This is a genomic window from Bradyrhizobium sp. AZCC 2230, assembly GCF_036924495.1.
GTDB lineage: Bacteria > Pseudomonadota > Alphaproteobacteria > Rhizobiales > Xanthobacteraceae > Bradyrhizobium > Bradyrhizobium rifense.
Genome location: NZ_JAZHRS010000001.1, coordinates 5,235,483 through 5,292,228, shown reverse-complemented (window position 1 = coordinate 5,292,228; position 56,746 = coordinate 5,235,483). Strand labels below are relative to the sequence as shown.

The window sequence follows — 56,746 nt, the reverse complement described above, 5'->3', positions numbered from 1 at the left end:
TCGCCTCGATCCCAACCCGCTTGACCTTGTGGCGCTTCAGCCACTCCACCAACTCCTGGTGGCCTTCCGCCGTGTTCTTGACCTGCAGCTGCTCCGAGCTGCCATCGAGCGCCACGTCGAGCTTGTGTTTGCCGGTATCGATCCCGGCACAGATCGTGATACGCTTGGCCATCTTCCTCGACCCTCCCTTGTGAATGCGAACCTGAAGTTCGTTCAACCATGCGGGTCCCGATGAAGTGCCGACCGCGATCTTGCTACGAAACGCAGCCCTCAAGGCTTCGGTGGGCATCGATCCGATCGATCGGCGGCCCAGCTCGGGTGGCCACCCGGGCTGGGCCATTCCTCACGGAACGAGGTCATTATAATCCGGCGCGCTAATACAAGGGTGGGCAAAGGCGCGAAGCGCCGTGCCCACCACCTTTCCGCGATTGAGAAGTGGTGGGCACGCTTCCGCTTTGCCCACCCTACGACACCGAGAACGAGGCGGCCGCTTCCCGCTCAATGGCTCCAGGCCAAGGCCGTCACGATCGCGGATTGCAGGTTCAGCTCCGTGAACATGATCTTGCCGGCGACCACGACGAGGACGCTGGCGAGCGCCACGCGCAGCACCGCCTCCGGCACGCGTGTCGCGCTGTAGCTGCCGAGGATGATGCCGGGCAGCGACCCCAGCAGCAGCACGCCCATCAGGGCCCAGTCGACCGAACCGAGCATCCAGTGTCCGATGCCGGCCACCAGCGTCAGCGGCACCGCGTGCGCAATGTCGGAGCCGACGATGGTCGCCATCGGCAGGCGCGGGTAGAGCAGAAGTAGCACGGTCACGCCGACCGCACCGGCACCGACCGACGAAATCGAGACCAGCACGCCGAGCACTACCCCGGTGACGACGGTCGCAATCACCGTGGTGCGCTCGCTGACCTGCTCCATGTGGCGGCGATAGCGCTCCATGATCGACTTGCGGAAGATCAGCGATGTCGCGGTCAGGATCAGTGCAAAGCACAGAACCAGGTTGACGAGGTTGCGCTCGGCATCGCCCCTGAGATCGAGCTTCCACAGCATCAGCAGCGTCAGCGCGCTCGCGGGAATGCTGCCGCAGGCGAGCCGCAGCACCGCCGGCCAGTGCACGCTGCGCGACCAGCCATGCACCACGCTGCCGCCGGTCTTGGTGGCGGCGGCATAGAGCAGGTCGGTGCCGACGGCGGTGGTCGGGTGAATGCCGAACAGCAGGATCAGCAGCGGCGTCATCAACGAGCCGCCGCCCACACCGGTCAACCCGACAAGCAGGCCGACGCCGAATCCCGAGGCGACGTAAAGCGGATCAATCATGTCAGGGAGAATCTAGATTTATCTCGTCAGTTGGGCAATACGACGTAGAATAAATTTCCCCCAGGGCGCAACCACTTGGGTGGAATAAGAAAAATTCTGCTGCCCACCAGCGTCAGGTGGTTTTTCCATCCAAACTGCCATCCTTTGGCGAAATGGACGCGTTGCCGGCATGCCGGAGAGGTCAGCGTGGAGGCTGGGTTGTGACGGCTCATTCAGCCCTGTGAGCGGGCGTCGGGATGTGTGGCGAATATGGACGATATGGATGACGTCGCCACGGACGCGATAAAATATCCGGAATGGGTAGCGAACGACCGCTACGGCTCGGATTTGGGAGCGGTGCGTAACGCGCGGCGCCGAAAAAGGTGCGTTCCGGATGCGCTCCACGACGTCGACAAATCGACGTCCGACAGCTTCGGCGATCAGTGGACTGGCGTTAGTCGTATAGTGCGTCGCGATGCCCGCGAGATCAGCAAGCGCCTCTGGCGTCTAGACGACCTTCATTCGCGTTTAAATTTCGCGAAGGTTTCCGCGACCTCGGCGTCCGTCGCGACCTCGCCGCGATCTATGGAGGCCAGGGCCGCGTCGATGCTCCGCAGTTCCTCCTGCGTCGCCAGATATTCGCCGCCGAGCAGTTCGCTCTCGATTTCGCTAGCAATCGCAACCAGCTCGTTCTGGGCCTCCTCAGGCCAAGTCTGAGCACGTTCCAGAATGTTTCGCAGATCGCTTGCAGCCATGCACCCGAGTATATCAGGTGCGGAGCTACATTCCAATTGCCGTAAGCCGACGGCTAGCGTCCGAACGCCAGCACGTGCAGCCCCAGCCGCTGCCGCACGATCCAGAACAGCAGCACCGTTTCGAAGGTGAGCGAGATCGAGGTCGCGGCTGCGGCGCCGTGGCCGCCGAAGCGCGGCACCAGCGCGATGCAGAGCACGACGTTCATCACGAACGCCAACGCGTAAGCCAGCGCGCAGATCTTCTGCTGGCCCAGCATGTTGAGCAGGCGCTCCACCGGGCCGATCGCGGCGCGCACCACGAGGCCGATCGCGGCGACGAACATGATGTCGTAGCCGACCACGAATTGCGGCCCGAACAGCCAGAGCAGGGGCTTGCCGAGCGCGAGCAGCGCGGCGGTCGCCGCCAGCGACGGCCAGAATGTCCAGTTGATGGCGTGCGCGACATAGGCCGACAGCCGCGCCTTGTCGCCGAGCGCGTTGTATTCGGCGAAGCGATGCGCGGTCGTCGCCGACATCGCGTAGTGAATGAACGACACCAGTGCCAGCGTCTTCACCACCGCGAAATAGACGCCGACCTCGTCGGACGGGCGGAATTGCTGCAGCACCAGCACGTCCGTGTAGGACAAGAGCAGGTAAAAACTTTCGACCAGCAGGATCGGCAGCGAGACCGCGAGCCAGCCGCTGATGTCGTAGGTCTTGGGGCCGGGCGCGATGTTCTCGGCGAGCTTGCGGTTCAGCACCACCATCTGCCCGGTCATCGCGATCCACACCGCGCCTGCGCTCGCGACCATCGCAGCGATCGCGCCGAGATGATAGCCGAGCAGGAAGGCGCCGGCCGTGATACCGATGATCAGCGCCTGACGGATGATGAACTGCGGCATCAGGCCGAGCTGCATCCAGTCATGCGAGCGCGCGATGCCGTCCTGGGTGTTGGCGACGACAAACGCGGGCAGCGTCATGCAGCCGATATAGAGCGGCAGCTCCTCGGCCGGATCGATCCAGGGTGATAGCAGTTTGACGATTCCGGCAAGGCCGAGTGACACCAGCGTGGAGACTGCGAAGGTCAGCCAGCGGCTGCCGGAGAGAAAGCCGCGCAGCAGCGCATGGTCGCCGCCGGCGCGATATTCCGGAATGATTTTTTGCGCGGAAGCGGAGATGCCGAAATCCATCATGCTGCCGAGCAGCAGCACCCAGGTCCAGACATAGACATAGATGCCGTAGTCGGACGTCCCCATCCAGCGCGCGAGCAGCACCTGCGAGAAATAGGCGAGGCCCGCGCTGATGACGCGGATGATGAAGATGGTGCCTGCCAGCCGCCGCGTCAGCGACGCCTCGCTCGATCCGCCCGAAAGCTTCGCGCGCAGCCGCGCGATCAGCCCGGCCGGTCCGGTCGTTGCGGGTTCTGCATCCATCACGGCCACGTAGAGATCCCCAGGCGTCCCGCATGCTGCGGCAGGCTTGATGCGGTGATCCCCGGGATTAGCAACCATTCGTTAAGATTCGGTTGGGTGGGACATGGCTGTTGCCTCACCCCAGCTGTCGTCCCGGACAAGCGTAAGCGCAGATCCGGGACCCAACCACAGGGAGAAGTTGCTGCGCCAGCTGGTAACTCCGAATCTTTGCAAAATTATTGCTGCGGCGTATGGGTCCCGGATCTGCGCTCCGCTTCGCTGTGCTTGTCCGGGACGACAGCTGATCGTATAGCTCCAGCGGAGCAACTCACGCGCGCAGGCTCAGGCTCACTCCAAATTCGTATTGAACTCGTACGATTTCTCCGGCCCCACCAGCGTGAACTTCAGCGCGGCGCCGTCAGGCTTGACGCCGGGCGGCAAGCCGTCGAGCTCGAAGGAAAATCGCTTCACGCCGGGCGGGCTGTGCTCGACCGGATCAGGAATCGGCAACGACCACTCCGGCGTCGGCCCTTCCACGAACAGATTGACCTTGCTGTTCTCGGGCGCAACGACGTCGACCACCACATTCTTGGGCCCGTCGCGCCTGACGTCGCGGATGGTCAGCGGATTGGGATCGCCGATCGTGGCGGGCTTCGGCACGGTGTCGAGCGCCGTGCGCAGATTGGCATCCTCGGTCGAGGCGACGTTGTTGAAGCCGAGCTCGACATTGGCCTCGACGGGAATGCAGAGCTTTTCGCAGACGGCGTAATTGATCTCGGCGCGCAGCGTCACCGGCTTGTCGGCGGCCTTGGCGACGATGCGCAAGGGCAGCACGATCTGGTCGTGATAGCCGATCGAATGACCGCCCGCGCCGTCGTCGAATTTCAGCGGCGCCGGCCACATCACGGTCACCGCTTCGACATTGTCCGACTTGGAGAAGTCGAACCGCGGCGGCACGCCGGAATCGCCGGGCATGCGCCAATAGGTCTTCCAGCCGGGTTGCAGCTGGAAAGCGATACCGCCGAGCAGCACCGCGCCGCTGCGCGATCCCGCGAGCAACCGCACCGCGGAATGGCCGTCGCGCTGCCACAGTGAAGCATCGTCGGCATGGGCACCCATCGCCAGCGACGACGCAAGCAAGGTTGTCGCGACGCCAAGCGCCGCATGCAGGGGAACTCTTGTCAGCATGGTACGTCTTTACAGGGTCCGCCCTGGGCAAACCATTGAATTGCTTGTGATGGATGCACTTGATTCAAGTCTCTGCAAGCCTTGATTTGACAGCAGGGCGGCCCGACATCAGGATAGGAATTGAAACCGGAGTGCTTCATCCATGGCTCCCACAGGCAAGAGGACGGGCGAAGGCACCCGCAGCTCAGGTGCTGGGCTCCCCAATTCGGCCGGATATCTCGACGGCCGGCTCCTGATCGCGATGCCTGTCATGGGCGACTCCCGCTTCGAGCGCTCGGTGATTTATCTCTGTGCGCATTCGGCCGAGGGCGCGATGGGCATCATCGTCAATCATCCGGCCGGCAGTATCGATTTTCCCGAACTTTTGGAGCAGCTCGGCATCGTCAAGAAAGGCGAGCACATCAAGCTGCCGCAAAATGCCGAAAGCATGAAGGTGCTGGCCGGCGGCCCGGTCGACACCGGCCGCGGCTTCGTGCTGCATTCCAGCGACTTCTACATCGAGCACGCGACACTGCGGATCGACGACGGCGTCTGCCTCACCGCGACCGTCGACATCCTGCGTGCGATCGCCAACGGCTCCGGCCCCAAGCACGCCATCCTCGCGCTGGGTTACGCCGGCTGGGCCCCGGGCCAGCTCGAGACCGAGATCCAGAGCAATGGCTGGCTGCATTGCGACGCGGATGCGGATTTGATCTTCGGCGACGACGTCGACGAGAAATACGGCCGCGCCCTGCGCAAGATCGGCATCGATCCCGGCATGCTGTCGAACGAGGCGGGGCACGCGTAGCCGGTGCTGCGCCCTCCGCTGTCGTCCCGGACAAGCGGAGATTCTGGCAACGCGTAGCGTTGTCCAGAACGAAGCGCCGATCCGGGACCCATAACCACAGGGCGAAGTTTGAGGCAGGCTGGTCACCACCAGTCTTCGCCAAACCACTCCCTGTGGTTATGGGTCCCGGATCGGCGCTCCGCTTCGCTGCGCTTGTCCGGGACGACGGCGGAATTTGTGGCTACTCCAATGCGCCTACTCCGCCGCCTGCTGCTGCACCGTCGGCTCGGTTCCCGCCACCGTCGCCCTCCGCATGTCGCGGGGCTGGGACTGGTCGTAGCGGCGGACGCGGTGCATGGTCTGGCGGTTGTCCCACATCACGAGATCATGCGGCTTCCATTTGTGGACGTAGACGAATTCCGCGTTGGTCGCGTGCTCGTTGAGATCGCGCAGCAACAGCCGTCCCTCCGGCACGCTCATGCTGACGATCTTGCCGGCATGCGATGAGAGATACAGCGACTTGCGGCGATGCACCGGATGCGTCCGCACCAGCCGCTGCAGCACCGGCTTGAACATCGCCTTCTCGTCGTCGGTGTATTCGGTGAAGCCGAGTGATCCGCGCGAATACATCAGCGAGTGCTCGCAGACGAGGTCCTCGATCTCGGCCTTGGTCTCGTCGTCGAGCGCGTCATAGGCCGCGCGCATGTCGGCGAATTCGGTGTTGCCGCCCTTCGGGTTCACCACGCGCGCCGACAGCAACGAGAATTTTGCCGGGATCGGGCGGAACGAGCTGTCGGAATGCCAGAGGCAATTGCCGAGATTGAACAGATGCGTGCGGCTGTCCTTGGCGAGCGGCTTGCCGTCCTTGCCGAGATTGGAGACGTCGTTGAGGCCGGATTGCAGCCGGTAGTCCTGCGCCTTGGTCACCGTGCCGCCGCGTGCATCCTCGCGCTGACCGAAATTCAGTGCAAGGCCATCTGCTGTTCGTCGTTGATGTCCTGGTCGTGGAACACCAGCACCGCATATTTGTCCATGGCGGACTCGACTTCGCGCGCCTCGCTCTCGGTGAGAGGCTTTCGCAGGTCGAGGCCGGAAACCTCGCCGACAAAATGCTTCTGAAGCTGCCGGATGGCGATCGTCATGGTGTCTCTCCCGCGAACCGCGAGCGGTTGGCCCCGCTCTGCCGGTGAAAAAGCTACTCCCGCGCCGGTTGATGTCAACGCTCCGAGCGCATGGCTCTTACGCGTTGCGCGCCATCAACCCGCCGTCGACCGGGATCACCGCGCCGGTGAGGAAGGACGCCGCCGGCAGGCACAGGCTCAGCGTCATATGCGCGACCTCCTCGGGGTCGCCGTAGCGGCCGAGTGCGGTGCGGCGCTTGGCGTAGATGGTCTTGTGCTCCTCGGAGATGCGGTCGGTGATAGCGGTGCGGATCGGGCCCGGGCAGATGCAATTGACGGTGATGCCCTCGCGGCCAAGTTCGACCGCAAGCGAGCGGGTGAGGCTGGCGACGCCGCCCTTCGCGGCCGAATAGGGGCTGTGCGTTGCGGTGGCGCCGAGCGCCTCGGTCGACGCGATGTTGACGATACGCGGGGACTTCGACTTGCGCAGGTGCGGCAGCGCGGCGCGGATGATGCGCGGATGCGCCGTCAGCATCACGGCGATGCCCCTGGCCCAGGCGTCCTCGTAAGCCTCGTCGTCGATCGCGACGCGGACGGAGATGCCGGCATTGTTGACGACGACATCGAGCCCGCCGAAATGCGCCGCGACATCACCAACCACGCGCTTGATCTCGCCGCCGTCGGCGACGTCGAGCTTCCAGGCCTTCGCCGTACCGCCGTTCGCCGCGATCTCCTTCGCCACCGCCTGCGCGCCTTGCTCGTCATAATCGGTGACGGCGACGTTCGCGCCTTCAGACGCGAACACGCGCGCGGTGGCGCGCCCCATGCCGCTAGCCGCGCCGGTGATGAGAACGATCAGCCCCTTCACGGAGCGGCTGAGCTCTTTGAATTCGGACATGCTGTTTCCTCGCGGGCTCTTGTTTCTTGTTCTGAGATTGACAAGGCTGGCATCGATCCGCAGACAGGTCAAACAAGCAAAACAAGAGGGAGGCCGCGATGGCGAACGAGCTCGATTTCTCAGGCAAGCAGGTTCTTGTCGTCGGTGGTTCCAGCGGCATCGGCAACGGCATCGCGCAAGCTTTTCGCGCGAGGGGCGCAGCAGTTGCGGTGTGCGGCACGCGTGCTCGGCCTGCGGAATATTCTGCGGAGGAAGGCTCCGATCTCACTGGTCTTGCTTATGCGCAACTCGACGTCAGCAACCCCAGTGCGATCGAAGCGTTCAAGCCGTCCTTCGATAAGCTCGATATCCTGGTGCTCGCGCAAGGCGCGGTAATCTATCGCCGTGGAGAGTTCGAGATGGCGGGCTTCCGCAAGGTCGTCGAGGTCAATCTGATGAGCCTGATGGCGTGCGCGACGCGATTTCATTCCATGTTGCGGGATTCGAAGGGCGCGCTGATCATGGTGTCCTCGACCGCAGCCTATCATTCCACCATGGGCAATCCCGCCTACAACGCGTCGAAGACCGGCGCGGTCGGATTGACGCGGACGCTGGGCGAGGCCTGGGCGGAAGACAACATCCGCGTCAACGGCATCGCACCCGGTCTGGTCGACACCAAGATGACGAAAGTGACTACCGACAATCCCAAGCGGCTCGAAGGCGCGCTCGCGCGCATTCCGTTGCGGCGATTGGGTACGCCGGCCGACATGGCGGGCGCGGCGCTGTTCCTGGCCTCGCCGTTGTCGTCCTACATCATCGGCCAGACGCTGGTCGTTGACGGCGGCCTTATTCTGTAGCCCGGATGGAGCGAAGCGTAATCCGGGAATCTTCAATACGGTTGACGCTGTCCCGGATTGCGCTGCGCTCCATCCGGGCCACACACTTTCGTAGAGGCTTGGAACTGCGCTGCTCCTGATCGGTTACTCCGGCAGACCCCGGAGGAGGAGCATCATGGACAAGGACAGGATCGTCGGATCGGCCAAGGAATTCGCTGGACGCGCCGAAGGCGCCGTCGGCGATCTCGCAGGCGATGCGCAGACACAGGCGTCGGGCAAGGCGCGTGAAGCGGCCGGCACCGTGCAGAATCTCTACGGCCAGGCCAAGGACGCCGTGCGTGACGCCACGGACACCGCCGCGAGCTACGCCAAGGACGCCTACCAGAATCCCGGCGACACGCTTCGGGACGGCTCGCAGGCGATCTCGCAAAAGGTGCAGGACAATCCGCTTGGTGCGCTGCTTGTTGCCGGCGGCATCGGCTTCGCGCTCGCGCTTCTGATGTCCCGCCCCGCACGTCGCCCGCCGCCGCGCTGGCGCTATTACGGCTAATAGCCGCTCGTCATTCCGGGGCGCGCGAAGCGCGAACCCGGAATCCATCGAGCCACCGTCAATGTCGATGAATGGATTCCGGGCTCGCGCCAAGAGGCGCGCCCCGGAATGACAATTTAATTCAGCGCAACGCTTACCGAACTTCCGCCGAACGCCCGACATTGCCGGGCGGACGCGGAATCGCCGGGTTCAGATTCGGGTTGCGCGGCGAGGGCGCCAGTTGACGCGGCGCGGGCTGCGGCGCGCCGAAGCCGAAGAAATCGCGAATTGACGGCTGGGCCTGCGCCGGCTGCTGCGGCGGCGCTGCCGGCTTCTTCGGTGCGAGTTTTGGCGGCGCGATCGCGGCGGCAGCGCCCGGCGTGCCGGGAGCGGCAGTGCCACCGTCAGGTGTCGTCGCCGCCACCGGCGTATCACCCTTGGCCTGTTCGCGACCGACCTCGCGGCGCGGCCACGCATAATCGTCGGCTCGGCCTGCGGGCGCGGCGAGCGGCTCGCCCTTCACCAGCGTCTTTGCGGCCAGCGCATCGACGGATGCGGGACGCGTGCCTGGTCCACCCAGCAACTGATCGGTCGAGATCGAGGCCGCGACCAGCGGCACGATCGGGCCCGCGAGCGGCCGCGGCGCCGGCTTGCCTGGCTCGGCGCTGGTGTCGGGCGTCGCCGGCTCGCTCGGCAGTGCGATCGGGCCTGAGCGTCCCGCCAGCAGGCGCGTGATCTCGCGCTCGACATAATGGGCAAGCTTGCGCGCGCCCGGCTTGGTGAAGTAGACGCCGTCGCCACTGCGCAGCTGGCGGATCTGGCCTTCGAAATCCGGACCCTTCTGCAGGAAGCGGCCTGCCTCGTCGACAAAGCCGTCCCAGACGTCGACATAGGTGATGCCGGCCTTGGCCGCGCCCTCGCGATAGAGCGAATCCAGGAACAGCATGTCCGCGGTGCCCTTCGGCCCGCGGATCGCGGGCAGGCCGACCCAGAGCACCGGCACGCCCTTGGCCTTGAGGACGTTGGCGAGCTCTTCGATCTTCTTGCTGTAGAGCTCGACCCAGCGGTCGTCGCGGAATTCGTAGAGGCCGTTCGGATTGCGCGCGGTCTTTTCCGGCGCGGCGGCCGGCGTATCGGCGTTGTCGGCATCGTCCTGCGGCAGGTCGGTGTCGACCGGCTTGTCGTCGGGCTTGGCAGCGGTGTCAGGCTTGGCGTCGCCCGGCTTGGCGTCACCCGGCTTTCCCGTCGGCTTGGCGCGCGCGCCCTTGTCGTTCTTCTTGTCTTTGTCCGCCGGCTTGTCTGTTTTGTCCGGCGCAGGCTCGCGGATCGAGATGCGGTCGTTGAGGCCGAGCATGACGACGATGACGTCGGGCTTCTCGGTCTCCAATATGCCCTTCGCGGCCGCCGCCCAGTCCGAGGGCTCACCCTTAGGCTGGTATTTGATCAGGCCGGACGTGGTCTTGTGCTTGCGGATCACGCCCATGTCGGGCTGCTCGGTGTAGGCGTCTTCCAGGCCGTAGGCGAGCCAGTCGGCCATGGCGTCGCCGATCACCAGCACGTTCTTGTCGGGCGTCGTGTCGCGCTTGCCCGGCGAAGGCGCGCGCGAAAAATCCTGTCGCGGAGCCTGCTGCTGTTGCTGCTGGAATGGCGCAAAGAAATCGCCGCCGAACCAACCGCCGCCTCCACCGTTTCGCGGCGGCGGGGTCTGGCGCTGCGGCGGGCCGCCGAAGCCGGGGAAGTTGAAGAACTGCGCCGAAGCCGGTCCTGCGATCGAGACCATGATCGCAAGCGCCGTCCCCAGCGCGATCAGCGGGCCGGTTTCGGTCAGCACCTTGAAAAAGGATTTTGGCTTCGACATGCGATCTCGGGCGCGCGCAACGGGTCTGGGACAAGCTCAATATTATAACGGAATCGGGCGCCAAACGGGCAAATTCTCTCGCAAAATCTTGGGGCAAACCACCGCCGATCGGCCAAAATCCCCACTCAGGGTTACTTTCGGCGCGTTTTTACCGGCCGCGCAGCCGGTCCAGCGCGTCGGAGGATGCGAATCCGTCCGCGGGCACCCCGATCGAGGCCTGGAAGTTGCGCAGCGCGTCCCGGGTCTGGCCGCCGAACTGGCCGTCTGGGGTGCCCTTGTAGAAGCCGCGTTGGGCCAGCAGTTGCTGGAGTTCCAGCCGCTCGGTTCGGGACAATTCCCGCTCCTGCCGCGGCCAGGGCTGCACGAAGGGCTGGCCTCCGCGCAGGCGGTCGGCGAAATGGCCGATCGCCATCGCATAGGCCTCGGCCGGGTTGTATTTCATGATGACCCGGAAATTCTGCAGCATCAGGAAGCCGGGCCCCTGCGCGCCGGCGGGCGCCAGCAGATAGGCCTTTTCCGCCGGCTGCGGGAAGGGCTGGTTGGTTGCCCGCTTGAGCCCGAGTTTTTCCCATTGCGCGATCGTCATCGCCTTGGCGCGGTCGGCCAGCATGTAGTTGAAGCCCTGCGGCACCACGACCTCGAAACCCCAGGTCTGGCCGCTCTGCCAGCCGTCCTTCTTCAGATTGTTGGCGGTGGAGGCGATCAGGTCGCTGGCGTTGTCGACGACGTCGCGCCGTCCGTCGCCGTCTCCGTCCACGGCGAAGCGCTTGAACGCGGTCGGCATGAACTGGGTCGGGCCGAACGCGCCGGCCCAGGAGCCGCGCATCTGCTCAGGGCGCAAATCGCCGCGGTTGAGGATCTCCAGCGCCGAGAGGAACTCGTCCTTGAAATAGGCCTGGCGGCGGCCGACGCAGGCAAGCGTCGCGGTCGATTGCAGCACGCTGCGGTCGCCCATCTGCGTCGAATAATTGGACTCGATGCCCCAGATCGCGGCGATGATGAAGCGGTCTACGCCAGTGGCCTTCTCGGTCGCGGCGAACTGCGCCTTGTACTTGGCGAGAACTTCCTTGCCCTTGGCGAGGCGGTTGTCGTTCACGAGGATGTCGAGATAGTCCCAGATCGACTTGGTGAACTCGGGCTGCGAATCCATCAGGTCCATGATGCGCAGATCGGGCGAAAGGCCAGCGGTGAAGCGCTGGAAATTTTCCTGCGTGATGTTGCGCCGTGCGGCATCAGGCCACATCCCGGCAACGCAATTGTCAAAATTGCCGGCCGCCTCGCGGATCGCGGCCGCCGTCATCAGCGGATGGCCGGAGGCGCCGTCCTCGCCGCTCCAAGGTTGAGCTCCCGTCTGAGCACCGCCCGGTCCGGGCGGGGCTTGCGAGGGCGCTGGGTTCGAGCCGGAGAAAATGCCGCCGAACAGGTTCGACAGGCCGTTTTGCCCTTGTTGTCCTTGGGCCTGCGCGGACACGGGGAACAGGAGCGCGGCCGCGAGCATTGTTGCGCCGGTCAAAGATAGAGCTACCGCTGTCACCAATTGCCTCATGTCCCATCCGTCCGGCCAAAAATCAGCCATCAGGAGGCCTCGTTACGGTTGCCAATATCTTAACAAAGGTGAAATTTTGGTGGTCACCTTTTTCTCGAATTCCAGGAGACCGAGCCCTACATCCGCCTTTGTTACCGGCTGCAAAACGGCTAGCAAGATGCCATTGCTCCTTTCACGTGCGCCCCAAGGTATTCGATCAATCACATGAAAATCCGCAAAGCTGTATTCCCCGTCGCCGGCCTCGGCACCCGCGTCTTGCCCGCCACCAAGGCGATGCCGAAGGAAATGCTCACCATCGTCGACAAGCCGCTGATCCAGTACGTCTATGACGAGGCGAGGGAAGCCGGCATCGAGCACTTCATCTTCGTCACCGGCCGCAACAAAAATGTCATCGAAGATCATTTCGACAAGATGTTCGAGCTAGACAGCACCTTGGCTGCACGCGGCAAGAAGGCCGAGCAGGAGATTTTGGCGCAGAACCAGCCGGAAGCCGGCGCTGTCAGCTTCACCCGCCAGCAGGCGCCGCTCGGCCTCGGCCACGCGGTCTGGTGCGCGCGCGACATCGTTGGCAACGAGCCGTTCGCGGTGGTGCTGCCCGACGAGCTGGTGCTCAACACGCCCGGCTGCCTGAAGCAGATGATCGAGACCGCGGGCAAACTCGGCGGAAAATCCAACGTCATCGCGGTCGAGGCGGTGCCCGATCATCTGACACATCAATACGGCATCTGCGGCGTCGGAAAGCGCACCGGCAAGATGTTCGAGGTCGACGGCATGGTCGAGAAGCCGGCCAAGGGCACCGCGCCCTCCAACCTCTCGATCACCGGCCGCTACATTCTCCAGCCAGAGATCTTCAAGATCCTGGAGACCCAGGAGCGCGGCGCCGGCGGCGAGATCCAGCTCACCGACGCCATGATCGGCCTCGCCAAATCGCAAAAATTCTATGGCGTCGAGTTCGAGGGCGAGCGCCACGATTGCGGCTCCAAGCCCGGCTTCCTCCGCGCCAACATCGCCTACGGCCTCAAGCGGCCGGAATTGCGTGATGGCCTGATCGCGGAGATGAAGAAGTATCTGGGGCAGTAGGCGCCGCACATTCCGCTGTCGTCCCTGCGAACGCAGGGACCCATACCGCGGAATCTATCGATCGCGTTCGGAAGAAATACTGAACGACAAGCCTTCGCCAAACCACTCCCTGTGGTTATGGATCCCGGATCGGCGCTCCGCTTCGCTGCGCTTGTCCGGGACGACACCTGTTGTGTTGTGTAGTGCGTCACGCGCTAACGGCAAGAGAGTACCTCACGCCACCAGCGACAACTTCGGCAAACTCGCCACCACCGACTGATTGCGGCCGCCGGCTTTGGCCGCATAGAGCGCCTTGTCGGCGGCGGCGACCAGGATGGCCCAGTCCATGCCGCTGGTCGGCGCGAGGCTGGCGATGCCGCAGGAGACGGTCGATCCCGCGCCGCCGTCGGACCAGCCCAGCACCTTGGCCCGGATGGTCTCGGCGATCTTGAAGGCGTCGGTGGCCGACGTGTTCGGCAGCAGCACGGCGAACTCCTCGCCGCCATAGCGCGCGGCGCAGTCGCCGGCGCGGTGCACCGAATCGGAGATGCAGATGGCGATGCCGACCAGCAACTGGTCGCCAGCCTGGTGACCAAACGTGTCGTTGTAGGCCTTGAAGTGATCGGCATCGATCATCAGCAGCGCGACCTGCGTCTTCTGGCGCATGGCGCGTCGCCATTCGATGTCGATGACATGGTCGAACTTGCGGCGGTTGCGCAGGCCCGTGAGCGCGTCCGTCGTCGCCATCTCCTCGAGCTTGCTTTCTGCATCCGCACGCCGGCCGATCTCGCGGGCGAGCACGATGGCCGAGCCCAGCACGAACAGTGCGAGCACCAGAACCACGGCGCCGATGCGGACAGCTTCCTTCTGCCACAGCGCGAACACCGTGCTCAGCGGCTTGCCCGCCACCACGAACAGCGGGCCGGTTTCGCCGCTGCGCACATAGAGCCGCGCGGTCGGATCGACCGGTCCCTGTCCCGTAAACGAGCCGCCGGCGCGGAGATTGTCGGCCTTCCAGGCCTGGCGGTCATTCAAATTCTTGCCGATGATGTCGAGATCGAACGGCCGCCGCATCATGATGGTGCGGTCGCGCTTGAGCACGGTGATGGTGTCCTCGGGGTCGAGGCTCAGCCGCTCGAACAGTTCGTGGAAATAGGTGAAGCGGATCGAGCCGGCGACGACCCCCATGAAGCCGCCGTCGGTATCGCTGAGACGCCGGCTCAGCACAATGGAGTAGGCGCCCCGAAACAGCATCGGGCGGCTGATGAAGAGGCCGGCATTGGGGTTGTCGCGGTGGACCGTGAAGTACTCCTCACTGCCGCGATTATCCGGAACCGGATCGAGCGTGGAAGCATCGATGGCCAGATTGCCGTCCGCATCGAACACCTGGATGGCGCCGAAATGCTTTGCGGTCGTGGAGTGGTCGAACAGGATGAGCTGGCGAATCGGCTTGGACACCGCGTTGATCTCGGGCAGCAGCATGTTGCTGGCAACCGCCTTCAGGGACAGGTCGTAGATATCGATGTTGCGGCTGATGTCGGCGTCGATCGACGTGGCCAGGTTTTCCAGCGTCTGGCGGGCGAGCGCCTCCTCGCCGCGGCGCATGTCCAGCATGACGTTGACGCAAATGGCGGAAAAGCCGATCACCGTCACGACGGACGAGATGATCAGCAGCTTCGCCGAAATACGCCAGGGCCGGCGGGCCGTGGCTTCGCGCCATCCAGACAGCATCCTTTGCTCCCGACCCTAGTGGATGCGCCTGAAATCTTGCGTAGTGTTTAAGCCGCGACGACGCTGCTGCAATCAGTTAAGGATTGGTTTCCGCAGGCCTCGCTTTTCGGCAAATCGGGCTGCGGTCAAAGGGATAGAGAACGGCGGTGAACGACTACGACGCGCTACGCGATTACCTGATGCGGCAGAAGCAGACGGAGTTCATGCTGAGCTTCGAGCAGATCGAGGAGATCATCGGCGCGGCCCTGCCGCGGGCGGCCAACCGTGCCTCATGGTGGGACACCTCGCGCAGCCCGGATATCCAGATGCCGCAGCGCGAAGCCTGCCTCGCCGCGGGCTTCAAGGCCACGCGGATGCCGGATGGCCAGACGGTGCGGTTCACGAAGCAGAAGAAGGACGGCCGGCGCCCAACGGCAAACAGCGACTAGCTCGCCGCTTCCAGCCGCACTTCCGTTAGCAGCCGCATCGCGGCATCCGCGTCCATCGGCTCGCCGAAGGCAAAGCCCTGCGCGTATTCGCAGCCGAGCTGATACAACTCGACCGCGTCGGAATCAGTCTCGGCGCCTTCCGCCACCACGTCCATGCCGAGATCGTGCGCGAGCGCGATGATCGACTTCAGGATCACCGGTCGCGTGCCGCGGTTGGTGGTGCGGACGAAGGACTGGTCGATCTTGATGGTGTCGAACGGGAAACGCTGGAGATAGGCCAGCGACGAATGGCCGGTGCCGAAATCGTCGAGCGATAGTCCAGTGCCGAGCTCGCGGATCCGCGTCAGCATCTGTGCCGCGTGCTCGGGATTCTCCATCACCAGCGATTCCGTCAATTCCAGCTTCAGCGTGCCGCGCGCCACCGAGGAGCGCGACAGCACGGTGCGGATGTCGTGGATCAGGTCATGGCGCAGCAACTGCCGCGAGGAGACGTTGACCGATGCGAAGATCGGCTCGCGCGAGCGCATCGCGCGCTGCCAGATCGAGAGCTGCTTTGCGGTCTGGTCGAGCACGAACATGCCGAGATCGACGATCAGGCCGGTCTCTTCTGCGATGGTGATGAATTCCGACGGCGCCATGCGGCCGAGTTTCGGATGGTCCCAGCGCACCAGCGCCTCGAAGCCCGCGACCGAGCGATCCTCCAGCCGCACGATCGGCTGATAGAGGATCGTGAGCTCCTGGCGCTCGATGGCGCGGCGCAGCTCGCTCTCCAGCGTCAGGCGATCGGTCTTCCGCGCACGCATCGCCGGCTTGTAGACGTCGATGCGGTCGCCGCCGATGCGCTTGGAATGATACATCGCAAGCTCGGCGTCCTTGATGATCTCGTCCGTCAGTTGAACTTGCGGATCAGAAAGGGCGAGCCCGATCGAGGCGGTCAGGAAGATTTCGCGGTCGTTGAAGGCGATCGGCGCGCGGATGGTCTTGCGGATGGTTTCGGCAAAGGCGGTGATGCGGGCCGGGTCCTGCTCCGACAGCAGGATCAGGCCGAACTGGTCGCCGGCGAGCCGCGCCAGCGTGTCCTGCGGCTTCAGGATGCGGGTGAGGCGGCGGGCCAGCGTCAGAAGGATGGAATCGCCGACCGCGATGCCGACGGAATCGTTGACCTGCTTGAAGCGGTCGAGGTCGATCACCATCAGCGTCGGCCGCAGCGTCGGCATGGTCTTGGCGAAATGCGCGACCGCGCCTAACCGGTCCATGAACAGCTTGCGGTTGGGCAGGCCGGTGAGGTTGTCGTGCACGGAATCGTGCAGCAGGCGCTCCTCGGCGTTGCGGAGCTCAGTGACGTCGGTGAGCGTGCCGACCACGCGCGAGACTTCGCCGTCGGAGCCGACCACCGGGCGCGCCTTCAGCGCGAACCACATGAAGTGGCCGTCAGGCGTGCGCAGGCGGAAATCCTGCACCAGCCGGCCGCGGCGCTGGTCGAGCACGCTGTCGAGCGCGGCACGGAAACGGTCCTGGTCGAGCGGATGCAGCACCTCCAGCCACGAGGCGGCCGGGCCCTCCAGCGTGCCGCGCTTGAGGCCGAGAAGGGCTTCGGTCTCCGGGCTGGTGAACACCTTGTCGGCGGACACGTCCCAGTCCCAGATCAGGTCGCCGGAACCGGCCAGCGCCAGCGCGCGCCGCTCGATATCGGAGACGACGCCGGTGGTGGCGCCGCCGCCGGCAAACGCATGCTGCATGACGGTGAAGCCGATCAGCATCACGATCAGCACGAGGCCGCCGAGCAGCGCCGGGCCGACGATGTCGTTGGTGACGGAACCGGCGACCGTCATGCCGGCCGCGACCACCCAGACCACCAGGAGGAACCAGGTCGGAATCAGCAGCACCGCGCGGTCGAAGCCGTGGGTCGAGAGATAAACGATCAGCGCGAAGCCGGCGAAGGCGATCAGCACCAGCGAGATGCGCGCGATGCCGGAGGCGACGGCCGGGTCGAACAGAGCGAGCGCGACCAGCGAGCCGAGGAAGGCGAGCCAGCCCACCGTGATATGGGAGTAGCGCACGTGCCATCGACTGAGGTTGAGATAGGCAAACAAAAATACCAGCAGCGTCGCCGCCAATATCGCTTCACCCGCCGCGCGCCAGATGCGCTCGGCGTTGTTCGACATGTCGAGCACCTTGCCCCAGAAGCCGAAATCGACGCCGATATAAACGAGCACCGCCCAGGCCAGCGCCGCGGCGGCCGGGAACATGATGCTGCCCTTCACCACGAACAGAATGGTCAGCACCAGCGCAAGCAGGCCGGAGATGCCGATCACGATGCCCTGGTACAGCGTGAACGAGTTGACCTTGTCCTTGTAGGCTTCCGGCTCCCACAGATAGAGCTGCGGCAGCTTGTCGGTGCGCAGTTCCGCGACGAAGGTGACGACGGCGCCGGGGTCGAGCGTGATGCGGAACACGTCGGCGGTCGGGCTTTCCTGCCGCTCCGGCCGGTCGCCGGTCGAGGGCGTGATGGTCGCGATGCGCGACAGCCCGAGGTCGGGCCACAACAGGCCTGAGGACACGATACGGTAATGCGGCGCGACGATGAGGCGATCGAGCTGGTCGTCGGTGTTGTTGGCGAGCGCGAACACCACCCAGTTCTGGCCGCCCTCGCGGGCGCGCACCTCGATGCGGCGGACGATGCCGTCGGTGCCGGGTGCGGTCGAGACCTGGATGCGGTCGGCGTCGCTGCGCTGATGCTCGAGCACGCCGGTGAGGTCGATGGCGGGCGCGTCACCGCGGACGCTGACAGCGTCAAGCGCGCGTGCAGGCGACGCGGCGACAAGAATCATGAGGCCCAGCGCGATGGGCGCGAGGCACCTGATCAGACGCAAGGTCAGTTCTCCGCGTTCGACGCAAACTCTGAGTGCGAGGCTAAGTGCAAGGCTAGGTGCAAGGCTGGCACGTAAAGACGATTTCAGACCGGACGGAATTGGTTCGGCATTTCGCGATAGATGGCACGAAAGCGAGGAAAATCAAAGGGTTTCCGGCGGGTCCGGTGGGCCAGCGGCCTAGACCTCCAACACAATTTTGCCAATATGTGCCGAGGTCTCCATGCGCCGGTGCGCGTCGGATGCCTTTTCCAGCGGGAAAGAGCTGTCCATCAGCGGTTTGACGCGGCCTTCGCGCAAAAGCGGCATCACTTTCGCTTCAATCGCAGCCACCATGGCCGCCTTGTCCGCATTACTACGGGGGCGCAAGGTCGAGCCGGTATGGGTCAACCGTTTCACCATCACCTTGGCGATGTTGACGCTGATCTTGGGGCCGTTGAGGGTCGCGATCTGCACGATGCGGCCGTCGACGGCGGCGGCGTCATAGTTGCGGTCGACATAGTCGCCGGCGACCATGTCGAGGATCAGGTTGACGCCGGCCTTGTCGGTCTCTTCCTTGACCACGGCGACGAAGTCTTCGGTCTTGTAATTGATGGCGCGGTCGGCGCCGAGCTTGAGGCAGGCATCGATCTTGTCCTGCGAGCCGACGGTGACGAACACCTTTGCACCGAACGCTTTCGCAAGCTGGATCGCCATGGTGCCGATGCCGGAGGAGCCGCCATGGATCAGCAGCGTCTCGCCGGCCTTCAACCCGCCGCGCTCGAACACGTTGTGCCAGACCGTCATCAAAGTTTCCGGCAGCGCGCCGGCTTCCGTGATCGACAGCGCCGGGGGCACGCTCATCGCCTGGGCGTCCTGCGCGATGCAGTATTGCGCATAGCCGCCGCCGGCGACGAGCGACATCACCTGGTCGCCGATCTTGTGCCGCTTGGCGTTGCTGCCGACGGCGACCACTTCGCCGGCGATCTCCAGTCCCGGCAGGTCGCTGGCGCCGGGCGGCGGCGGATAGGCGCCGGAGCGCTGCGCCACGTCGGGCCGGTTGACGCCGGCGGCCTGCACCTTGACCAGGATCTCGTCCGGACCGGGCTGCGGCAGGGCCCGCTGTTCCGCCAACAGCACCTCCGGTCCGCCGGGCTTGGAGATGGCGACCACGGTCATTTGCGCGGGCAGCTTGTCCATGATGTGTCCTTGAGCAAAGGTGCGAGGGGGAACGAGGCCTTTGATTAGCCAGCGCGGTCCGGGCTGGCAACCGCCTCAGCCGTGTGATCCGCGAACGCAGGAGGAACCACGATGCCGACTGAAGACGACGACCGCCCGCGCAAGAAGGTCACCCACGAGATCGGACAGGATCTCTCACTGTTGTCGGTCGAGGAACTGACCGAGCGCGTCGCCCTGCTCAAGACCGAGATCGCAAGACTGGAAGAAGCCGCCACCAAGAAGCGCGCCTCGCGCGATGCGGCGAACAGCGTCTTCAAGTCGTAGGGGTTGTCGTCCCGGCGAAGGCCGGGACCCATACCGCGTGATCTGTCTATGGGCTTGGACAGCAATACCGAACGACGAGTCTTCGCCAAACTCCTCCCTGTGGTTATGGGCCCCGGCCTTCGCCGGGGCGACGGTGAGAGATCGGTCCTCATCCCCACTCGGCCAGTGACCGACATGGCTAACGAACCCTCAAAAAAATCGTTCGTTTACTCCTGATTAAGCTTTCGAGTTTATGACTGGAACTGTCCTCGTTTGGACACCGAGTGGCTCCTGTCCACTCTGTTTGACGCCTCCCTGTTATCAACTTTCAAAGCCGCCGGTTTTCCGGCGGCTCTTTTTTCGTCTCGTCCCGGTTGAATTCCGAGGAATGAGCCGCGGAAACCATATCCGCGCTTGCCGCTGGACTCCGCGGTTCGCTCGCGCAATGATTTGTTCATCATAAGCCGGCGCCAAAGCCGGACGGGTAAACAGTTGCGTAAGGGGCGTTAACCATGGAACGTTTGCAAGCCGACGGCGCTCTCGTTCAACTCAGCGAGCGGTTCACCAATTCTGCGGCGTTCGGCGCCCTGTTCCGCGAAGGCATGGATCTGGTCGAAGAGACCGCCGCCTATCTCGACGGCGCCGGCCGCAACGAGGCCAAGGCGCTCGATCGCGCCGTCAGCCTCACCTATGCGACCGAGAGCATGCGCCTCACCACGCGCCTGATGCAGCTCGCCTCGTGGCTGCTGCTGCACCGTGCGGTGAAGGAAGGCGAGATGACGCTGGTCCAGGCCAATCGCGAGAAGACCAAGGTCAAGCTCAGCGCAGCCGATCCCGGCCCCGCCGACACCATCGAGAAGCTGCCGTCGATGCTCCAGGAGCTGATCCATCGCTCGATGAGCCTGCAGACCCGCGTCCGCCGCCTCGACACCACAATTCACAACCCGCCGGTCGATCACCCCTCGATCGGCAATCCGCTGGTGCCGCACCTCAACGCGCTGAAGGCCGCGTTCGAGCGGTAGGGTACAGGTGCCGTAGGGTGGGCAAAGGCGCGCAGCGCCGTGCCCACCATCTCTCTCAATCGCGGAAAATGCGTGGGCACGCTTCGCTTTGCCCACCCTACGGCTCCTCGGTCCTGGTCGAGATCCCCCAAAACAAAAAACGCCCCCGGTCTCCCGGGGGCGTTTTTCGTCCAAAACCTTGCGGCCTGGATCAATCCTTTTTGAGGAAGCCCGAAAACTTCTTCTGGAAGCGCGAGACGCGGCCGCCGCGATCCATCAGCTGGGCGTTGCCGCCGGTCCAGGCCGGGTGCGACTTCGGGTCGATGTCGAGGTTCAGCGTGTCGCCTTCCTTGCCCCAGGTGGAGCGGGTCAGGTACTCGGTTCCGTCGGTCATCACGACCTTAATCGTATGATAATTCGGGTGAATCTCGGCTTTCATGGCAATTCCTAGGGCGACCGGCGCCGCGCGCTTGAGTGATGTCGATGACGGATTTGGCGGCTCTATACCCCACGGAGCCCCCTAAAACAAGTCATTGTGGGACAAGGAGAACCGGGCACCGCCTTAAGGGACATCCCGGATTTGCCACGACCGGTCCCCCGGCCTATCTGGAGCAGACTTATCTCTTTTGGTCGGATTCCAATGAGCGCAGTAGAACGGCTTGAAACCGGGCCCGCAGAAGCCCCGTCGATCGAAGCCGAGCTGATCGAGCAGCCTGAAAAGGGCCGCGCCAGGCTGCGGCCGCTGATGGCGCTTGCGCCTTACGTGGCCCGCTATCGCGGCCGGGCGGCGCTTGCCTTCGTCTCGCTGACGGTCGCGGCGCTGACCACGCTGCTGGTGCCGGTCGCGGTGCGCCGGATGATCGATTTCGGCCTGACGCCGGAAGGCATCGCGATGATCAACAGCTACTTCTCGGTGATGATCGCGGTGGTCGCCGTGCTCGCACTGGCAAGCGCGTCGCGTTACTACCTCGTGATGACGATCGGCGAGCGCATCGTTGCCGATCTCAGGCGCGACGTGTTTGCGCATCTGCTGTCGCTATCGCCGGCCTTCTTCGATTCCGCGCGCAGCGGCGAACTGGTGTCACGGCTCACCGCCGACACGACGCAAATCAAATCCGCGGTCGGCGCCTCCGTCTCGATCGCGCTGCGCAATCTGATGATGTTCTTCGGCGCGGCGACGATGATGGTGATCACCAGCCCGCGTCTGTCCGGCTTCGTGCTGCTTGCGATCCCCTTGATCGTGCTGCCCCTGGTCGCCTTCGGGCGCTGGGTGCGGCGGCTGTCGCGCAATGCGCAGGACACGCTGGCCGACGCGTCCGCCTATGCCGGCGAGCTGATTGGCGCGATCCGCACCGTGCAGGCCTATACCAGCGAAGGGCTGGCCGCGAAGCGTTTCGGCGGCGAGGTCGAGCAGGCCTATGAGGCGGCGCGCACGTCCACGCAAGCTCGCGCGGTTCTCACCGCCATCGTCATCTTCATCGTGTTCGCAAGCGTGGTCGGGATCCTCTGGATCGGCTCGCATGACGTGCTGACCGGCGCGATCACGCCGGGCCGGCTCGGCCAGTTCGTGCTCTATGCGGCCTTCGCGGCCGCGGGTCTCGGCCAGCTCAGCGAGGTCTGGGGCGAGGTTTCGGCTGCCTCAGGCGCTGCCGAACGCCTGTTCGAGATCCTGCACGTGCAGCCCGACGTCAGGGCGCCCGCGTCGCCGCGCGCGCTGCCGGTGCCCGGGCGTGGGGAAGTCGGCTTCGACCACGTCAGCTTCTCTTATCCGGCGCGGCCCGATGTCAACGTGCTCGACGCCGTGTCGTTCACGGTGCGGCCCGGCGAGAAGGTTGCGATCGTCGGCCCGTCCGGCGCCGGCAAGAGCACGATCTTTCATCTGCTGCTGCGCTTCTACGATCCACGTAACGGCGCGATCTCGCTCGACGGCGTGCCGGTGAAGTCTTCCGACCCGCGCGATTTCCGGTCCCGCATTGCGCTGGTGCCGCAGGAATCGAACGTGTTCGCGGCGAGCGCGCGCGAAAACATCCGCTTCGGCCGGCCCGATGCGACCGATGCCGAGGTCGAGCGCGCCGCCGAGCTCGCGCATGCCACCGAGTTCATCCGCCGTCTGCCCGAAGGTTTCGAGACCCCGCTCGGCGAGCGCGGCGTGACGCTCTCCGGCGGCCAGCGCCAGCGCATCGCGATCGCGCGCGCCATCCTGCGCGACGCACCGCTGCTGTTGCTCGATGAAGCGACCTCCGCGCTCGACGCCGAAAGCGAGACGCTGGTGCAGACCGCTCTCGAAGAGCTGATGAGCCACCGCACCACGCTGGTGATCGCGCATCGTCTCGCCACCGTGCTCTCCTGCGACCGCATCCTGGTGATGGACCAGGGCAAGATCGTCGAGCAGGGCACGCATGCCGAGCTCGTTGCGGTGAACGGGCTCTATGCGCGGCTCGCGAGGTTGCAGTTCGAGGGGGCGTGAGGCGGGGCCTCACCTCCGATACCGACGCGCCATCTCGACGATACGCTGTCCCGCCGCCACCGCCTCGGTGTGATCTTGAGAAAAATTCAGCCGGATACTGTTCGGGTAGGGACCGAACTCAGTACCGGGCGTCACGGTGACGCCGGCCTGATGGCGCAGCAACCGTACGAAATCCGCTAGCTCGACCGCGAGCGGTAGCAGCGTCGGGAACAGATAACTCCCGGCCTGCGGCTCGCGGGTAGCCAGTCCTCCGTCGCGAAGAACACCAAGAAGATCGTTGCGGATCGCTTGATGTTTCAAGATCCGCTCTTCCAGCCAGCCCGCCGGCTCTCGAAACCATGTGCGAAGAACCGCCTGATTGTAGCCTGCGGCGCGCAGCGAGACGATGGCCTGCAGCTTCTCCATCCGCTCGATGACCGCCGGCGCACCGAATGCGATACCCAGCCTGTAGCCGCTCAGCGACTCCGTCTTCGATGGGCCCATAATGGTGATGATGCGCTCCGCCGGCAGTCCGGCGGCGCGGATATGCGCATAAGCCTCGTTCGGATAAAGAAGTCGGGCGTAGAGTTGATCGGCGATGATTGTCACGTCAAACGCGGCGGCGAGCCGGGCGATCTCCACGATTTCTCGCTCGGAATAGACAGCGCCGGTCGGATTGTTCGGATTCGAGAACAGAAATACGCGCGCGCCAGCTTCGAACGCGGCCTGAAGCTGTGCGAGGTTGAGACCGGCTTCGTCGGAGCCGCAGAGATAATCCATCGTCACCGGTACCGGACGCCCGCCGAAGAATTCGACGAGCTTTCGGTTGGCGAAATAGTCCGGCTGGACAATCGCCACTTGATCGCCGGGGCTGACCAGCGACGCGACCGCCAGGAACAGGGCGCCTTGCGTGCCCGGCGTGACGATCGTGCCGTCGTCGGCGGAGACGGGCGCGCCTGTGAACGTGGCGAGTGCTTCGGACAGCCCGGCGCGGATGTCGGCCGTTCCGCGGTACTCTGTGTAGGCCTGCCGTCCTCCGGCCGCGAGCGCCTCCAAAAAATGATCGGAAGCACCGGGCGTCGGCAGGAAGGCATCGACGTCACCGTGCGAGAAATCGACCGGGCGTCCGGACAATTTCCCGCCACGCATCAGGTTGCCGACATCTCCCGCGGCCTGACGTACTTCCTGGCCCGGCGCGTGAGCGGTGGCCAGCGCGACGAATCTGTCGATGATCATTGCGGCAATGAGACCGGTCGCGACGCGACTTGCGCCGATTTGTGCAAATCGACCAGCTCGGCAAGCGAGTTGACGGTCAACGACGGATCGGCAGTGGCCGCCAGGGTCGCTCCGGTGCCTTTCTTTCCATGGCGGCGGTTCACCCAGACGGTCGTCAGGCCAAGCCGGTTGCCGGGTGTGATATCGTGGTGCTTGCTTTGGGCGACGTGGAGTATCTCTTTCTTTTCGATCCGGTGCCGCGCAGCTTGTTCGAATGCCGCATCGAAATGCGGTTGGCCGGGCTTGTAAGAGCTCACGTCTTCCGCCGTGACCGTGAACAGGAATGGCACTTCCAGCATCCTGAGCGTGCCTGCGAGCGAAGAATTGTCGACATTCGAGAGGATGCCGAGCGCGAAGTACTGGCTGAGATATCGCAGGCTCTCGACAGTGTCCGCGAATGGACGCCAGAACGGCGCGGATCGCGCGAACTCGCCCGCGCGGGCAGGGTTTTCATCCCAGCCAAACTGCTCTTCGATGTCCCGCCACGAGCGTCGGAGCACTTCAGGGTAAAGCAGGGTTGGACGCGTCTGCTGATGCTTGGCCTGCATGAGAGCAAACGTGCTGACGACGAGTTCCGGAGGGACCTGAGAATTCATCTCCAGGAGCCATGGCTGCACCAGCTTCGATATGGAGGTGTCCCAGTCGATCAGCGTGCCGTAGCAATCGAACGTCAGCAGTTTGAATTTTGAGAATTCGAGCATTTACTTCTCTTCCTTGGAAAGTTCTTCCCGATGCAGGTGCGCCTGCACGCGCTTGGTCGACGCGTCTGTCTGATCGACAATCAAGCGGCAGGCGTCTTCGATGTCGCCATCACGAATCTTCGAGACGATGAGGAGATGGCTGTCGACCCAACCGGAGCTGAGGCCGGAATTGGCCCACTCCGGAAGCAGGTAACGGTTGATCCCCTGGTACAGGCCGCCAATTTGCGCGAGCAGACGCGGCCGCTCGGCACGCTTGTACAGGCTGCGATGAAACTCCCAGTGCAGGTTGGCGCGATCGAGCGAATCCGACGCCTGGGCAGCCCTGGCCAGAACGGCCTCGGAATATTGCAGGTCGGCCGTGGTGAGACGTGGGGCCGAGTGACGCAGCGCATGCGGTTCGAGCAGACTGCGCAACTCGGCGATCTCAAGAAAGTCTTGCTCCGAGATCTGAGAGACGGTCACACCGCGGTTGGGATGCAGCACCGCCAGTCCGTCGGCGATCAGCCGCTGAAGCGCTTCGCGCACGGGCGCAACGCTGACGCCAAAGCGCGCCGCGACATCATTTTGCTTGAGCTGCGCACCTCCTGAGATCGTTCCCAGGAGAATCGCGCGACGCAACTGCTCGGCGATGGCGTCCGCGGTGGACAGCTTGACCGCCGAGAGGCCTGCAAGGGCGTCGGATAGCGTCATTGTTGACATTCCTGTCTTATCGCGTGATCTTAGATTATCGATAATCGAAGATCGATATAAAATCAAGAGGCCGTTATTGGCGCGGCCAATCGCGTAAGGAGTTGAAACATGGCGGAAATTTCGGAGACGACGATAATTGCGACGGGCGCGCAAGCGGGCTCACTCTCCCGGACAGCGTTGGCAGCCACCGTCGGCACGACGATCGAATGGTACGATTTTCAGGTCTACGGCCTGGCCGCGGCACTGGTCTTCAATTCGCAGTTTTTCCCGAACTTCGACCCACTGGCCGGCACGCTGCTGTCGTTCGCGACCTTCGCAGTGGGGTTTCTCGCGCGTCCGATCGGCGCCGTCATCTTCGGGCATATGGGCGATCGCATCGGTCGCAAGTCGACGCTCATCGCGACGTTCCTGCTGACGGGGGTCGCGACCCTCCTTGTCGGATGCCTTCCGAACTACAACGCGATTGGCATATTCGCGCCGATCCTCCTTGTGCTCCTCCGCCTCGTGCAGGGCATTGGCCTCGGCGGCGAATGGGGCGGCGCTGTGCTGGTCATGACCGAAAGCGAGGCGCAGACGCGGCGCGGGCTCCTCGGCAGCCTCCCGCAATTGGGCTCTCCCGCGGGATTGGTGATCGCGACGTTGGTCTTTGCCGCGACCACGGCAATCATGGGCACCGATCAATTTGCCTCGTGGGGCTGGCGATTGCCCTTCCTTCTGAGTGTTGTGCTGGTGGTGGTCGGCGCGCTCGCCAGATTTTCGATGCCCGAAAGCCGGGCCTTTTCGAAGGCCAAGCGTACCAACGCAATTGCTGCATTTCCGCTTTTGGAAACGTTGCGGACGCAGTGGCGCGAGGTGCTGCTCGCGGGCGGGCTGTTCCTTGTGACTAGCGGCGGCTTCTACGTCTATGTGACATTCATGGTCGCCTACGGCTCGACCAATCTCGGCCTGCCCAGGGGGGTGATGCTCAACGGTGTGCTGACATTCGCAATCGCCGAACTGCTGGTCATTGTCCCGGTGTGCGCGTTTTCCGATCGGATCGGGCGCCGGCCCGTCTTCATGGCGGCTGCGATCTTCACGATGCTGTTCGCATTTCCCTTGTTTTGGCTGGTGAACACGAAGGTCACCTCTTTGATCTTCCTCGGCATGGCGATCGGCGGAATATTTAACGGTGTCCTGTTCGGAATCATGGGATCGTTCGGCCCCGAACTCTTCAAGACCAGCGTCCGCTACACCGGAGCTTCCCTCGGCTATCAATTGTCAGCCGCACTCGGCGGCGGATTGACCCCTCTGATCGCGACGGCGTTGGTCAAATGGGCAGATGGAAACTATTGGCCGGCTCCTGCCTGGCTCGCAGGCCTCGCATTGGTGAGCCTTATCGCGGCGATTGCCGCACCCGAAACGCGGTCTCGCTCAATGTCCGACGAGGTCGGTTGAATATCGAAGAGAAAGAGAGTGCGCCCGGGCGCACTCTCAACTTGCGTGTCTTTCAGTGCCGGTCGTGACCGCGCCAGCCGATATCAGTCGCACTTCGGCGAGAGCGCCGGCACGTTCGGCCACGGCCAGTTCTTCCAGCTCCCAGCCGCATCGACGCAAGCGGACGTTGATGCCGGCGCTGCCAATTTGGGCGGCGGCGCGAGGCGCTGGTCGACATAGATCGTCGACACATAGCCGGCGACGATGACGCCCAGAAAAACCGAAGACCCCTTGGCCAGATCGCTCAGCCGCATCGATCCTCTCCATTTGCCCTGCCGGTTGCGACACTAGCAAACCACGCCGGGCTTCTCCGTGACCGAAGTCACGGCCGCCACGCCATCTTCAGCACCGGCCGTCCCGAGGTCGGGTTCACGTCCTCGCCGGCATGGGCAAAACCATTGTGCTCGTAGAAGCGGATGGCGCGGCTGTTGTCCTTGTTGACGAGCAACGTGACGCCCGATGGCGACAGGCGCTTGGCTTCATCGACCAGCAGCCTTGCCGCGTCCGAGCCCCAATGCTCGGGATCGACCACGAGCTGGTCGAGATAGCCGTCGCCGTCGATGGTGACGAATCCGGTCAGCGCGCCGTCCTGTTCGGCAACCACGATCGCAGCCTTCGGTACCAGCTTGGTGCGCCAGCGCTCGCGCCACCAGTCCACCCGCGCGGCAAAATCGATCTGCGGATAGGCCTGCTGCCAGGTCCGATGCCAGAGGTCGATCGTCGCCGCTTCGTCAGCGTCCACGTAGGGGCGGAGGTGAAGCGCGCTCACTACCGCTCCGTCAGCTTCAGCTCGATGCGGCGGTTGCGCTTGTAGGCGTCTTCGGTGTTGGCGGTGTCGAGCGGCTGGAATTCGCCGAAGCCGGCGGCAACCAGGCGCTGGGCCGGCACGCCGAGCGAGATCAGATATTGCACGACCGAGATCGAACGGGCGGCCGACAGGTCCCAGTTGGATTTGAAGTTCGGACCGTTGACCGGCCGCACGTCAGTGTGGCCATCGACGCGCAGCACCCAGGGGATCTCGTTCGGGATCTTCTTGTCGAGCTCGATCAGCGCTGTTGCCAACGTATCGAGCTCGGCGCGGCCTTCCGGCAGTAACGTCGCCTGGCCGGTGTCGAAGAACACTTCGGACTGGAACACGAAGCGATCGCCGACGATTCGGATGTCCGGCCGGTTGCCGAGAATGGTGCGGAGGCGGCCGAAGAATTCGGAGCGGTAGCGCGACAATTCCTGCACACGCTGCGCCAAGGCAACATTCAGACGAGAACCCAGATCGGCAATACGATTTTGCGATTCCTTGTCGCGCTTCTCGCTGGCGTCGAGCGCCTCTTCGAGGGCCGCCAATTGCCGGCGCAGCGCGCTGATCTGCTGGTTTAGCACCTCGATCTGCGCCAACGCCCGCGCCGAGACCGCCTTCTCGGAGTCGAGCGCCTTGCCGAGCTCGGACGTCTTGCCTTGCGCGTCGTTGCCGGCGGCGGCGAGCCCGTCATAGAGGCCCTTGATGCGGTCGCGTTCGCTTTCGGCGGACGCGAGGCCAGCCTTCAATTGCGAGACCTGGTCGTCGAGCGTCAGCTTGCCGAGCTTCTCCAGCGAGAGCAGTTCGTTGAGCTGCGCGATCTTGGCGTTGAGCTGTTCCAGCGCCTTGTCCTTGCCGGTCACCTCCTGCGACAGGAAGAACTGCACGACCAGGAACACCGACAGCAGGAACACGATCGACAGCACCAGCGTCGACAGCGCGTCGACGAATCCGGGCCAGTAGTTGAAGCCGGTTTCGCTGCGGCGGGTACGGGCAAGAGCCATTCAGGTGCCTTTGCGTTGTCGTTGTCTGCCCTAGTCCTGCGGGAGGTGGCAGACTGCTTCAATGTTGTGGCCGTCCGGATCGAGCACGAATGCTCCGTAGTAGTTTGCATGGTAATGCGGACGCAATCCGGGCGGTCCGTTGTCCTTGCCGCCTGCGGCGATCGCTTCATCATAGAAGCGCTGCACGGTTGCCCGATCGGACGCCGCAAAGGCGATGTGTGCGCCGGTCTGGGTCGGCTCACGCAAGCCGATCCAGAAGAAGGCCTTCGGACGGATGCCATAGCCGGCGAAGCGCTCGCCTTCGGCGTACAGACGCGCGATCCCCAGGGGCCGCAAGGCCTGATCGTAGAATGCCTTCGATCTCTCGATATCGGTGATGCCGATGGTGACGTGGTCCAGCATGGCCGCTCTCGATCAGCTAACTCTTTTCCGGCTGGCGCGCGATGCGCTCCAGCAGGCGGCGGATCTCGCGGTTCTGCTCGCCCTGGCCGTCGGCCCATTCGCGGATCATCTGCTGCTCGGTCCGCATATGCGAGACCAGCGCCTGGATCGCTTCGGCAAGGCTCGCCATCGCCGCGGTGGTGCCGCGGCTGGCGCTGCCTTCCTCGAGCACCGAGCGCAAGCGCTCGACGGCAGCCTGAAGCTCGCCGCTGGCAACCCCGCCGTCAGCGGGGGCGGCAACAGTGACGTCGCCGCTGCCGTATTCGCGCACAGTGGTGGCGAGCCAGTCCTCGAGGTCGGTGTAGAAACGGTTTTGGGCCTGGCTCGATTGCAGGTCGAGGAAGCCGAGGATCAGCGAGCCGGCGAGGCCGAACAGGGAGCTCGAGAACGAGATGCCCATGCCGCCGAGCGGGGCGGCGAGGCCCTCCTTCAGCGTGTCGAACAGCGCGCCGGAATCACCGCCGACCTTGAGCCCGTCGATCACCTTGCCGACCGAGCCGACCGTCTCGATCAGGCCCCAGAAGGTGCCGAGCAGGCCGAGGAAGACCAGCAGCCCGGTCATGTAACGCGAGATGTCGCGGGCTTCGTCGAGGCGGGTCGCGATCGAATCGAGCAGATGCCGCATCGTGGTCTGCGTGATCGACATCCGCCCGCTGCGCTCGCCGCCCAGGATCATCGCCATCGGTGCCAGCAGTTTTGGGTGTCGGGCCGGCGCCAGGCCGGGATCGGCGATGCGGAAATTGTTGACCCAGGAGACCTCGGGATAGAGCCGGATCACCTGGCGGAAGGCCAGGATGATGCCGATGAACATCACGCCGCCGATCAGGGCATTGAGGCCGGGATTGGCGAAGAAGGCCTGGATGATCTGCTTGTAGAGCACCACGCCCACCAGTGTGCACAGCACCAGGAAAACCAGCATCCGCACCAGGAAGACGCTGGGGGAGGATAGTTTTGTGTATTCGATGTCGAGGGAGGAGCGGGGCGAGGCGCCTGACGGCATGGCCGGTATCATCCGTTACGAAGCTTGCTTGCATCTGCACTATGGCACAGCGCCAGTCCAAAAAAAGCGCCGGTTGTGCCGATTTCGGGGCCGGTTCGGGAACCCAAAGCTGAAACCGCGCTTTGATTGAGACGTATTTTGCAAAACTTCGGCATTCCACAGACTTAGCTCGGATTTTTTGCATGGCGACGTATCTGGTGGGACTGGCGGCCATCGCGCTCTCGCTCGCGGTCCTGATGACGATCGCCTGGGTTGTGCAGCAGCGCACCGGCAATTCCGGCTGGGTCGATACGATCTGGACCTTTGCTGTCGGGCTGGTCGGCGCCGGCAGCGCCCTGTGGCCGTTCGCGGGCGAGGGGCCCAATGAGCGGCAATGGCTGGTCGCCGGCCTCGTCGCGGTCTGGTCGCTCCGGCTGGGTACCCATATCGCGATCCGCACCGCTGGGATCACCGATGATCCCCGCTACGCCGCCTTTGCCGCGGAGTGGGGGCTCAACGCGCCGCGGCGGATGTTCATCTTCCTGCAGAACCAGGCGCTGGGTTCGGTGCCGCTGGTGTTTTCGATTTTTGTCGCCGCGCACGTCCCTGTATCAGCCTTGCGGATCCAGGACGTCCTGGGTGCCGCGATCCTGCTGATCGGGATCGCGGGCGAGGCATTGGCGGACGCGCAGTTGCGCCGCTTCCGGCACGACCCCGCCAACCACGGCAAGGTCTGCGATGCCGGGCTGTGGCGCTGGTCGCGCCATCCCAATTATTTCTTCGAATGGTTCGGCTGGCTCGCCTATCCCGTGATCGGCCTCGCGAGCGGATATCCCTGGGGTTGGGCCAGCCTGCTCGCGCCCATCTTCATGTACTGGATCCTGGTGCACGTCACCGGCATTCCGCCTTTGGAAGCGCAGATGCTGCGATCGCGCGGCGAGCGCTACCGCGCCTATCAGTCCCGCACCAGCATGTTCTTTCCCCTGCCACCCAGAGAGGGAATGGCCGCATGAGCGTCGTGTCCACGATCATCGGGACCGCCGAACGCGTGCCGCTGCCGGATCTCGTGGTCCGCGCCGCGATCCAGCGCCTGTGCTCGCGTACCGCAACGCGCCTCGCCGCGCACACCGGCGCCGACGATGCCGCGTTCGCCGGACGGATGATGATCAGGCCGATCGCCGAGCACACGGATGCTGCCAACACCCAGCATTACGAAGTGCCGCAAAGCTTCTTCGCGCAGGTGCTGGGCCCGAACCGCAAATACTCGTCCTGCTTCTACAGTAACGATGCGACGACGCTGCGGGAGGCCGAGGAGGAAGCGCTGCGCCAGACCGTCGAGCATGCCGGCCTCGCCGACGGGCAGACCATCCTCGAGCTCGGCTGCGGTTGGGGCTCGTTGTCGCTGTGGATGGCGCGGCAGTTTCCGCATACGAAGATCACCGCGGTGTCGAACTCGCAGTCGCAGCGCGCCTATATCGAGGACGTCGCGCAGAGCCGCGGCCTGCTCAATCTGCGCGTCGTCACCGCCGACATGAACGTGTTCGCGCCGGAGGGCCAGTTCGACCGCATCGTCTCGGTCGAGATGTTCGAGCACATGATGAACTGGCGCAAGCTGATGACGCGCGTGCGTGCGTGGCTTGCGCCGGAGGGGCGCTTCTTCATGCACATCTTCACCCATCGCGCCGGCTCCTATGCGTTCGACCGCGCCAATCGCCAGGACTGGATCGCGCAGCACTTCTTCACCGGCGGCGTGATGCCGAGCCATCAGCTGATTCGCCAATATGCCGATATCTTCGCCATCGAGAAGGAATGGCGCTGGAGCGGCACGCACTATCAACGCACCGCAATCGACTGGCTCGCCAATTTCGACGCGCATCGCGACGCGATCGAAGCCTCCTTGCGCAACATCTATGGCGACGAGACCTATCTGTGGATGCGGCGCTGGCGCTGGTTCTTTCTCGCGACCGCCGGCCTGTTCGGTTACGCCGACGGATCGGAGTGGGGCGTGAGCCACTACCGGATGACGGCGGCGGGGTAGGGCGTGCGAATGAATTCCGCGCCGGTGTCCAAGCCTACCTAGGTATGGCCACTTCATACCTGCGCGCGATGGCCCGAACCAGGTCCTAGGTGTTACCGATACATCCAGAGTGAAAGCAACGGAACCGGCCTGCGAGCCGGCAGTTGCGGGACAAGGCCGGCGGCGTAGCGCCCACCGGTCTTTCTCCCGATCTCGCCGCGCTTTGCCGCTCAACTGATGCCTACTGACACATTGGTGCAGCGAGTACGCCATGAGAAACATCGCCGATCTCCTCATGCGGCTCTGGCTGGGAAGCCAGCCCGCGTCCAATACACAGGTTGCGGCTATGGCTGAAAACCGGGATCGATCCAGCATGGCTGATTTTGTCCGCATCCTGCAGGCCTACGATCAAGCCCAGTAGTTCGCTGGATGGGTAGAGCGAATCGAATCCCATCAAACTCCATCCCCGCAATGACATCGGGTTGACGAGCACGGGCAGAGGCTGCGCCGTTGCGATCTTCTGCCGCAGCGTGCGGCGGTGGAACCCGACTCACAATCCGGTGAGTCCTGAAAATCAGCCTGAACTCAGCGCGATAGCGCATGTGGCATTGAGCCGCCCGCAGCATGCGTTGCGCCGCAGCAAGTCCATTCTATTTTGATCGCATCAGCCGCGCAGAAATTGTCCAGAACGGGCGTTGCGCGAGACGCGTGATCAGTTTCAACAATTTTGGGGCACCCCACTTCATGTCAGGACTTCGAGCGCGATCGGCATGCGTTGCAATGATGCTCGCGGCCTTTGCGCCGCTGCTAGGCGCTTGCGACGAATCCAACTCCGCCGTCTCCGCTGCCCAACCCTCCGAACCCGATGTCAGCATCGTCACCGTCAAGTCGCAACCGCGCGCCGTGGTGCGCGAGCTGCCGGGCCGGATCTCGCCGACACGGGTCGCCGAGGTGCGTCCTCGCGTGTCCGGCATCGTGGTCGAGCGGCTGTTCCGCCAGGGCAGCGAGGTGAAGGCGGGCGATGCGCTGTATCGCATCGATCCGCGCCCGTTCGAGGTCGAGGTGATGGCCAACGACGCGGCGGTCGACAAGGCCGAGGCGGCGCTGATGCAGGCGCAGCAGCAGGCACGTCGCATCGCGACACTGACCAGTCAGCGCGCCGCGCCCGAAGCCGAGAACGAAAAAACCATTGCCGCCGAGCGACAGGCGCAAGCTGAAGTTGAGGGCCGCAAGGCCGACCTCGCGCGCGCCAAGCTCAATCTCGATTATGCGACCGTGCGCGCGCCGATCGACGGCGTGGTCGGCGCGGCGCTGGTCAGCGAAGGCGCGCTCGTCGTGCAGAACGAGACCAATCTTGCGACAGTGCAGCTGCTCGATCCGATCTATGCCGACTTTACCCAGTCGGTGACCGAGCTCAATCAGCTGCGCCGTGCTTTCGAAAGCGGCGACCTCGATCGCATCGAGTCCGATGCCGTCAAGGTGCGCCTCGTGCTCGACGACAACACGATCTATGGTCTCGACGGCAAGCTGCTGTTCTCCGAGGCCAAGGTCGATGCGCATACCGGCCAGGTGACGCTGCGCGGCGAGTTCCGCAATCCCAAGCGTGAGCTGCTGCCGGGCATGTATGTCCGCGTCCGCCTCGACCAGGGCCTCGATTCCGACGCCATCGCCGTTCCGCAGCAGGCAGTCCAGCGCAATGGCGGCGGTGGCAGTGAGGTGTTCGTCGTCAAGGACGACAACCGCATCGCGGTGCAGCCGGTGCGCACCGGCTCGGTGCAGGACGGAATCTGGTTCGTCACCGAAGGCCTGAAGGCCGGCGACAAGGTCGTGGTCGAGGGCTTTCAGAAATTTGCAGCTGGCGACAAGGTCAAGCCGCAATCCTGGTCCGAGGCCGAGGCGAGCGCGGACAACCGCCACGCCCTCAAGGCCGCGCGGTAACGCATCATGGCGAGCTTCTTCATCGACAGGCCGATTTTTGCCTGGGTCGTCGCGCTGTTCATCTGTCTGATCGGCGCGATCTCGGTCCCGCTGTTGCCGATCGCGCAATATCCGATCATCGCGCCGCCCTCGATCTCGATCTCGACGAGTTACCCGGGCGCGTCGCCGGAAAACCTCTACAACAGCGTTACCCGGTTGATCGAGGAGGAGCTCAACGGCGCCTCCGGCATCCTCAATTTCGAATCGACCAGCGACTCGCTCGGCCAGGTCGAGATCATCGCCAACTTCCAGCCGGGTACCGACACCAGCGCGGCATCGGTCGAGGTGCAGAACCGCATCAAGCGCGTCGAGGCCCGCCTGCCGCGCGCGGTGATCCAGCAAGGCATTTTGATCGAGGAAGCCTCCAGCGCGGTGCTCCAGATCATCACGCTGAACTCGACCGACGGCAGCCTCGATGAGGTTGGGCTGGGCGATTTCATGATCCGCAACGTGCTCGGCGAAATCCGCCGCATCCCCGGCGTCGGCCGCGCCACGCTCTATTCGACCGAACGCAGTCTTCGTGTTTGGGTCGATCCGGCAAAACTCGTCGGCTATGGGCTGACCGCCGACGACGTCAACAAGGCGATCGCCGCGCAGAATGCGCAGGTCGCCTCGGGCAGCATCGGCGCGGAGCCGTCGACCGACAGCCAGCGCACCTCCGCGCTGGTGCTGGTCAAAGGGCAGTTGTCGTCACCCGATGAATTCGGCGCCATCATCCTGCGTGCCAATGCCGATGGTTCGACCGTGCGGCTGCGCGATGTCGCGCGCGTCGAGGTCGGTGGCCTCAGCTACCAGTTCAACACCCGCCTCAACGGCAAGCCGACCGCCGGTCTCTCCGTGCTGATGTCGCCGACCGGCAACGCTCTGGCGACCGCGAGCGCGGTCGAGGAGAAGATGAAGGAGCTGTCGCGCTTCTTCCCGGCCAACATCTCTTACGAGATCCCCTACAACATCACGCCGGTGGTCGAGGCCTCCATCAAGAAGGTGCTGACGACGCTGGTCGAAGCCGTGGTGCTGGTATTCGTGGTGATGTTCCTGTTTCTGCAGAACATCCGCTATACCATCATTCCGACCATCGTGGTGCCGGTGGCGCTCTTGGGCGCCTGTACCACGCTGCTGCTTGCCGGCTACTCCATCAACATGCTCTCGATGTTCGGCATGGTGCTCGCGGTCGGCATCCTCGTCGACGACGCCATCGTCGTGGTCGAGAACGTCGAACGCATCATGACCGAGGAAGGCCTGCCGCCGAAGGAGGCGACGCGGAAGGCGATGTCGCAGATATCGGGCGCCATCATCGGCATCACGCTGGTGCTGATGGCCGTGTTCGTGCCGATGGCGTTCTTCCCGGGCTCGGTCGGCATCATCTACCGCCAGTTCTCGGTGACCATGGTCGCGGCGATCGGCTTCTCCGCCTTCCTGGCGCTGTCGCTGACGCCGGCGCTGTGCGCGACGATTCTGAAGCCTGTCGCGGCTGGTCACGGCCATGCCAGGAAGGGCGTGTTCGGCTGGTTCAACCGCATGCTCGAGGGCGGCAAGGAGGGTTACTCCCGCACCGTCGGCTTCTCGCTGAAGCGCACGGGTCGTTTGATGCTGGTCTATGTCGCGCTGCTCGCCGGCCTGTCCTGGGCCTTCGTCAATCTGCCCGGCGGCTTCCTGCCGGTCGACGACCAGGGTTTTGTCACCACCGACGTGCAGACGCCGTCCGACTCGTCCTACGGCCGCACCGAGGCCGTGATCGAAAAGGTCGAAAAATATCTGGCGCAGCGGCCGGGTGTCGACAACGTCACTTTCCTTACCGGCTTCAGCTTTTCAGGTCAGGGCATGAACACCGCGCAGGCCTTTATCACGCTGAAGGACTGGTCGGAGCGCGGGCCGAAGGAATCTGCTGCCGCTGTTGTCAACGACATCAACCGCGATCTGTCGTCGTCGATCCGCGACGCAAAGATCTCGGCGCTGCAGCCGCCGCCGATCGACAATCTCGGCAACTCCTCCGGCTTCTCGTTCCGTCTCCAGGATCGCGGCCAGAAGGGCTATCCGGCCCTGATGCGCGCCGCCGACCAGCTGATCGCGGAGGCCAATGCGAGTTCGGTGCTGCAGAAGGTCTATGTCGAGGGCCTGCCCGAGGCCGGCGTGGTCAATCTCGTCATCGACCGCGAGAAGGCCGGTGCGTTCGGCGTCACCTTCGAGGACATCAACAACACGATCTCGACCAATCTCGGCTCGAACTACATCAACGACTTCCCGAACCGCGGCCGCATGCAGCGCGTCGTGGTGCAGGCCGACAGCCGCGACCGCATGAGGACCGAGGACATCCTCAACTACAACGTCAAGAACTCTCACGGCCAGCTGGTGCCGTTCTCCTCCTTTGCGACGGTCGAATGGTCGCGCGGTCCGACGCAGATTGCCGGCTTCAACTACTATCCCGCCGTGCGTATCTCGGGCGAGGCAAAACCCGGCTTCACGTCGGGCGACGCGATCGCCGAGATGGAGAAGCTCGCCGGCAAACTGCCGCGCGGCTTCGGCTATGAATGGACCGGACAGTCGCTCCAGGAAAAGCTGTCGGGCTCGCAGGCGCCGTTCCTGCTCGCGCTCTCCGTGTTCGTGGTGTTCCTGTGTCTGGCCGCACTCTATGAGAGCTGGACCATTCCGCTTGCGGTGCTGCTCACCGTGCCGCTCGGCATCGTCGGTGCCGTGGTTGCGGCTATGCTGCGCGGTCTGCCCAACGACGTCTATTTCACCGTCGGCCTCATCACCATCATCGGGCTCGCCGCCAAGGACGCGATCCTGATCATCGAGTTCGCCAAGGATCTGCGGAAAGAAGGCAAGCCGCTGGTCGAAGCCACCATCGAGGCCTGCCGGCTCCGTTTTCGCCCGATCCTGATGACCGGCCTTGCCTTCATCTGCGGCGTGTTGCCGATGGCGATTGCCCACGGTGCCGGCGGCGCCAGCCAGCAATCGCTCGGCACCGTCGTGATGGGCGGCATGATCGCGGTGGTGATCCTGGCGCTGCTGATGGTGCCGGTGTTCTTTGTCTCGGTGCAGCGCGTGCTGGCGGGAGATCGGGAGACGGCAGAGGAGAAGAAGGCCGAGATGCATGGGCCGCCCGCGCCGGCGAGGGCCGGTCACTGAACGCCGGATCGGTCGGCTTGCTTTCTCGGGGTCGTCAATCCAGACTGCATCGCTGGATTGAAAGAGCATGTATTCGCAGCGCAGCGCGAATGCACAGCCAACCCGCCGATTGAGAGCATGTGATGCGTCCGACCGACGTTGCGATCTCCAACTATCGCTCCATTCGGCAGCTCTCGATACCCATCCACCCCTTGTCCGTGTTTGTGGGCGAGAATGGTGTCGGCAAATCCAATCTCTACAAGTCCTTGTCACTGTTGCGCGACGCGGCAACAGGTCGAATTACGCGCACGATCGCCGAGGAAGGCGGATTGAATTCCGTCTGCTGGTCCGGCCTTCGCAAGCGAGGCGAGGATGGGCGACTGCGTTTGTCGGCCAAGTTCGATCGTCTCAGATATTCCATTGAGCTCGGACATCCCGGCCCGGTTGAGGCGGCATTTTCCGGCGAGCCGATGATCAAGGCTGAGAGTATCGAGACGACGCAGGGCAAACGCAAGGTTCAGCTGATGGCGCGAACGAATTCGCTCGTCAGCGTCCGCGGCGAGAGTGGCGCCTGGAACAGCCACAAGGATGCGGTGCTGCCGTCGGAGACGGCGCTTGCGGGTTTTTCCGATGGCAAGGAATGCCCTGAGATCGACCTGATCAGAAACGCGATGCTGGGCTGGCGATTCTATCATGACTTTCGCACCGATCCGGCGTCGCCGATACGAAAGCCGTGTCTGGCGATCACGACGCCCTCGCTCAGCGCCGATGGCACCGATTTGGCTGCCGCCCTGGCGACACTCTATTCCATTCGGGAAGATGCCAACGACTTGCAGGACGCGATCCAGGATGCATTCCCTGGCGCCGAGCTCCGCGCATGGGAAGAAAATGGTTGGTGTGAATTCGATTTGCAACTGGCGGATATGCCGCGGCCGTTCAAGGCCCACGAATTGTCCGATGGGACGCTGAAATACATCTGCCTGCTCGCAGTGTTCATGGGCTATCGGCTGCCGCCCTTCATCGCGCTGAACGAACCGGAGACCAGCCTGCATCCGTCGCTGCTGGCGCCATTGGCGCGGCTGGTCGCCAAGGCGTCACGCCGCGCGGACATCTGGATTGTCACGCATTCGGAACAACTGATGGAGGCATTGCGAAGCGAGAGTTCGGTGCCGCCTCGCCGGGTGATCAAGCCGAAAGGCGCCACGACCATCGAGGGCCTGACCATTGGCGGCGAATATCGGGACGAGGAATCCGACGAAGACGACTCTTAAAGCGGAGTGTGTTTTGGTTGAATCGATGCGAACCGAGAGCTCAGGTCACCTCTCCCGTAGGGAGAGGTCGGATCGCATCGAAGATGCGGTCCGGGTGAGGGGTTCTGCTCTCACTGGTTGCCGCAGCCCCTCACCCGGATTGCTACGCAATCCGACCTCTCCCCGTCGGGGAGAGGTGATCCCGGACGCCGATCGAACCTGACTCCATCGTGCTCTGGTCGTTGCGGGTCGAGCCGTCGTCCTACGGCCCCTACTTCCTCAAAATCTTCACCAGCTCGCCGTGCACGAACTCGTTCCCGCACACGACGTCGCCGGTGACCAAGGCATCGCCCGGCGTGCTGATGTCGGTGACTGTTCCGCCGGCTTCGCGCACCATCAGCATGCCGGCGGCGATGTCCCAGGATTGCAGATTGCGCTCCCAGTAGCCGTCGAGGCGGCCGGCGGCGACGAAGGCGAGGTCGAGGGAGGCGGCGCCGAAGCGGCGCAGGCCTGCGACGCGATCCTGGATCGCCGTCATCTCGCGGCGGAATTCCTCGTGGTCACCGCGGCCGATATGGGGCAGGCCGCAGGCCACCACGCATTCGTTGAGCTGGCGGCGGCCGGCCACGCGCAGGCGCTGGTCGTTGAGGAAGACGCCCTTGCCGCGCTCGGCGATGTAGAGCTCGTCATTGGCGGGGTTGTAGATCACGCCGGCGATGATGGTGCCCTCGCGCACGAGACCGATCGAGATCGCGAATTGCGGGATGCCGTGCAGGAAGTTGGTGGTGCCGTCGAGCGGGTCGACGATCCAGGTGTGGCTCTTGTCGGAGCCTTCCCGCGTGCCGCCTTCCTCGCCGATGAAGCCGTAACCGGGCCGCGCCTTGGAGAGGTCCTGGTAGAGGATCTCTTCTGCGCGCTTGTCGGCGAGCGAGACGAAGTTGGCCGGCCCCTTCAGCGAGACCTGCAGATGCTCGATCTCGCCGAGATCGCGCTTGAGGCTGCGGCCGGCGCGGCGCGCCGCTTTGACCATGACGTTGATAGTGGCGGAATACAGCATGAGCTCTGGTCTTGATCGGGGGGAGGGGGCGCGAAAGGTCGCCATTTGAGGGGATTGGGTGCCCCGCGAGGGGCCAAACGTCAAGTCATTCGGGGCACTTGCAGGTCATTTGGTCCCGAGCCATTTCTTGGCGGCGGCCTCGGCCTTGGCGCGGTCGTCCGCGGGCAGGTCGGCCAGCTGCTTGTCGAGCTCCGGATCGCCCTTGCCGGAGGTTTTGGCCACCAGATGCCATTTGAACCCCTCGATCTTGTCCACGGACGTGCCCATGCCTTTGATCAGGACCCAGGCGAGGCGGTTCTGCGCGATCGCGCTGCCCTGGCGGGACGCCTTGCGCAGCAATGCCACGGCCGCGGGCTGGTTCTGCGGCGTACCTGTGCCGTTGAACATCGCGATGGCGTATTCGACCTCGGCATCGACATTGTCGGCCAGCGAGGCTGCCTGCAGCAGCCGCACCGACCTTTCGGGATTCTTCGGCACGCCGGTGCCTTCCTTGTAGAAGGTCGCGAGTGCGTATTGCGCCTCGGGCAGCCCGGCATCGGCCGCCTGGCGCAACAGCTCGGCGGAGCGCTTGACGTCCTGCGGCAGGGTCTGGCCGTCCAGATAAAGCAGAGCGAGGTTATAGGCCGCCTTGGGCTCGCCGAGCTTGGCGGCGGAGGCCATCAGCTTCACGGCTTCGCCCTTGTCGACGGGGCCGCCGCGGCCGGAGATGCGCAGCATGGCGAGCGCGAACATCGCCTCGCGGTCGCCGGCGTCGGAAGCGCGCTTGTACCATTCGAGCGCCTTGGCGTAGTCGCGCCTGATGCCCATGGCGTTGGAATAGAGCTCGCCCAGCATGGTCATGGCCTTGGCATCGCCGGTCTTGGCGCGCGCGCTGGCAAGATCGAAGGCGGTCTTGTACTGGCCGCGCTGATAGGCGCCGAACACCAGATCGACGTTGGAATTGTCGGTGGCCGGCGCCGGGATCACGGTTGCCGGCAGCGTCGGGCTCGGCGAGGCCGACGGCTTTGGCGTGGCCTCCTTCTTCTTGGTGATCGTGTGCGGCGCGACCTTCGGCTTGCCCTTGGCCGGCTCCTTGGACTTCTGCTTTTCGGGCGCGGGGCTCGGGATCGTCGCCGGCGGCGTGATCTGGAGCTGCGCGGCCGCAGGCGCCGCCAGCAGCAGCGTGGTGAGAAGCGTGATGCGCGGGAGCGTCATGGCGGGCGCTAGCCCTGGCCCACGGCAACAGCCGCGAAGGCCTTCTTGATCGCGGCGTCGGCCTCGATCAGCGCGGCCTTCGGTCCGCGCGAATCCGCCCAGACGAGATCGCCGACCAGCACGAAATCGGCGCCGCTGGCGGCGAAGTCGTGGGCTTCCTCGAACGAAGTGGCAAAACCGACGCAGGGTGGCTCGAACAGCTCGGCCCACCAGTCCAGCCGTTCGGCAATGGCTTGCGCCGACGGCCGTTCGCCGTTCGCGTCGGGCTCACCGAACAGCAGATAGTCCGCGCCCATCTCGCCCGCATCCATGGAATGGTGCCGCGTCGTCAGCCCGCCGACGCCGGCGATGCGATCGGGCTTGAGCGACGGCATCGCCTCTTTCAGTGCGGCGATGCCCGGCAGGTGCGCGCCATCGGCGCCGCCGCGCGCGACGAGCTCGGCATGGCCGTCGACGAGCAGGGCCGCGCCCGCGTTCTGCACGATCGGCGCCAGGGCCTTGATCCGCGAAATCATCGTGCGCTGGTCGGTCTCCTGCAGCCGCACCAGCACGGCCGCGACATCGGCGGCTCCGAGCAGCGCCGGCAATTCGGCGAGGAGCGAGGCCGGATCGTCGACGACAGGCGTCGCGAGATAAAGGCGCGGCGCCGGGCGCGGCGGAGGCGATTTGTTCGACAAGATCTAGGCTGCCTTCTTTTCCAGGCTGCTTTGCCATTCGCCCCTGGAGGCGAGGCCATTCATGCGGGCGCGATGACTGAATGCGTTCTGTCCGGCCGCGACGTTCTCGGTCTTGCCCGACCAGGCCTTCTGCGGCGCGGCCTGCAGCGCGCGGCCGTAGGAGAAGGTCAGGCCCCAGGGCAGCGGGCCGAGCTTGTGCATGGCGTTGAGGTGCGCGGTCGCCTCTTCGTCCGACTGGCCGCCGGAGAGGAAGGCGATGCCGGGCACCGCCGCGGGCACGCAGGCCTTCAGCAGCCGGATCGTCTTCTCCGCGACCTCCTCGACGGACGCCTGCTTCGCGCATTTTTTGCCCGAGATCGCCATGTTCGGCTTCAGCACCATGCCTTCGAGCGCGACGCGCTGGACGCGCAATTCCTGGAACGTCTTGTTGAGCACGCGGCTCGTGACCTCATAGCAGCGGTCGATGTCATGATCGCCGTCCATCAGCACCTCCGGCTCGACGATCGGCACGATCTGCGCGGCCTGGCACAGCGCGGCATAGCGCGCCAGCGCGTGCGCATTGACGCCGATCGCGGTCATCGAGGGGATGCCCCGGCCGTCAGTGCCGCTGCCGATATCGATTACCGCGCGCCATTTGGCGAAGCGCGCGCCGCGCTCGTAATATTTCGCCAGGCGGTCGGCGAGCTTGTCGAGCCCGACGGTGACTGTCTCACCCGGGCACATCGGCAGGGCTTGCGTGCCCTCGTCGACCTTGATGCCGGGAATGGCGCCGCTCTGCTCGATCAGCTTGACCAGCGGCGTGCCGTCCTTCGCGTCCTGCCAGATCGTCTCGTCATAGAGGATCACGCCCGAGATGTACTGGCTCATGGCTTCCTTGGAGCGGAACAGCATCTCGCGATAGTCGCGGCGGTTGCCTTCGGTCGATTCCACGCCGATCGCGTCAAAGCGCTTCTTGATGGTGCCGGAGGATTCGTCGGCGGCAAGAATGCCCTTGCCGGGTGCGACCATGGCGGTCGCGATTCCGTTGAGCTCAGTCAGATTCATCGAGAGTTCCTCCCAAAACGATTCTGCCCTTGCCTGTGAAAATAGACGGTTCTCGGGCAATTGCCGAGTTATCGTTCGTCGCAGGGTAAAAGGGGGGCATCGGTCATTCCGGGGCGCGCCCCTTGGCGCGAGCCCGGAATCCATTGATCCGCGTCGACGGCGGCACCATGGATTCCGGGTTCGCCGCTTTGCGGCGCCCCGGAATGACGGGAGAGGGGGCCTGTGGAACTGCCTTAGGCGACCTTCGGATCGAGCTCGCCCTTGGCGTAGCGCTTGGCCATGTCGGCGGGAATCAGGATCTTCTTGAACTTGGAGGCTTGCCCCGCGGTATTGAACTCCTGGAGCCGCTGCTTGCACAGCTTGACCATGGCTTCCATCGCCGGCTTCAGATATTTGCGCGGATCGAACTCTTCCGGATTGTCCTTCAGGACTTTGCGGATCTGGCCGGTCATGGCCATGCGGTTGTCGGTGTCGATGTTGATCTTGCGCACGCCGTGCTTGATGCCGCGCTGGATCTCGGCGACCGGCACGCCCCAGGTCGGCTTCATCTTGCCGCCATAGGCGTTGATGATGTCCTGGAGGTCCTGCGGCACCGACGAGGAGCCGTGCATCACCAGATGCGTGTTCGGCAGCTTGCGGTGGATCTCCTCGATCACGTTCATGGCGAGGATGTCGCCGTCCGGCTTGCGGGTAAACTTGTAGGCGCCGTGTGAGGTGCCCATCGCGATCGCGAGCGCGTCGACCTTGGTCTCCTGGACGAACTTCACGGCCTCGTCCGGATTGGTCAGCAGCTGGTCGTGGCTCAGCTTGCCTTCGGCGCCGTGGCCGTCTTCCTTGTCGCCCATGCCGGTCTCGAGCGAGCCGAGCACGCCGAGCTCACCCTCGACCGAGATGCCGCCGAGATGGGCCATGTCGGTGACGGTCTTGGTGACGCCGACATTGTAGGTCCAGTCGCCGGGGGTCTTGCCGTCGGCCTTGAGCGAGCCGTCCATCATCACCGAGGTGAAGCCGGCCTGGATCGCGGTCATGCAGGTCGCGGCCTCGTTGCCGTGGTCGAGATGCACGCAGACCGGGATGTGCGGGTAGATCTCGGTGACCGCGTCCATCATGTGCTTGAGCATGACGTCGTTGGCGTAGGAGCGCGCACCGCGAGAGGCCTGGATGATGACGGGCGCATCGACCTGGTTGGCCGCGTCCATGATCGCCAGCGCCTGCTCCATGTTGTTGATATTGAAGGCCGGGACGCCGTAATCGTGTTCCGCCGCATGGTCGAGCAATTGACGCAACGTGATCCGAGCCATCTGTCTTTTTCTCCGTTCGGGCCCCAGGGCCGCTTGTTTCTTGCCGTCTGATTACTTGATGCGCAGGACTTCGACGCCGGGCAGGGGCTTGCCCTCCATCCATTCAAGAAATGCGCCACCGGCGGTCGAGACATAGGTGAACTGACCGGCCACATGGGCCTGGTTGAGGGCCGCAACGGTGTCGCCGCCGCCCGCGATCGAGATCAGCTTTTTCGCCTTGGTACGCTCGGCGGCGTGCTTGGCGGCCGCCATCGTGCCGCGGTCGAACGGCTGCATCTCGAAGGCGCCGAGCGGTCCGTTCCAGACCAGCGTGGCGGCATCGTCGATCGCCGCGTGGATGCGCGCAATCGATTGCGGGCCGACGTCCAGGATCATGCCGTCGGCCGGGATCGCGTCGAGCCCGTAGGCGTGCGAGGGCGCATTGGCGGCGAAGTGATAGGCGACCGTGGCATCGACGGGGAGGATGATGGCGCAGTTGGCGGCTTCCGCCTTCTCCATGATGCGCAGCGCCGTGGGTGCGAGATCCTTCTCGGCCAACGACTTGCCGACGCCGACGCCCTGGGCGTGCAGGAAGGTGTTGGCCATGCCGCCGCCGATCACGAGCGCGTCGACCTTGTTGACGAGGTTTTCGAGCAGGTCGATCTTGGTCGAGACCTTTGCGCCGCCGATGATGGCGATGACCGGCTTGGTCGGCGAACCCAGCGCCTTCTCCAGCGCGTCGAGCTCGGCCTGCATGGTGCGGCCGGCATAGGCCGGCAGCTTGTGGCCGAGACCTTCGGTCGAGGCATGAGCGCGGTGCGACGCGGAGAAGGCGTCGCTGACCCAGATGTCACCGAGTTTTGCCAATTCGGCGACGAACGCGGGATCGTTCTTTTCTTCCTCTTTGTGGAAGCGGGTGTTTTCCAGGCAGAGGATGTCGCCATCCTTCAATTCCGCCACGGCCTTGGCCGCGGGCTCGCCGATGCAGTCGTCGGCAAACGCAACCGGCTTCTTAACCACATTTGAGAGCGCCTCGGCGACGGGCTTGAGCGAGTCCTTGGCATCGCGGCCCTTCGGCCGGCCGAAATGCGCGAGCAGGATGACCTTGCCGCCCTTGTCGGAGATTTCATTGATGGTCGGCGCGACGCGCTCGAGCCGGGTCGCGTCGCTGACGCGGCCATTGTCCATGGGCACGTTGAGATCGACGCGCAGCAGCACGCGCTTGCCCTTCACGTCGACGTCGTCGAGGGTGCGGAATTTGTCGGTCATCGGAGGCCCTTGTCCCGGGCGCACTGCGGCGCGCAGTGCCGCTGTGCAGAACCGGGACCCACGTTGCGGCGAGTCCCGCGGTTGAGTTGGGTCCCGGATCAGCGAAGCAGCGTTTCACGCTGCATCGCGTCCGGGACACGAGAACGGAGTTAGATCACCTTCGCGAACGCGACGGCGGTGTCCGCCATGCGGTTCGAGAAACCCCACTCGTTGTCGTACCAGGCCATCACGCGCACCAGGGTGCCGTTCTGCACCTTGGTCTGGTCCTCGTGGAAGGTCGAGGAGTGCGGGTCGTGGTTGAAGTCGATCGAGACGTTCGGCTGGTTGGTGTAGCCGAGAATGCCCTTGAGCTGCTGCTCGGAGGCGCGCTTCATCGCCGCGTTGATTTCCTTGGCGTCGGTGGCGCGCTTGGCGACGATCTTGAGGTCGATGACCGAGACGTTCGGCGACGGCACGCGGATCGAGACGCCGTCGAGCTTGCCCTTCAGCTCGGGCAGCACGAGGCCGATCGCCTTGGCGGCACCGGTCGAGGTCGGGATCATCGACATCGCCGCCGCGCGGCCGCGATAGAGATCCTTGTGCAGCGTGTCCAGCGTCGGCTGGTCGCCGGTATAGGCGTGGATCGTGGTCATGAAGCCGGTCTCGATGCCGACGAGATCGTTCAGCACCTTGGCGACCGGCGCCAGGCAATTGGTGGTGCAGGAGCCGTTGGAGACCACCATGTGGTCCTTGGTCAGCGTGTCGTGGTTGACGCCGTAGACGATGGTGGCATCGGCGCCGTCGGCCGGCGCGGAGACCAGCACGCGCTTGGCGCCGGCGGCGAGATGCGCGGAGGCCTTGTCCTTCGCGGTGAAGATGCCGGTGCATTCCATCGCGATGTCGACGCCGAGATCCTTCCAGGGCAGCTTCGAGGGATCGCGCTCGGCGGTCACCTTGATCTTGCCATTGCCGAGGCTGATCGAGTCACCGTCGACGGTGACGGTGCCGGGGAAGCGGCCATGGACGCTGTCGAAACGGAGCAGATGGGCGTTGGTCTCGACCGGGCCGAGGTCGTTGATGCCGACGACCTCGATGTCCTTGCGGCCGGACTCGGCGATAGCCCGCAGGATGTTGCGGCCGATGCGGCCAAAACCGTTAATTCCGACGCGGACTGCCATGTTCCATCTCCTTATGACCGTTCAATGACGGGCTCGATAACGCCTAGTCTTCCCGCACAACGCGCTCTACACGCCTGCGAGGGTTTTTTAGGGGCGGACGCCCGGTTCAGCCGGGCGGTGCTTGATCATATGAGAGATTACGTAGTCCTTTTTTTTGGCAAGCTCAACTCTCAGGTAACGCGCTTCAGCACAGCGTTAACCGCGGCCTCGGCGGTAATGCCGAAATGCTTGTAAAGGTCCTTCGCCGGCGCGCTCGCGCCGAAGGAATGCATGCCGATAAATTCGCCATCCTGGCCGATCACGGCATCCCAGCCCCAGCGCACCGCGGCCTCGATCGCGACCTTCACCGGCGCGTTGCCGATGATGGCGGCACGCTTGGCCTCTGGTTGCGCTAACAACAGCTCGAGCGAGGGCACCGAGACCACCCGCGACGGGATACCGCGCTCGGCGAGCTGCTTCTGGGCGGCCACCGCGATCTCGACCTCGGAGCCGGAGGCGAACAGCGTCGCCTTGGCTTCGCCCTGGGCTGCGACCAGCTCGTAGGCGCCGGCCGCGCAGGGAACGTCGTTCGGCGCATTGGTGCGGAGCTGCGGCAGGTTCTGACGCGTCAGCGCCAGCACGGTCGGACCGTCGATACGATTGAGCGCAAGCTCCCAGCACTCGGCGACCTCGATGGAATCGGCGGGGCGGAACACGCGCATGTTCGGAATGGCGCGAAGGGCTGAGAGATGCTCGACTGGCTGGTGGGTCGGGCCGTCTTCGCCAAGCCCGATGGAATCGTGCGTCATGACGTAGACCACGCCGGTGCCCATCAGCGCCGCGAGGCGCATCGCGGGCCGTGCGTAGTCGGTGAACACCAGGAAGGTCGCGCCGTTCGGCGCAAAGCCGCCGTGCAGGAAGATGCCGTTCATCGCAGCACACATGCCGTGCTCGCGGATGCCGTAATGGATGAAGCGGCCTTTCGGCGTCTTGGCCGAGAAAGCCGTGGCCGACTTCGCCTTGTTGTTGTTGGAGCCGGTGAGGTCGGCCGAGCCCGCGAGGAATTCCATCGGCATCGCGCCGGCGATCACCTCGATCACGGCTTCCGAGGACTTGCGGGTGGCCACATTCATCGGCTTTTCCAGCAGCTCCTTCTTGTAGGCGCGTACGGCCTTGGCCAGTGAAGCCGGACGCTCATGGCGCAGGCGGCGCTCGAACTCGGCGCGCTTGCGGCTGCCGAGCTCACCGAGCCGGCCTTCCCATTCCTGTCGTGCAGCAGCGCCACGCGAGCCGGCTGCGCGCCAGGCCTTCAGCACGTCATCAGGCACCGAGAACGGCTCGAGCGAGATACCGAGATTTTCCTTGGCGGCCTTGAGCTCGTCGGCGCCGAGCGCCTCGCCATGCGCCTTCGCCGTGCCGGCCTTGTGCGGCGCGCCGAAGCCGATGGTGGTGCGGCAGGCAATCAGTGTCGGCTTGCTGGATTTTTGCGCGCGGGTGATGGCGGCAGCGATCGCGACCTGATCGTGGCCGTCGATCTTCTCGGCGGCCCAGCCGCATGCCTTGAAGCGCTTCACCTGGTCGACGGAATCGGAGATCGAGGTCGGGCCGTCGATCGAGATGCCGTTGTCGTCGTACAGCACGATCAGCTTGCCGAGCTTCCAGTGGCCGGCCATCGCAATCGCTTCCTGCGACACGCCTTCCATCAGGTCGCCGTCGGAGGCGAGCACATAGGTGTGGTGATCGACGATCTTCTTGCCGAACTCGGCGGCGAGCATTTTCTCGGCGAGCGCCATGCCGACCGCGGTCGAGATGCCCTGGCCGAGCGGGCCGGTGGTGGTCTCGATGCCCTTGGTGTGGAAGTTCTCGGGGTGACCCGGCGTCAGTCCGCCGAGCTGGCGGAATTGCTTGAGCTGGTCCAGCGTCATGTCGGCGTTGCCGGTCAGATACAGCAGCGAATAGAGCAGCATCGAGCCGTGGCCGGCCGAGAGCACGAAGCGGTCGCGGTCGGGCCAATTGACTGCGGCGGCGTCGAATTTCAGGAACTGCGTGAACAGCACCGTGGCCATGTCGGCGGCGCCCATCGGCAGGCCGGGGTGGCCCGATTTCGCTTTCTCCACACCGTCCATGGCGAGGCCGCGGATCGCGTTGGCCATACGGTTGGGATCGACCTGCGTCATGTCTGAAATCCGTCTGAAATGAGGCGCTTGGCGGCGAACTGCGCCCGCGCGGAAGGGAGCCTTTCGGCCAAAGTCGGGGCTGGGATAGCATCTCGGTTCCGGGAGGCCAAGGCAATCAAACGCCGGTTTGGCCGTAAAAGTTGCTTACGGCATGATCCGGACCCGAAGGGCCGCGTTAGCGCAAAGTGGCGAGCCGGTTTTCCGGCCAGATCATGCCCCGCAAGATCAGTGCATAGTTTCGCGGCGGCGTTGCGCTCCGCTAGCTTGCCACGTAAATTTCTGCTTCTAACCGTTTGCCGAACCGAGTCTTTTGCCGGCCGGCAAGCCCCGATGCAAAGGCCACGGGCAAGGCCCACAGGTTCGCCGCTGACTGCATGAACGATCGCGTTTCCAACAGTTCCGCCATGACGGAGTCCTCCGCCGTCGAGATCGAGATCGCGACCCGCAGGCTCACGGCGGCGCTCGACGCGCTCGAAAGCGCGGTCGAGCGAAGGCGCGATGCTGACCGCGACGAGAACGAGCTCGCGACGCGAATCCAGGCGCTGGGCGCGGATCGCTCGCGGCTTGCCGACGAGCTCGACGGCGCATTGGTGAAAGCGCGCAAGCTCGAGCGCACCAACCGCGAGATCTCCGATCGGCTGGATTCCGCGATCGTCACGATACGCTCGGTGCTCGATACCGGAGAGGACGGATGAGCCACATCAACGTCACCATCAACGCCCGCCAGTACCGCATGGCCTGCGAGGAGGGCCAGGAGGTGAGGCTGTTGAAGCTCGCCGAGGGCCTGGAGACGCGGATTCAGTCGCTGCGCGGAAAATTCGGCGAGATCGGTGATGCGCGCCTCACGGTGATGGCGGCGCTGACCGTGTGCGACGAGCTGATCGACGCCGGCAATCGCATCCGCACCATGGAGCAGGAGCTGACCGAACTGCGGGATTTCCGCAACGCCGCCGTCGAGCGCGCCCGCATGACCCAGACCGCCGTGGTCAACGCGCTGAACGCCGCCGCCGAGCGCATCGAGAAGTCGACCCAGGTCCTGAACCGGACCGTCGGCAACGGGATCGCGATCGGGTAGGGGACGAGAGCATCGATCGTCGCCACGAAGTCGGTATGCTCCCTCCCCCGCCTGCGGGGGAGGGTTGGGGAGAGGGTGTTTCCGCTGGGCGAGAACCCCCAAGAGGAGAGAGCCCTCACCCGGCGCTACGCGCCGGCCTCTCCCGCAAGCAAGCGGGAGAGGTGAGTAACTACGAGCCGGGCTGGTGATTCGTCAGTATCGTTGTTACATTGCCCAGGCGAGGCTGCGACGCGCGTCCGGAGCCATATATCCCCGGGGCCTTATCGATCCTTTAGGGAACTGTCCCTGGCCGGGCCCGTGGGCTCGGACATATGGTGCCCACCTACTTTCGTAGGGAACTCCGGGATCGAGCGCTTCAACGGCGTCTGCGGCTTCGCACTTTTGTTCGCTTGGTTTGTGCTTGTTGAAATTGCGTCCCCGACACGCTGGCGGTTCAGTCTCGGTGTCATGCCCCGGCTTGACCGGGGCATCCAGTACGCCGCGGCGTCAAGGTTCAAGCACTGGCGTCTCTGGAATACTGGATCACCCGCTCCAGTGCGCAAGTGCGCACAAGGCGGGTGATGACGGCAGACAGGTCTGCCTCGGGACCAAAGCACATGACCAACACTAAATCCGAACTCCGCGCCAAAGCCCTCGCGGCGCGTGATGCGCTGAGCGAAAAGAAGCGCACCGCTGCCGCTGCAAAACTCGCCAGGCGCGGACTGCCGTTCAAGCTGCTGCCCGGCAGCATCGTCTCCGGCTACTCCCCGATCCGCAGCGAGATCGATCCGATGCCGCTGCTCAAGAGGCTCGCCGAGGAGGGCGCGAAGCTCGCGCTGCCCTGCGTCACCGCACGCGGCCAGGCGCTGGTCTTCCGCCTCTTCCATCCGAACGACCGCCTGATGCTCGGCCCGCTCGGCATTCCCGAGCCGTCGCCGGCCGCGGCCGAAGTCATCCCCGACATCATGCTGACTCCGCTCGCCGCGTTCGACCGTCTCGGCCACCGCATCGGCTATGGTGCGGGGCATTACGATTTCACCTTCGCGCACCTCCGCAAGACCAAGCAGATCCTCGGCATCGGGCTCGCTTTTGCAGCGCAAGAGATCAAGGCGGTTCCGGCACTGGCCCACGACGTGGCGCTGGATTATGTGCTAACGGAATCGGACGTTTTCGATTTCCGGAGTTCTGAAGTTGCGCATTCTCTTCGTGGGTGATGTCGTCGGCCGTAGCGGCCGCAACGCCATCGCCGAATATCTCCCCGGCATGGTCAAGGACTGGTCGCTCGACTTCGTCGTCGTCAACGGCGAGAATTCGGCCGGAGGCTTCGGCATCACGGAAGCGATCTATCAGGAATTTCTCGATGCCGGCGCCGATGCGGTGACGCTCGGCAATCACTCCTGGGACCAGCGCGAAGCCTTGGTGTTCATCGAGCGCGCCGAGCGCCTGGTGCGGCCGGCGAACTATCCGCGCGGCACGCCCGGTCGCGGCGCCGCCCTGGTCGAGACCAAGAACGGCAAGCATGCGCTCGTCGTCAACGCTTTGGGCCGCGTCTTCATGACCCCGTTCGACGATCCCTTCGCTGCACTCGAGCGCGAGCTCGGCGCCTGTCCGCTCGGCGTTGCCGCCGACGCGATCGTGGTCGATTTCCATTGCGAGGCGACCAGCGAGAAGCAGGGCATCGGCTTCTTCTGCGACGGCCGCGCCAGCCTCGTCGTCGGCACGCATACGCATGTACCGACCGCCGATCACCAGATTCTCACCGGTGGCACCGCCTACATGACCGATGCCGGCATGACCGGCGACTACGACTCCATCATCGGCATGCAGAAGGAAGAACCGCTGCGGAGATTCACGTCGGGGATTCCGTCGGGCCGCTTCGAGCCGGCCGCGGGCGTTGCGACGCTCAGCGGCGTGGCGGTGGAGACGGATGATGCGACGGGACTCGCGCTGCGGATCGCACCGGTGCGCATGGGCGGCCGGCTGGAGCCCGCGACGCCGAAGTTTTGGTTGAGCTGAAGAACGAAGCTACACTCTCAGAAATCGTAGGGTGGGCAAAGGCGCACTCGCGCCGTGCCCACCATCTCTCTCCATGTTCGCAAAAAGTGCGTGGGCACGCTTCGCTTTGCCCACCCTACGATACTGGAGTACGCAGCTACACCCTCGGTGTCGTCCCCGCGAACGCGCTAGTGGATGCACATATCTTTTCGAGCCGAAAAATCGACTCGTAATCAATGACTTGGTCGCTACTCAATGACGAAAATTCGCGAAGGCAGCTTCGCAAGAATTCGCCATTTTGCTGCGTTGATGAGCCAAGTCGTTGATAAGACTCTGGAAGATATGTGCATCCACTAGCGCGAACGCGGGGACCCAACCACAGGGAGCAGCGTGAGGCAAACTTCCCACTCCGAATCTTCGCCAAACTACTCCCTGTGGGTATGGGTCCCGGATCTGCGCTTCGCTTGTCCGGGACCACAGTTGAGATTGATGCGCGATCGCGCGCCAATCTCGCCGTACTCTACTCCGCCGTCTGCTCCCTTAACTCCGCCACGTCCTTCGCCGTCAGCTTCGAGCCCTTCGTCCCAAACCGCGCCGTCACGTAATTCGCCACTGCAGCGATTTCGTCGTCCGTATAGGCATTGCCGAACGCCGGCATCGACAGCGCACCGTCGGGTGTGTGACGCTTGGTGCCTGAGAGCACGATCTGCGCGACGTTGGTGGCGGCGGGGTCGTTGACGGCCCAGGTGCCGGTCAGCGTCGCCATCGGCGACACCGGGCTTTCGCCGCTCCAGCCATGGCAGCTGGCGCAGGCGCTGGCGAACACCTTCTTGCCGCGCGCGTCCGCCGTGACGCCGTCCTTGTGCGAGGCCGGTGCGACCGGCGCCGTGGTGGCCGGCAAATCGGGCGAGGTGACCGCCGGCACGCTGCGCAGATAAGCAACGATGCTGCGGATGTCCTCTGGCGCGAACTGGCTAAAACTGTGGTCGACCGCTTCGCCCATCGGACCCGAGGCCGAGCCATGGCCCGGCGCGTGGCCGAGCGACAGATAGGCGATCAGGTCCTCATCACGCCAATTGCCGAGGCCGGTGGCCTTGTCGGAGGAGATGTTGAAGGCGTGCCAGCCGGCGGTGATCGCGCCTGCGAACTTCTTGCGGTTGTCCAGCGCAAAGCCGAGATTGCGCGGCGTATGGCACTCGCCGCAATGCGCCAGCGCTTCCGCCAGATACGCACCGCGATTCCACTCCGGGCTCTTCGAAATATCAGGCGCGAAGCGCGTGTCCGGATTGAACACGGCGGACCAGAAGATCATCGCCCAGCGCTGGTTGAACGGGAACGACAGCGTGTTCTCCGGCGCCTTGGCGCGCACCGCCGGCAGGCTGAACAGATAGGCCTTCACCGCCAGCACGTCTTCGTCGCTCATATAGGTGTAGGACGTGTACGGCATCGCCGGATAGAGCCGGGCACCGTCATGCCGCTTGCCGCGCTGGACCGCGTTGAGAAAATCCTGGTCGCTGTAATTGCCGATGCCGGTGTCCTTGTCCGGCGTGATGTTGGTGGAATAGAGCGTGCCGAACGGCAGCTTGAACCCGAGCCCGCCGGAATAGTCCTTCTCGCCGGGCTTGGTGTGGCAGACCATGCAGTCGGCCGCCTTCGCCAGATATTCGCCGCGCTCGACCAGGCCAGCCTTTTCGAGCTTGGCCGGCACGCCCGTGGGCTTGCCGGCGCGATAATCCGCCAGCGCCACCCTGGTGCCGCCGGCGAAATCGAGCGGACCGGGTCCGCGGATGATCCAGACGCCGAGCGCCACCGCGACGATGGCGATCACGACGAGGCTGGCAAGGATACGCATTGTCCGGCTCATGCCTTCTTCCCCACGCCTAGCAGTTTGCGATCGATCGGCAGGCGCCGCAGCGCCACGCCGGTTGCGGCGTAAATTGCGTTGCGTAGCGCCGGTGGTCCGGCATTGACGCCGGCCTCGCCGATGCCGCCGGGTGCCTCGCCGCTCTTCACGACGATGACCTCGACCTTCGGGGTCTCGTTGATGCGCATCATGCGGTAGTCGTGGAAGTTCGACTGCTGCACGCGGCCCTTCTCGATGGTGATCTCGCCATAGAGCGCGGCGGTGAGGCCGAAGATCAGTCCACCCTCGATCTGCGCCTTCACCGTGTCGGGATTGACCGCGATGCCGGTGTCGACCACCGAGGTGACGCGGCGGAGGATGATTTCGCCGATGTCGTCGATCTCTGCCTCCACTACGGTCGCGAGATAGCTCGCAAACGATGGCTGCACGCAGACGCCGCGGCCGACGCGTGGCGGCAGTGGCTGGCCCCATCCGGATTTTTCCGCGACGAGATTCAGCACGGCCAGCGCGCGCGGGTTCTTCGTCAGATTGGCGCGGCGGAACTCGACCGGGTCCTTGCCGGCCTTGCGCGCCAGCTCGTCCATCGTGCATTCGAAGGCGAACACGTTGTTGTTCGGGCCGACGCCGCGCCAGAAGCCGGTCGGCACCGCCGGCGGCTCGGCTCGGACATATTCGACGTGGAAGTTGGGAAAGTCGTAGGGCATGTCCGCCGCGGCATCGACCGCGTCGATATCGATGCCCTTCTGGAACGCCGGCGGCAGCCAGCGCGCCAGGATCGCCGAGCCGGCGACCTTGTACTTCCAGGCCGCGACCTTGCCATCGACCACAGTCGCGGTGACCTGGTCGCGATAGACCGGGCGGTAGACGTCGTGCTGGATGTCCTCCTCGCGGGTCCAGATCACCTTGACGGGATAGTCGACCTGTTTGGCGATCTTCACCGCTGCGACGACCATGTCCGGCTCGAGCTTGCGGCCAAAGCCGCCGCCGAGCAGATGCTGGTTGACGATCACCTTGTCGACGGGGACACCGGCCGCCTTTGCCGCCTCCGACTGCACGCGCGTCATGATCTGCGTGCCGGTCCAGATCTCGCAGGCGTCCGGCCTCACATGAACGGTGGCGTTGATCGGCTCCATCGACGCATGTGCCAGGAACGGCAGCTCGTAGGCCGCCTCGAACCTGTCGCCGGTTGCGAGCGCCTTGGCGATGTCGCCGGTGGATTTCGCGACCGCGCCGTCCTTGGCGCTGGCATCGCGCAGGTTCTGCCAGATGTCCTTGGTGCTGATCGCTGCGTTCGGGCCCTCGTTCCACTCGATCTTGAGTGCCGCGAGGCCCTGTTTGGCCGCCCACATGTGATCGCCGATCACGGCGACGGCGTCGTCGAGCACGACGACCTTGCGCACGCCGGCGATTTTCATCGCCGCGCTGTCGTCGACCTTGCCGACCTTGCCGCCGAACACCGGGCAATTGGCGATCGCGGCGATCTTCATGTCAGGCAGGATCGCGTCGATGCCGTAGATGACCTTGCCATTCACCTTGTCCGGCGTGTCGAGCCGCTTCAGCGGCTGGCCGATCAGGACGAAGTCCTTGGGGTCCTTGACCCCGACGTCCTTCGGCGGCGTCTGGCCCTGCGCGGCGAGCGCCAGCTCGCCATAGCCGAGCTTGCGGCCGCTCGCGGCATGCGCGACCTCGCCCTTCGAGGCCGTGCAGCTGGCAGCGTCGACGCCCCACTGGCCGGCCGCGGCCTGCACCAGCATCGCGCGTGCGGTGGCGCCGGCCTTGCGCAGCGGCATCCACCAGGCGCGGATCGAGTTTGAATTGCCGGTGACCTGCAGGCCGAAGGTCGGGTTGGCGTAGAGCTTGTCGTTGGGCGGCGCGTGCTGCACCTCGACCTTGCTCCAGTCGGCATCCAACTCTTCGGCGAGCACGGCCGAGATCGAGGTGTAGGTGCCCTGGCCCATCTCGACCTGCGGCATCATGAGGATGGTACGGCCGGTCTCGTCGATGCGGATGAAGGCGTTGGGCGCAAACTTGCCGTCGGTCGCATCCTTCTGCACCGGCTCGTTGGCGGCGGCACGCAGCGGCAGATGGAAGGCGAGCAGGAAGCCGGTAGCAAGGCCGCCGGTCAGAAGCGTGCGGCGGGAGACGATGTCATGTGCATTGCTGTTATGTACATTCATGGCGGACCTCACGACTGACGGCCGGAAGCGGCGAGCTTGATGGCCTCGCGGATGCGCACATAGGTGCCGCAGCGGCAGATGTTGCCGGCCATCGCGGCGTCGATGTCGGCATCGTCAGGATTGGGCGTTGTTGCCAGAAGTGCTGCGGCCGACATGATCTGGCCGGACTGGCAATAGCCGCACTGGATCACCTCGGCATCGAGCCAGGCCTTCTGCACCTTCGCGCCTGACGGCGTGCTGCCGACATGCTCGATGGTGGTGATGGCGCGGTTCTCGACCGCGCTGATCGGGAGCACGCAGGAGCGCACCGCCTTGCCGTCGACATGCACCGTGCAGGCGCCGCATTGGGCGATGCCGCAGCCGAACTTGGTGCCGGTCATTCCGAGGATGTCGCGCAGCACCCACAGCAGCGGCATTTCGGGCGGCGCGTCGAAGGATTTGGTTTCGCCATTGATGGTGAGAGTTGTTGCCATATGCATCCCCTTGCTCGACGGATCGCTTACGGCGATCTAGTTGGCGAACTCGCGCGCGACAATAATCATACCGGCGTGAAACGATGAAGCGCCGAAATCTCTGGCGATGCATATTTGCGTTGCCCGAGCATCAGGCCATGACGTTCACGAATTTGTGCTGCGATCGCTGTGGTGCTTTGAGTTAATTGATATGATAAGCGTCATTTTCTGACGCATTTTCGTCATGCGCGTCATCGATCGCCGCAGACGATCGTGCGAATACGCAAAACCGTGCGAAGACGAAACTCGTGCAATCAGGAAAGTCGGGCGACGAACACGGGCATTTCTGGTGCGATCAATTGCAGCGGCCTATGCCACCTTCTCCCGCAAGGGGAGAAGGAAGAGGAGTGCATGGCGATTTCGGAATAATAGTATTGTGCGCCTGTTTTGCCCGACGAGTCAAGTTGTGTTGTGGCATGCCGGCGCAAGCCATTGAT

The 56,746-nt window shown here is 64.4% G+C and carries 51 protein-coding genes, 1 other RNA gene and 2 pseudogenes (1 of these 54 running past the window's edge); 20 read left to right on the top strand and 34 right to left on the bottom strand.

The features are described from left to right. The 6 genes and pseudogenes from V1280_RS25425 to V1280_RS25400 all read right to left on the bottom strand — a co-directional run. Positions 1–172 carry the 5' end (the start) of an IS110 family transposase gene (locus V1280_RS25425; protein WP_442895158.1) on the bottom strand. It extends 800 nt beyond the left edge of the window, so only the first 172 of its 972 coding nucleotides appear in the window; it begins with the start codon at positions 170–172; the stop codon falls past the left edge of the window. A gap of 326 nt (positions 173–498) precedes the next feature. Continuing rightward, positions 499–1,323 carry a sulfite exporter TauE/SafE family protein gene (locus V1280_RS25420; protein WP_334530441.1) on the bottom strand — a complete coding sequence of 275 codons (825 nt, stop codon included), beginning with the start codon at positions 1,321–1,323 and terminating at the stop codon, positions 499–501. An 18-nt stretch (positions 1,324–1,341) separates the two neighbouring features. After that, positions 1,342–1,797: pseudogene (locus V1280_RS25415) on the bottom strand (type II toxin-antitoxin system RelE/ParE family toxin); the annotation flags it as partial. A 23-nt stretch (positions 1,798–1,820) separates the two neighbouring features. Next, on the bottom strand, positions 1,821–2,057 hold the full coding sequence (locus V1280_RS25410) for a hypothetical protein (protein WP_334530438.1): 237 nt from the start codon (positions 2,055–2,057) through the stop codon (positions 1,821–1,823). A gap of 53 nt (positions 2,058–2,110) precedes the next feature. Next, positions 2,111–3,478 carry an oligosaccharide flippase family protein gene (locus V1280_RS25405; RefSeq protein ID WP_442895157.1) on the bottom strand — a complete coding sequence of 456 codons (1,368 nt, stop codon included), beginning with the start codon at positions 3,476–3,478 and terminating at the stop codon, positions 2,111–2,113. Between the two features lie 318 nt (positions 3,479–3,796). Then, a complete protein-coding gene (locus V1280_RS25400) occupies positions 3,797–4,636 on the bottom strand; it encodes a protein-disulfide reductase DsbD domain-containing protein (protein WP_148772124.1) in 840 nt (279 codons plus the stop codon). A 142-nt stretch (positions 4,637–4,778) separates the two neighbouring features. Between V1280_RS25400 and V1280_RS25395 the strand changes: the two genes are divergently transcribed. After that, positions 4,779–5,423: a YqgE/AlgH family protein gene (locus V1280_RS25395; protein ID WP_334530432.1), complete on the top strand. Its 645-nt coding sequence runs from the start codon at positions 4,779–4,781 to the stop codon at positions 5,421–5,423. A gap of 234 nt (positions 5,424–5,657) precedes the next feature. On the opposite strand, the pseudogene V1280_RS25390 reads toward V1280_RS25395, so the two are convergent. Together V1280_RS25390 and V1280_RS25385 are read right to left on the bottom strand one after the other, a co-directional pair. Further along, positions 5,658–6,544 (bottom strand): annotated as a pseudogene (locus tag V1280_RS25390) (TauD/TfdA dioxygenase family protein). Between the two features lie 97 nt (positions 6,545–6,641). Continuing rightward, positions 6,642–7,421: an SDR family NAD(P)-dependent oxidoreductase gene (locus V1280_RS25385; RefSeq protein WP_334530429.1), complete on the bottom strand. Its 780-nt coding sequence runs from the start codon at positions 7,419–7,421 to the stop codon at positions 6,642–6,644. Positions 7,422–7,519: 98 nt separating this feature from the next. Here V1280_RS25385 and V1280_RS25380 point away from each other — a divergent pair, with 98 nt between their 5' ends. Together V1280_RS25380 and V1280_RS25375 are read left to right on the top strand one after the other, a co-directional pair. Continuing rightward, a complete protein-coding gene (locus V1280_RS25380) occupies positions 7,520–8,257 on the top strand; it encodes an SDR family NAD(P)-dependent oxidoreductase (RefSeq protein WP_334530427.1) in 738 nt (245 codons plus the stop codon). Between the two features lie 154 nt (positions 8,258–8,411). Then, positions 8,412–8,786 (top strand): CsbD family protein, encoded by a 375-nt coding sequence (locus V1280_RS25375; RefSeq protein ID WP_334530424.1) that lies wholly within the window; start codon positions 8,412–8,414, stop codon positions 8,784–8,786. A 133-nt stretch (positions 8,787–8,919) separates the two neighbouring features. On the opposite strand, the gene V1280_RS25370 is transcribed toward V1280_RS25375, so the two are convergent. Then, a complete protein-coding gene (locus V1280_RS25370; RefSeq protein ID WP_334530421.1) occupies positions 8,920–10,623 on the bottom strand; it encodes an SGNH/GDSL hydrolase family protein in 1,704 nt (567 codons plus the stop codon). A 148-nt stretch (positions 10,624–10,771) separates the two neighbouring features. After that, entirely contained in the window at positions 10,772–12,169 is a 1,398-nt protein-coding gene (locus V1280_RS25365; protein ID WP_334538408.1) for a lytic murein transglycosylase, read from the bottom strand. A 204-nt stretch (positions 12,170–12,373) separates the two neighbouring features. Here V1280_RS25365 and V1280_RS25360 point away from each other — a divergent pair, with 204 nt between their 5' ends. Next, on the top strand, positions 12,374–13,249 hold the full coding sequence (locus V1280_RS25360; protein ID WP_334530419.1) for a UTP--glucose-1-phosphate uridylyltransferase: 876 nt from the start codon (positions 12,374–12,376) through the stop codon (positions 13,247–13,249). Between the two features lie 213 nt (positions 13,250–13,462). Here the strand turns inward: V1280_RS25360 and V1280_RS25355 are convergent, their stop codons facing one another. Next, complete coding sequence (locus V1280_RS25355) at positions 13,463–14,959, bottom strand: sensor domain-containing diguanylate cyclase (protein ID WP_334530416.1); 1,497 nt, start codon at positions 14,957–14,959, stop codon at positions 13,463–13,465. 146 nt (positions 14,960–15,105) lie between these two features. On the opposite strand from V1280_RS25355, the gene V1280_RS25350 reads away from it, so the two are divergent. After that, positions 15,106–15,387 (top strand): DUF7662 domain-containing protein, encoded by a 282-nt coding sequence (locus V1280_RS25350; protein ID WP_334530413.1) that lies wholly within the window; start codon positions 15,106–15,108, stop codon positions 15,385–15,387. Here the strand turns inward: V1280_RS25350 and V1280_RS25345 are convergent. Both V1280_RS25345 and V1280_RS25340 read right to left on the bottom strand, forming a co-directional pair. Beyond that, positions 15,384–18,260 carry an EAL domain-containing protein gene (locus tag V1280_RS25345; protein WP_334530410.1) on the bottom strand — a complete coding sequence of 959 codons (2,877 nt, stop codon included), beginning with the start codon at positions 18,258–18,260 and terminating at the stop codon, positions 15,384–15,386. The genes V1280_RS25350 and V1280_RS25345 overlap by 4 nt on opposite strands. A gap of 177 nt (positions 18,261–18,437) precedes the next feature. Beyond that, a complete protein-coding gene (locus tag V1280_RS25340; protein ID WP_334530407.1) occupies positions 18,438–19,436 on the bottom strand; it encodes an NAD(P)H-quinone oxidoreductase in 999 nt (332 codons plus the stop codon). A 111-nt stretch (positions 19,437–19,547) separates the two neighbouring features. Between V1280_RS25340 and V1280_RS25335 the strand changes: the two genes are divergently transcribed. Next, on the top strand, positions 19,548–19,739 hold the full coding sequence (locus tag V1280_RS25335; RefSeq protein WP_334530404.1) for a DUF1192 domain-containing protein: 192 nt from the start codon (positions 19,548–19,550) through the stop codon (positions 19,737–19,739). 491 nt (positions 19,740–20,230) lie between these two features. Next, positions 20,231–20,740 (top strand): protease adaptor protein RcdA, encoded by a 510-nt coding sequence (gene rcdA / locus V1280_RS25330; protein ID WP_148772113.1) that lies wholly within the window; start codon positions 20,231–20,233, stop codon positions 20,738–20,740. A 190-nt stretch (positions 20,741–20,930) separates the two neighbouring features. Here the strand turns inward: rcdA and rpmE are convergent, their stop codons facing one another. Beyond that, positions 20,931–21,158, bottom strand: coding sequence for a 50S ribosomal protein L31 (rpmE, locus tag V1280_RS25325; RefSeq protein ID WP_007599895.1), 228 nt, complete (start codon positions 21,156–21,158; stop codon positions 20,931–20,933). A 201-nt stretch (positions 21,159–21,359) separates the two neighbouring features. Here rpmE and V1280_RS25320 point away from each other — a divergent pair, with 201 nt between their 5' ends. Continuing rightward, positions 21,360–23,186 (top strand): ABC transporter ATP-binding protein/permease, encoded by a 1,827-nt coding sequence (locus tag V1280_RS25320; RefSeq protein WP_334530398.1) that lies wholly within the window; start codon positions 21,360–21,362, stop codon positions 23,184–23,186. Between the two features lie 9 nt (positions 23,187–23,195). Here the strand turns inward: V1280_RS25320 and V1280_RS25315 are convergent, their stop codons facing one another. Genes V1280_RS25315 through V1280_RS25305 form a run of 3 tightly spaced genes read right to left on the bottom strand, consistent with a single transcriptional unit; the run spans position 23,196 to position 25,831 of the window. Continuing rightward, positions 23,196–24,401, bottom strand: a complete 1,206-nt coding sequence (locus tag V1280_RS25315; protein ID WP_334530395.1) for a pyridoxal phosphate-dependent aminotransferase — start codon at positions 24,399–24,401, stop codon at positions 23,196–23,198. Further along, positions 24,398–25,141, bottom strand: coding sequence for an HAD hydrolase-like protein (locus tag V1280_RS25310; RefSeq protein ID WP_334530392.1), 744 nt, complete (start codon positions 25,139–25,141; stop codon positions 24,398–24,400). The genes V1280_RS25315 and V1280_RS25310 overlap by 4 nt, the downstream gene beginning before the upstream one ends. After that, entirely contained in the window at positions 25,142–25,831 is a 690-nt protein-coding gene (locus V1280_RS25305) for a GntR family transcriptional regulator (protein WP_334530389.1), read from the bottom strand. 108 nt (positions 25,832–25,939) lie between these two features. Here V1280_RS25305 and V1280_RS25300 point away from each other — a divergent pair, with 108 nt between their 5' ends. Further along, positions 25,940–27,265: an MFS transporter gene (locus V1280_RS25300; protein WP_334530386.1), complete on the top strand. Its 1,326-nt coding sequence runs from the start codon at positions 25,940–25,942 to the stop codon at positions 27,263–27,265. An 83-nt stretch (positions 27,266–27,348) separates the two neighbouring features. Here the strand turns inward: V1280_RS25300 and V1280_RS25295 are convergent, their stop codons facing one another. The 5 genes from V1280_RS25295 to V1280_RS25275 form a co-directional block, all read right to left on the bottom strand. Further along, positions 27,349–27,558 (bottom strand): hypothetical protein, encoded by a 210-nt coding sequence (locus V1280_RS25295; protein ID WP_334530383.1) that lies wholly within the window; start codon positions 27,556–27,558, stop codon positions 27,349–27,351. 68 nt (positions 27,559–27,626) lie between these two features. Further along, a complete protein-coding gene (locus V1280_RS25290) occupies positions 27,627–28,073 on the bottom strand; it encodes a GNAT family N-acetyltransferase (protein ID WP_334530380.1) in 447 nt (148 codons plus the stop codon). Next, entirely contained in the window at positions 28,073–29,101 is a 1,029-nt protein-coding gene (locus V1280_RS25285) for a peptidoglycan -binding protein (protein ID WP_334530377.1), read from the bottom strand. Before V1280_RS25285 ends, V1280_RS25290 begins: the two co-directional genes overlap by 1 nt. Before the next feature lie 30 nt (positions 29,102–29,131). After that, positions 29,132–29,503: a VOC family protein gene (locus V1280_RS25280; protein ID WP_334530374.1), complete on the bottom strand. Its 372-nt coding sequence runs from the start codon at positions 29,501–29,503 to the stop codon at positions 29,132–29,134. Between the two features lie 16 nt (positions 29,504–29,519). Next, positions 29,520–30,542, bottom strand: coding sequence for a flagellar motor protein MotA (locus tag V1280_RS25275; protein ID WP_334530371.1), 1,023 nt, complete (start codon positions 30,540–30,542; stop codon positions 29,520–29,522). A 182-nt stretch (positions 30,543–30,724) separates the two neighbouring features. Here V1280_RS25275 and V1280_RS25270 point away from each other — a divergent pair, with 182 nt between their 5' ends. The 6 genes from V1280_RS25270 to V1280_RS25245 all read left to right on the top strand — a co-directional run bounded on the left by V1280_RS25270 (position 30,725) and on the right by V1280_RS25245 (position 38,894). Continuing rightward, the gene (locus V1280_RS25270) at positions 30,725–31,534 is read left to right on the top strand and encodes a DUF1295 domain-containing protein (protein WP_334530369.1); all 810 of its coding nucleotides are present in this window, start codon (positions 30,725–30,727) and stop codon (positions 31,532–31,534) included. Next, on the top strand, positions 31,531–32,559 hold the full coding sequence (locus V1280_RS25265) for an SAM-dependent methyltransferase (RefSeq protein WP_334530367.1): 1,029 nt from the start codon (positions 31,531–31,533) through the stop codon (positions 32,557–32,559). The genes V1280_RS25270 and V1280_RS25265 overlap by 4 nt, the downstream gene beginning before the upstream one ends. Before the next feature lie 250 nt (positions 32,560–32,809). Further along, positions 32,810–32,959, top strand: coding sequence for a hypothetical protein (locus V1280_RS25260; RefSeq protein ID WP_334530364.1), 150 nt, complete (start codon positions 32,810–32,812; stop codon positions 32,957–32,959). Positions 32,960–33,282: 323 nt separating this feature from the next. Beyond that, positions 33,283–34,476, top strand: a complete 1,194-nt coding sequence (locus V1280_RS25255; RefSeq protein WP_334530361.1) for an efflux RND transporter periplasmic adaptor subunit — start codon at positions 33,283–33,285, stop codon at positions 34,474–34,476. 6 nt (positions 34,477–34,482) lie between these two features. After that, positions 34,483–37,644, top strand: a complete 3,162-nt coding sequence (locus V1280_RS25250; protein WP_334530358.1) for a multidrug efflux RND transporter permease subunit — start codon at positions 34,483–34,485, stop codon at positions 37,642–37,644. Positions 37,645–37,766: 122 nt separating this feature from the next. Next, a complete protein-coding gene (locus V1280_RS25245; RefSeq protein WP_334530355.1) occupies positions 37,767–38,894 on the top strand; it encodes an AAA family ATPase in 1,128 nt (375 codons plus the stop codon). Positions 38,895–39,144: 250 nt separating this feature from the next. On the opposite strand, the gene V1280_RS25240 is transcribed toward V1280_RS25245, so the two are convergent. The 9 genes from V1280_RS25240 to V1280_RS25200 all read right to left on the bottom strand — a co-directional run bounded on the left by V1280_RS25240 (position 39,145) and on the right by V1280_RS25200 (position 49,113). Further along, on the bottom strand, positions 39,145–39,930 hold the full coding sequence (locus V1280_RS25240) for an inositol monophosphatase family protein (RefSeq protein WP_148772096.1): 786 nt from the start codon (positions 39,928–39,930) through the stop codon (positions 39,145–39,147). Between the two features lie 105 nt (positions 39,931–40,035). Beyond that, positions 40,036–41,124, bottom strand: a complete 1,089-nt coding sequence (locus V1280_RS25235; protein WP_334530351.1) for a tetratricopeptide repeat protein — start codon at positions 41,122–41,124, stop codon at positions 40,036–40,038. An 8-nt stretch (positions 41,125–41,132) separates the two neighbouring features. Then, entirely contained in the window at positions 41,133–41,801 is a 669-nt protein-coding gene (locus V1280_RS25230; RefSeq protein ID WP_334530349.1) for a thiamine phosphate synthase, read from the bottom strand. A gap of 3 nt (positions 41,802–41,804) precedes the next feature. Next, a complete protein-coding gene (locus tag V1280_RS25225) occupies positions 41,805–42,845 on the bottom strand; it encodes a class I fructose-bisphosphate aldolase (protein ID WP_334530346.1) in 1,041 nt (346 codons plus the stop codon). Between the two features lie 233 nt (positions 42,846–43,078). Beyond that, complete coding sequence (gene fba / locus V1280_RS25220; RefSeq protein ID WP_334530343.1) at positions 43,079–44,146, bottom strand: class II fructose-bisphosphate aldolase; 1,068 nt, start codon at positions 44,144–44,146, stop codon at positions 43,079–43,081. A gap of 51 nt (positions 44,147–44,197) precedes the next feature. Next, on the bottom strand, positions 44,198–45,394 hold the full coding sequence (locus V1280_RS25215) for a phosphoglycerate kinase (protein ID WP_334530340.1): 1,197 nt from the start codon (positions 45,392–45,394) through the stop codon (positions 44,198–44,200). A gap of 149 nt (positions 45,395–45,543) precedes the next feature. Then, entirely contained in the window at positions 45,544–46,551 is a 1,008-nt protein-coding gene (gene gap / locus V1280_RS25210) for a type I glyceraldehyde-3-phosphate dehydrogenase (protein ID WP_334530338.1), read from the bottom strand. 170 nt (positions 46,552–46,721) lie between these two features. Next, entirely contained in the window at positions 46,722–48,707 is a 1,986-nt protein-coding gene (gene tkt, locus V1280_RS25205) for a transketolase (RefSeq protein WP_334530335.1), read from the bottom strand. 259 nt (positions 48,708–48,966) lie between these two features. Continuing rightward, the gene (locus V1280_RS25200) at positions 48,967–49,113 is read right to left on the bottom strand and encodes a hypothetical protein (protein ID WP_187436773.1); all 147 of its coding nucleotides are present in this window, start codon (positions 49,111–49,113) and stop codon (positions 48,967–48,969) included. On the opposite strand from V1280_RS25200, the gene V1280_RS25195 reads away from it, so the two are divergent. The 5 genes from V1280_RS25195 (at position 49,082) to V1280_RS25175 (ending at position 51,777) form a co-directional block, all read left to right on the top strand. Next, positions 49,082–49,402, top strand: a complete 321-nt coding sequence (locus V1280_RS25195) for a DUF4164 domain-containing protein (protein WP_027530137.1) — start codon at positions 49,082–49,084, stop codon at positions 49,400–49,402. The two genes, V1280_RS25200 and V1280_RS25195, sit on opposite strands and share 32 nt — an antisense overlap. Further along, positions 49,399–49,782 (top strand): cell division protein ZapA, encoded by a 384-nt coding sequence (locus tag V1280_RS25190; protein ID WP_148772088.1) that lies wholly within the window; start codon positions 49,399–49,401, stop codon positions 49,780–49,782. The genes V1280_RS25195 and V1280_RS25190 overlap by 4 nt, the downstream gene beginning before the upstream one ends. Before the next feature lie 217 nt (positions 49,783–49,999). Further along, positions 50,000–50,160: non-coding RNA, 6S RNA (gene ssrS / locus V1280_RS25185), on the top strand. A gap of 218 nt (positions 50,161–50,378) precedes the next feature. After that, positions 50,379–50,975 (top strand): 5-formyltetrahydrofolate cyclo-ligase, encoded by a 597-nt coding sequence (locus tag V1280_RS25180; protein WP_334530329.1) that lies wholly within the window; start codon positions 50,379–50,381, stop codon positions 50,973–50,975. Beyond that, entirely contained in the window at positions 50,953–51,777 is an 825-nt protein-coding gene (locus tag V1280_RS25175) for a TIGR00282 family metallophosphoesterase (RefSeq protein ID WP_334530327.1), read from the top strand. The genes V1280_RS25180 and V1280_RS25175 overlap by 23 nt, the downstream gene beginning before the upstream one ends. Positions 51,778–52,276: 499 nt before the next feature. Here V1280_RS25175 and V1280_RS25170 read toward each other — a convergent pair whose 3' ends face one another. The 3 genes from V1280_RS25170 to V1280_RS25160 are packed head-to-tail and all read right to left on the bottom strand — an operon-like array spanning position 52,277 to position 56,270. Beyond that, positions 52,277–53,620, bottom strand: coding sequence for a c-type cytochrome (locus V1280_RS25170; RefSeq protein WP_334530324.1), 1,344 nt, complete (start codon positions 53,618–53,620; stop codon positions 52,277–52,279). Continuing rightward, a complete protein-coding gene (locus V1280_RS25165) occupies positions 53,617–55,797 on the bottom strand; it encodes a xanthine dehydrogenase family protein molybdopterin-binding subunit (protein WP_334530321.1) in 2,181 nt (726 codons plus the stop codon). The genes V1280_RS25170 and V1280_RS25165 overlap by 4 nt, the downstream gene beginning before the upstream one ends. Before the next feature lie 8 nt (positions 55,798–55,805). After that, positions 55,806–56,270 carry a (2Fe-2S)-binding protein gene (locus V1280_RS25160; protein WP_334530318.1) on the bottom strand — a complete coding sequence of 155 codons (465 nt, stop codon included), beginning with the start codon at positions 56,268–56,270 and terminating at the stop codon, positions 55,806–55,808. Positions 56,271–56,746 lie beyond the last annotated feature (476 nt).

Excerpts from the sequence above, each read along its gene's own strand:
- V1280_RS25420 (WP_334530441.1), bottom strand. The coding sequence starts at position 1,323 with ATGATTGATCCGCTTTACGTCGCCTCGGGATTCGGCGTCGGCCTGCTT.
- V1280_RS25410 (WP_334530438.1), bottom strand. The coding sequence starts at position 2,057 with ATGGCTGCAAGCGATCTGCGAAACATTCTGGAACGTGCTCAGACTTGG.
- V1280_RS25400 (WP_148772124.1), bottom strand. The coding sequence starts at position 4,636 with ATGCTGACAAGAGTTCCCCTGCATGCGGCGCTTGGCGTCGCGACAACC.
- V1280_RS25395 (WP_334530432.1), top strand. The coding sequence starts at position 4,779 with ATGGCTCCCACAGGCAAGAGGACGGGCGAAGGCACCCGCAGCTCAGGT.
- V1280_RS25385 (WP_334530429.1), bottom strand. The coding sequence starts at position 7,421 with ATGTCCGAATTCAAAGAGCTCAGCCGCTCCGTGAAGGGGCTGATCGTT.
- V1280_RS25380 (WP_334530427.1), top strand. The coding sequence starts at position 7,520 with ATGGCGAACGAGCTCGATTTCTCAGGCAAGCAGGTTCTTGTCGTCGGT.
- V1280_RS25375 (WP_334530424.1), top strand. The coding sequence starts at position 8,412 with ATGGACAAGGACAGGATCGTCGGATCGGCCAAGGAATTCGCTGGACGC.
- V1280_RS25370 (WP_334530421.1), bottom strand. The coding sequence starts at position 10,623 with ATGTCGAAGCCAAAATCCTTTTTCAAGGTGCTGACCGAAACCGGCCCG.
- V1280_RS25365 (WP_334538408.1), bottom strand. The coding sequence starts at position 12,169 with ATGAGGCAATTGGTGACAGCGGTAGCTCTATCTTTGACCGGCGCAACA.
- V1280_RS25360 (WP_334530419.1), top strand. The coding sequence starts at position 12,374 with ATGAAAATCCGCAAAGCTGTATTCCCCGTCGCCGGCCTCGGCACCCGC.
- V1280_RS25355 (WP_334530416.1), bottom strand. The coding sequence starts at position 14,959 with ATGCTGTCTGGATGGCGCGAAGCCACGGCCCGCCGGCCCTGGCGTATT.
- V1280_RS25340 (WP_334530407.1), bottom strand. The coding sequence starts at position 19,436 with ATGGACAAGCTGCCCGCGCAAATGACCGTGGTCGCCATCTCCAAGCCC.
- V1280_RS25335 (WP_334530404.1), top strand. The coding sequence starts at position 19,548 with ATGCCGACTGAAGACGACGACCGCCCGCGCAAGAAGGTCACCCACGAG.
- rcdA (WP_148772113.1), top strand. The coding sequence starts at position 20,231 with ATGGAACGTTTGCAAGCCGACGGCGCTCTCGTTCAACTCAGCGAGCGG.
- rpmE (WP_007599895.1), bottom strand. The coding sequence starts at position 21,158 with ATGAAAGCCGAGATTCACCCGAATTATCATACGATTAAGGTCGTGATG.
- V1280_RS25320 (WP_334530398.1), top strand. The coding sequence starts at position 21,360 with ATGAGCGCAGTAGAACGGCTTGAAACCGGGCCCGCAGAAGCCCCGTCG.
- V1280_RS25315 (WP_334530395.1), bottom strand. The coding sequence starts at position 24,401 with ATGATCATCGACAGATTCGTCGCGCTGGCCACCGCTCACGCGCCGGGC.
- V1280_RS25310 (WP_334530392.1), bottom strand. The coding sequence starts at position 25,141 with ATGCTCGAATTCTCAAAATTCAAACTGCTGACGTTCGATTGCTACGGC.
- V1280_RS25305 (WP_334530389.1), bottom strand. The coding sequence starts at position 25,831 with ATGACGCTATCCGACGCCCTTGCAGGCCTCTCGGCGGTCAAGCTGTCC.
- V1280_RS25300 (WP_334530386.1), top strand. The coding sequence starts at position 25,940 with ATGGCGGAAATTTCGGAGACGACGATAATTGCGACGGGCGCGCAAGCG.
- V1280_RS25295 (WP_334530383.1), bottom strand. The coding sequence starts at position 27,558 with ATGCGGCTGAGCGATCTGGCCAAGGGGTCTTCGGTTTTTCTGGGCGTC.
- V1280_RS25285 (WP_334530377.1), bottom strand. The coding sequence starts at position 29,101 with ATGGCTCTTGCCCGTACCCGCCGCAGCGAAACCGGCTTCAACTACTGG.
- V1280_RS25280 (WP_334530374.1), bottom strand. The coding sequence starts at position 29,503 with ATGCTGGACCACGTCACCATCGGCATCACCGATATCGAGAGATCGAAG.
- V1280_RS25275 (WP_334530371.1), bottom strand. The coding sequence starts at position 30,542 with ATGCCGTCAGGCGCCTCGCCCCGCTCCTCCCTCGACATCGAATACACA.
- V1280_RS25270 (WP_334530369.1), top strand. The coding sequence starts at position 30,725 with ATGGCGACGTATCTGGTGGGACTGGCGGCCATCGCGCTCTCGCTCGCG.
- V1280_RS25265 (WP_334530367.1), top strand. The coding sequence starts at position 31,531 with ATGAGCGTCGTGTCCACGATCATCGGGACCGCCGAACGCGTGCCGCTG.
- V1280_RS25260 (WP_334530364.1), top strand. The coding sequence starts at position 32,810 with ATGAGAAACATCGCCGATCTCCTCATGCGGCTCTGGCTGGGAAGCCAG.
- V1280_RS25255 (WP_334530361.1), top strand. The coding sequence starts at position 33,283 with ATGTCAGGACTTCGAGCGCGATCGGCATGCGTTGCAATGATGCTCGCG.
- V1280_RS25250 (WP_334530358.1), top strand. The coding sequence starts at position 34,483 with ATGGCGAGCTTCTTCATCGACAGGCCGATTTTTGCCTGGGTCGTCGCG.
- V1280_RS25245 (WP_334530355.1), top strand. The coding sequence starts at position 37,767 with ATGCGTCCGACCGACGTTGCGATCTCCAACTATCGCTCCATTCGGCAG.
- V1280_RS25240 (WP_148772096.1), bottom strand. The coding sequence starts at position 39,930 with ATGCTGTATTCCGCCACTATCAACGTCATGGTCAAAGCGGCGCGCCGC.
- V1280_RS25235 (WP_334530351.1), bottom strand. The coding sequence starts at position 41,124 with ATGACGCTCCCGCGCATCACGCTTCTCACCACGCTGCTGCTGGCGGCG.
- V1280_RS25225 (WP_334530346.1), bottom strand. The coding sequence starts at position 42,845 with ATGAATCTGACTGAGCTCAACGGAATCGCGACCGCCATGGTCGCACCC.
- fba (WP_334530343.1), bottom strand. The coding sequence starts at position 44,146 with ATGGCTCGGATCACGTTGCGTCAATTGCTCGACCATGCGGCGGAACAC.
- V1280_RS25215 (WP_334530340.1), bottom strand. The coding sequence starts at position 45,394 with ATGACCGACAAATTCCGCACCCTCGACGACGTCGACGTGAAGGGCAAG.
- gap (WP_334530338.1), bottom strand. The coding sequence starts at position 46,551 with ATGGCAGTCCGCGTCGGAATTAACGGTTTTGGCCGCATCGGCCGCAAC.
- tkt (WP_334530335.1), bottom strand. The coding sequence starts at position 48,707 with ATGACGCAGGTCGATCCCAACCGTATGGCCAACGCGATCCGCGGCCTC.
- V1280_RS25195 (WP_027530137.1), top strand. The coding sequence starts at position 49,082 with ATGAACGATCGCGTTTCCAACAGTTCCGCCATGACGGAGTCCTCCGCC.
- V1280_RS25200 (WP_187436773.1), bottom strand. The coding sequence starts at position 49,113 with ATGGCGGAACTGTTGGAAACGCGATCGTTCATGCAGTCAGCGGCGAAC.
- V1280_RS25190 (WP_148772088.1), top strand. The coding sequence starts at position 49,399 with ATGAGCCACATCAACGTCACCATCAACGCCCGCCAGTACCGCATGGCC.
- V1280_RS25180 (WP_334530329.1), top strand. The coding sequence starts at position 50,379 with ATGACCAACACTAAATCCGAACTCCGCGCCAAAGCCCTCGCGGCGCGT.
- V1280_RS25170 (WP_334530324.1), bottom strand. The coding sequence starts at position 53,620 with ATGAGCCGGACAATGCGTATCCTTGCCAGCCTCGTCGTGATCGCCATC.
- V1280_RS25165 (WP_334530321.1), bottom strand. The coding sequence starts at position 55,797 with ATGAATGTACATAACAGCAATGCACATGACATCGTCTCCCGCCGCACG.
- V1280_RS25160 (WP_334530318.1), bottom strand. The coding sequence starts at position 56,270 with ATGGCAACAACTCTCACCATCAATGGCGAAACCAAATCCTTCGACGCG.